We start from the raw sequence: 57,671 nt of genomic DNA on the forward strand, positions 1-57,671 counted from the left end.
GTCGCCCTCGGCGACCTGATCGAGGACGGCGACGCGACGAGCCCCGTGGAGTCCGCCGCGTTCCTGTTGTTGCGGCAGCACCTGGAAGCGGTGCTGTCGACGCTGGGGGAGCGGGAGCGCAAGGTCGTACAGCTGCGGTACGGGCTGGCTGACGGGCGTCCGCGCACGCTGGAGGAGATCGGCCGGATCTTCGGGGTGACCCGGGAGCGGATACGGCAGATCGAGTCGAAGACGCTCAACAAGCTGCGGGACCACGCATTTGCGGATCAGCTGAGGGGCTATCTGGACTGATGCCGGGTGCGGGTCGGTGGGGGCTGGCCGCGCAGTTCCCCGCGCCCCTAAAAAGACCTCAGCCGAGGGGATTTTAGGGGCGCGGGGCTGTGTACATTTGCGGCTCCGCCGCGGGGCGCGACCAGCCACGACGGACCGTCAGCCGAACAACAACCGCTAGTCCACTTCCGCCACCGCCTGCGCGAACTGCGCCTTGTACAACCGCGCATACGCCCCGTCCGCCGCCAACAGATCCGCGTGCGCGCCCTGTTCGACGATCGCCCCGTTCTCCATGACGAGGATCGTGTCCGCGTCCCGGATCGTGGAGAGCCGGTGCGCGATCACGAACGACGTACGCCCATGGGCGAGTTTGGCCATGGCCTTCTGGATGAAGACCTCGGTACGCGTGTCGACGGACGACGTCGCCTCGTCGAGGACCAGGATCGTCGGGTCGGACAGGAACGCCCGCGCGATGGTGATGAGCTGCTTCTCACCGGCGCTGACGCCTGTGCCCTCGTCGTCGATCACGGTGTCGTAGCCGTCGGGCAGCGTACGGACGAACCGGTCGGCGTGCGCCGCCCGCGCCGCCTCCTCGATCTCGCCCCGGGTGACCTCCCGCGAGGCGCCGTACGCGATGTTGTCGGCGATCGAGCCGCCGAACAGCCAGGTGTCCTGGAGCACCATGCCGATGCCCGCGCGGAGTTCGTCGCGGGACATCCGCGCGATGTCGACGCCGTCGAGGGTGATCCGGCCGCCGGAGACCTCGTAGAACCGCATGAGGAGGTTCACGAGGGTGGTCTTGCCGGCGCCTGTCGGGCCGACGATGGCGACCGTGTGGCCCGGTTCCACCGTCAGCGAGAGGTCCTCGATGAGCGGCTTGTCGGGGTCGTAGCGGAAGGAGACGTGCTCCAGGGCGACCAGGCCGCGCAGTTCCTCGGGTCGTTGGCCCGGCATCGGGTCGGCCGACTGCTCCTCGGCATCGAGGAGTTCGAAGATCCGCTCGGCCGAGGCGACGCCGGACTGGACCAGGTTCGCCATGGACGCGACCTGCGTCAGCGGCATCGAGAACTGGCGCGAGTACTGGACGAAGGCCTGCACGTCACCGATGGAGAGTGAGCCCGAGGCGACCCGTAGGCCGCCGACCACGGCCACCAGCACGTAGTTGAGGTTCGACACGAACATCATCAGCGGCTGCATGACCCCGCTGTTGAACTGCGCCTTGAAGCCCGCCTCGTACAGCGCGTCGTTCTGCTCGGCGAACAGCTGCGCCGACTCGTCCTGCCGCCCGAACACCTTCACCAGGTTGTGCCCGGTGTACATCTCCTCGACGTGCGCGTTGAGCTTGCCCGTCGAGCGCCACTGCTGCACGAAGTGCGGCTGCGAACGCTTGCCGATGCGGGTGGCGACGAGGAACGACAGCGGCACGGTCACCAGCGCGACCAGGGCGAGAAGCCATGACACCCAGAACATCATCGCGAGGACGCCGATGATCGTGAGCACCGAGTTGATCAGCTGGCCCATCGACTGCTGGAGCGTCTGCCCGATGTTGTCGATGTCGTTGGTCGCGCGCGAGAGCACCTCACCGCGCTGCCGCTTGTCGAAGTACGACAGCGGGAGGCGCGACATCTTCGTCTGTACGTTCTCGCGCAGCCGGAACATGGTCCGGTTGACCGCCCGGTTGACCATCCTGGTCGCCACCGCCATCAGCAGCCCGGCCACCAGGAACGTGCCCAGCGCGAGCAGCAGCACATGACCCACCGAGGTGAAGTCGATGCCCTTGCCCGGGGTGAAGTCCGTGCTCTGCAGCATGTCCGCGACCGAGCCCTGGCCCCGGTCGCGCATCGCCTGGAGGGCCTGCGCCTTGGTCGTGCCGGCCGGCATCTGCCGCCCGACGATGCCCGCGAAGACCAGGTCGGTGGCGTTGCCGAGGATCTTCGGCCCGACCACGTTCAGCCCGACGCTGATCACCACGCACACAAGCAGCAGTCCGATGGTCAGCCGCTCCGGCCTGAACTGGCCGATCAGCCGCTTGCCGGACACCTTGAAGTCCATCGAACGGGCGTCGGGGCCCGTCCCGGCCATCATCCGCCCCATGGGCCCGGCCATCAGGCAGCCTCCGCTTCCGTCAGCTGGGAGAGCACGATCTCCCGATACGTCTCGTTGTCCGCCATCAGCTCGTGATGGCGGCCCGTCCCCACAACCCGTCCCTCGTCGAGTACGACGATCCGGTCGGCGTCCCTGATGGTCGCCACCCGCTGCGCCACGATCACCACGGTCGCCTCGGCGGTCTCGTGCGCGAGGGCCGCCCGCAGCGCCGCGTCGGTCGCGTAGTCGAGGGCGGAGAAGGAGTCGTCGAAGAGGTAGATCTCGGGCCGCTGCACGAGTGTCCGCGCGATCGCGAGCCGCTGCCGCTGACCGCCGGAGACATTCGTGCCGCCCTGCGCGATGGGGGAGTTCAGCCCGTTCTCCAGCCCCTCGACGAAGCCCTTGGCCTGCGCCACCTCCAGCGCGTGCCACAGCTCCTCGTCCGTCGCGTCCGGGTTGCCGTAGCGAAGGTTGGTCGCGACCGTGCCCGCGAAGAGGTACGGCTTCTGCGGGACCAGGCCGACCGTCTTGGCCAGCAGCACCGGGTCGATGGTCGACACGGCGACACCGTCGACGAGGACCTCGCCGTCGGTCGCGTCAACCAGGCGCGGGACCAGACTCAGAAGGGTGGACTTTCCGCTGCCGGTCGAGCCGATCACGGCCGTCGTCTCGCCCGGGCGGGCCACCAGGTCGATGGACTTCAGCACGGGTTCCTCGGCGCCCGGGTAACAGAAGCCGACCCCGCGGACCTCCAGATGCCCGTGCCGGCGCAGTTCGAAGACGGGAGCCACCGGCGGCACGACACTGCTCTCCGTGTCGAGGACCTCCTCGATGCGCTCGGCGCAGACCTCCGCGCGCGGCACCATCATGAACATGAAGGTGGCCATCATCACGGACATCACGATCTGCATCAGATAGGCGAGGAACGCGGTCAGATCACCGATCTGCATCCCACCGCTGTCGATCCGGTGCGCACCGAACCACACGACGGCGATCGACGACAGGTTCACCGTCGTCATGACGACCGGGAACATCAGCGCGAGCAGGTTGCCCGTCTTCAGCTGCATCTCGGTCAGATCGGAGTTGGCCTTCCGGAACCGGTCCTTCTCGTACTCGTCGCGGACGAACGCGCGGATGACCCGGTTGCCGGTGATCTGCTCGCGCAGCACCCGGTTCACCGAGTCCAGGCGCACCTGCATCGACCGGAACAGCGGCCGCAGCCGCCGCACGATGATCGTCACGCAGATCGTCAGCGTCGGCACCACCGCGATCAGCACCCCGGACAGCGGCACGTCCAGACCGAGCGCCAGGATGATCCCGCCGACGCACATGATCGGCGCCGACACGAGCAGCGTGAACGTCATCAGGGCCAGCATCTGGACCTGCTGGACGTCATTGGTCGTACGGGTGATCAGCGAGGGCGCGCCGAAGTGGCCGACCTCGCGGGCCGAGAACGACTGCACCCGGTCGAAGATGGCGCCCCGGATGTCCCGGCCGAGGGCCGCCGCGGTGCGGGCGCCGTAGTAGACGGCACCGGTGTTGCAGACGACCTGGACGAGCGAGATCCCGATCATCAGGGCACCGAACGACAGGATGTAACCGGTGTCACCCTTCACGACACCGTTGTCGATGATGTGCGCGTTCAAGGTGGGCAGGTAGAGGGTGGCGCAGGTCTGCAGGAACTGCAGCAGCACCAGCAGGGCGATGGGTTTCCTGTAGGGCCTGAGATAGGTCCGCAGAAGTCGTATGAGCACGCTGGGTCTCTCGGAGTCGGCGGGTGGGGGGTGGGCGGTCTGCCCCTCGCCCCCATCGTCCGACACTCCACCCGCGTTACCTCAACTGATTAAGCCAAGAGCCGTGCCACATGCACCCTTATGAACCCTTAAGAGCGCAACGCGTGAACTCCTACGACCGGAACGCCCCCGGATGGGTCTGTTCCCGTACGGACACGTACTGCTGGCGCACCGCCTGTCCTACGGCCAGTTCGTCACCCGGCTCCAGCACCTGCGCGACCGGACCCTGCCACGGCGGCGGGGTGCGCGGATCGAGGGTGCCCTGGGAGACACCGAGCGCCCACGCGGCCTGCCGGGCGGCACCGATCGCCGCGTAGTCGGCGGGCTGCGGTACGACGACCTGTGTCCCGAAGAGCGCGGGCGCCGCGGCCTGCACGGCGGGCAGTTCGGCGGCCGGCCCGAGCAGGAAGAGCCGCCGTACCGCCACGCCCCGCCCGCGCAGCACGTCCAGCGCGTCCGCGAGCCCGCACAGCATGCCCTCGAACGCGGCCCGCGCCAGATGCTCCGCCTTCATCGACTCCCGCCGCAGCCCGGCCAGCGTCCCCGCGGTGTGCGGCAGATTCGGCGTCCGCTCACCCTCCAGATACGGCAGGAACACCAGCCCGTGCGCACCCGGAGTCGACTTCATCGCCAGCTCGGACAGACTCTCCAGATCGGGCAGCCCGAGCAGCTCGGCGGCCCCGCGCAGGGTCCGTACGGCATTGAGCGTGGTGACGACCGGCAGATGCATCCCGGTCGCGTCGGCCAGCGAGGTGATCATCCCGCTCTGGTCGACGAGCGCCTCGTGATGTACGGCCATCACGGACCCGGAAGCGCCGAGCGACACCACGGCATCCCCGAACCCGATCCCGAGCCCGAAGGCCGCGGCCATGGTCTCGCCGGTCCCGGCGGAGATCAGCAGCCCCTCCGGAGTCGTACCGGCCGCGTCCGACGGGCCGATCACCTCGGGCAGCAGGGCCTGGTGACCGAGGGCCAGCTCGACGAGGTCGGGCCGGTAGCCGCCGCCGGCTGCGGACCAGTAGCCGGTCCCGGAAGCCCCGCCACGATCGGTGGTCCGTCTGACCGGCCGCCCGAGGAGCTGCCACACCAGCCAGTCGTGGGCCTGCAACAGGGCGGCCGTACGGCGGGCGTTGTCGGGCTCGGTCCGGTTCAGCCAGCGCAGCTTGGTGACCGGCTGCGCGGCCTGCGGGACACAGCCCACCGCCTGCGCCCACGCCTCGCGCCCGCCGAGCGCGTCGATCAGATCGGCGGCGGCGACCTGCGCCCGCTTGTCACCGCCGACCATCGCGGGCCGCACGGTGTTGCCCTGCGCGTCCAGCGGCACCAGCGCGTTCTGCTGCGCGGACACACCGATGGCCTGCACACCTTCGAGCAGCCCCCCACCGGCCGCCTCGCCCAGCGACAGCAGCCAGGCCTGTGGATCGACATCGGAGGGCCGCCCGCCGCCCTCGGTCTCGGTTTCGACCGGATGCGGCGCGTATCCCTGCCTGAGCACGGACCCCGTGTCCGTGTCACAGACGACGATACGAGTGAAATCGGGCGAACTGTCCAACCCGGCGACTATCCCCATGGCGGAAATTCTGCCGTACGGCGGGAGGTGACCGTGCCGGGTCGGGGCTCCCTAGGTGTTGCTGGTGCCCCAGTCGTCCTCGCCCGTGCCGTTCGCGTTGCGCTCACGCAGGGACCGTACGCGCTGGGCGACCGAGTCGGGGACCCGATCGCCCACCTTGTCGCCGACCGCGTGGTACGCCTTGCCCGCGAACTGGCGGCCCTGCTGCGCCGCCGACTCGGCGGTGTTGCGGACGGTCGGGTTCTGCGCGACCTGGCGTGCCGACTTCTTCAACTGCTCGTAGCGTTCGCGTCCGGCCCGCGTGCCCAGCACGTAACCCAGAGCCAGTCCGACGACGAACGTGAGCTTGTAGCGCATGACGGCCACCCTTCCCTTGCGTAGTCCCTCGCGGGTCTCCGGCGCGGCATCGGTGCCGGGGGAACCGATTGGCGGAGCACCCCCCTGCTTGCGCTAATGTATGTGTCGCAGCGAGCGCACGCCCCCTGGCGAATACCCGGGTAGGTACGATCGATGCAACGAGGCATTCCCCTGTAGCTCAATTGGCAGAGCAGCCGGCTGTTAACCGGCAGGTTACTGGTTCGAGTCCAGTCGGGGGAGCTTCGATCTTCCGTAGCTCAATTGGCAGAGCAGCCGGCTGTTAACCGGCAGGTTACTGGTTCGAGTCCAGTCGGGAGAGCCAGTGGACGAGGACCCCGTTGGGGTCCTTTTTCATGTCCCCCGGAACCGCTCGGGGCAGGCCGCAGTCCTCATGGTCGTGCGAAGTCGACCATCCGAAGCAGGAGATCGTATGAGCGGCTATGCTGCGGCAGACGGCGCGCACAAATGTGCGCGACGCGCCGTAATGGGGCGGTAGCTCAGCCGGTTAGAGCAGCGGACTCATAATCCGTCGGCCGTGGGTTCGAGTCCCACCCGCCCCACTGTGCAGGCTTCTGACCTGCGGAAACGTTCTTTTTTTGGGTGCCGGATCGTCAACTTTGCCTGGGCGGACTGAATCCGCTGCTCGTGGGTTTGATGCCACGTTGGTCTGCGTCGGCTGATGCCCCTCTGACCTGCATGGACGTGCAATCGCTGAGACGGGTTCTGCTCGGCTCTGCTGCGACAGGGCATTAATTGAGGCCCTCCTGAGGCCGGAGGTACCCGCGAAGTGCCCGGATGCGTTGTCCGACGAGTTGTCTGTGGGCGGCTCAGGGCGCTTCGTGTCGTGACCCTCTGGGGTTGTAGCTCTGCGAGGAGTGCGTTTGGCTAGGTCCTAAGGAGCCAAGGAAACGGCCCCAACAGAAAACGGCCCCTGAGGGTTACTGGACCTGACTCTGTCGGGGATCTTGGATGGTCGGGCTCAGCTGCCGAGGGTTCGCCAGGACTATGACCGGGGGATCTCGTTCTGGTCCAGGAAGGCGGTCGGCGGTCTTGGCGAAGAGTGTTCCTCGGTCGCTGACCGGCTGCTGAGTCGTCCGATGTTCACGGCGATGGCCGTGAGTACGTGTTGCAGGTGGGCTTTCGGCTGTCCTCGGTAGCGGCAGCGGCGCATGGCGTGTCCGTGGGTGAACTCGTTGATGGTGCTCTCGACTCCGGAGCGGACCGCGTAGCGGGTCTTCCAGTCGGGTGTCTGCTGCTCGGCGCGGACGCGGAGTTGCAGGTCGCGGGGTTCTCGTGGGGGAAAGCCCACGGTCCGGGGGCTGTCGGCGGTGGTGGTGCAGCGGGTGCGGGCCGGACAGGGGCGGCACTGGTTCTTGGTGAACCGGGCCACGATCAGTGGGGCGGCGCTGGGTGAGGACGTCGGGTAGGGGCCGTGCCAGCCCGCGCTGACCTGGCCCTGGGGACAGGTGACTTGTCGTCGGTCGAAGTCGATGTGGAAGTCGTCGCGGTCGAATCCTTCGTTCTTGCGGTGCTGGCGGGTGGGATTGCCCGGCAGCGGCCCGCCGACGGTGATCTGGTGTTCGCGGGAGGCTCGTTCCAGGTGGACCAGAGAGGTGTGCCGCCGTCGACCAGGTGCTCGGCAGGCAGCAGTCCGCGACGCGCCAGGCGGGTGTGGATACAGGGCAGAGCCTGCCCGTCGTTGGTGGCGGCCGACGTGGTGGCCACGTCCGTGATTACGTTGGCGCTGTCGGAGACACACGTCTCGGTGAAATGCGTGGCGAACCCCTTCCAGCGGATGATGTGCTCGTGACGGACGTAGCGCGCCGTGGTGTCGTAGGGGGAGACGATCGCCAAGACGGAGGGCGGCAGCCCGCCGTCGTCGGTGCGCCAGTGCAGGCGGCCTGCCGAATCGCGGTAGTAGTTCTGCACGACGATCTGCCGCAGGGTCTCGGCCTGCGGGCCCGGCCGGTAATCCGGTCCGTGCCGGCGGAGGCGTTCCAGCAGTCGGCAGGCGTCGTCGCTGGCGGCGAGGATCCTGGACTTGGGCCGGGTGGGGTTCTTGCCCAGACGGACCGGACGGCCGTAGCGGCGCCCCCAGTCCTCATCAACCAGGCCGGTCAACAGGTGCGAAGCGGTGCGGGCCACTTCTTCCCGTACGGCGCGGACGGCCTCGGTGACTAGCTCCAGCCGGGTCAGGTCACGCACCGCGGCCAGGACATGGGTGGAGTCGGTGCGCTGCGTGATGTGTTCACGCACGAGACCGGCCTCCTTGAGACGGGCCAGCGCGAGGTCGAGGAGGTGGTCGGCGCGGTCGCCCTCGGCGAGACGGTCGCGGAAGTCGGCCAGCACACTGTGATGGAATCCGGGATCGTCCAGCTCCATGGCCATCGCGTACTTAAAGGCGATGCGGCAGCGCACCGCCTCCGCTGCCTGACGGTCCGACAGACCGAGCAGGAACTGCAGCACACAGACAGTCGCCAGCTGGGCGGGCGACAGACCCGGACGACCGTCACGCGGGTACCAGTCGCCGAAGTCCTCGTCGCACCACAGCCCGTCGAGGCGGTCTCTCACTCACATCGCCGTGGTACCGCCCGGGTTGCTCGCCCGCGCGATCCGCGCAGTCTGAGACGGGACTTGCTCACCGGAACGGGGACGGAGCGACAACGGACACCTCGACAGCTGCATCGGCCTGCGGAACAGCCCGAGCATGCCCGCTGATCAAGTCGGCGCACTGGGAAACTCCAAGATCCCCGACAGAGTCAAGCTCAGGCGACAGGTCGCTGTGGTGAGGTTGCGAGGGCGGCGGGGAGTTCGGTGCGGGATGTCAGGCCGAGCTTTTGGTAGACGTGGCCGAGGTGGTATTCGACGGTTTTGCGGCTGATGAATAGGCGGGCGGCCACCTCTCGGTTGCCGGCGCCGGATGCGGCCAGTACGGCCACTTGCAGTTCCTGCGGGGTGAGCAGGTCGGCCTGCGTACGGGATCGCTGCGGTAATCGGGCGCCGGTTGCGGCCAGTTCGGCGTGGGCGATCCGGGTCCATGCCTCGGCGCCCAGGGCGCTGAAGGTCTGCCAGGAGGCCGTCAGGTGTCGGCGGGCGAGCGCGCGGTTCTTGCGGCGGCGCAGCCGCTGTCCGAAGCACAGTTGCGTACGGGCCGCTTCAAAGGGGCGGCAGCTGTCCGCGTGAGCCGCCAGGGCCTGCTCGAAGCAGAGGTCGAAGCTGTCTGCGGAGGTGGCCAGTCCACGTGCCCGGGCCGCCAATGCGACGGTGATCGGCCGCCGGGTCTCGTCGGCCTGCTCCTGCAGGATGCCGGCGAGCCGGCCGGCGTCGGCGTACCGCCCCTGGCGGGCGTAGGCCTCGGCCAGTTCCGCGGCCCAGGCGAAGTGCGCGGCCTCGCGGAAGCCCGTCGCGACTGCCAGCGCCTCGGCGCGCTCGAGGCTGTCGATCGCCTGGTTCATCTGGCCGAGGCTCAGCCGCAGCAGGCCGAGGCTGCCGTGGACCAGGAGCTCCATGACGGCTGCGCCGGCGCTCTTCGCCTGTCCGAGGGTGAGGTCGGCGTATCGGTGGCACTCGGCGACCTGACCGCGACTGGCGCAGATGGCCGTCAGCAGCTGCCGGTTGTTGGCGACTTCGGTGAGCAGGCCCGCATCGGTGGCGAGCTGTTCCGCTTGCAGGGCACCCGCGTACGCCTTGTCCCACTCACCCGTCCGGAAGTCGATCAGGGCCTGCTCACCGACCGGCCAGACCATCAGCGCGGCCGAGCCCTGTTCGGCGGCGAATTCCGCAACGACCTGGTGCAGGCGGGCAGCCTCCTCGAAGCGATCCATGATCGTGAATCCGTACGCGACGTCGCTCAGCAGCGGCAGCATCGCCGGCGGCGTAGCACCACCGGCCCACAGGTCGGCGAATCCCTCATCGAGCTTCTGCTCCCCGCCGCCCCGGCCGAGCATCGTCTCCACGATGGCGGCGGCGCAGCGGCAATAGCCCGCCATCGGATCGTGGGAGCCGCTGACCAGGGCGACCGCGGTGTGGGTGATCTCCAGGGCCTCCTCGCCCAGTCCGGCGAAGACAGCCGCGGCGAAGGCACTGGCGAGGAGGCGCAAGGCCTGCTCAGGGTGGGTGGGCAGCAGCCGGTGTGCTTCGGCGGAGGTGCGCTCGTACGCCAGGCGTGGCTGGCCGCCGCGAGTGTCGATCCGGCCCAGCAGACTGACCGCCTCGCCGCGGGCGACATCGTCTGCCGGGCCCGTCGCAGCAAGCAGGTCCAGCAGCCGGCGGGCGCGGTCGGTCTGGCCACCGGTGAAGGCCGTGTTCGCGGCTGCCAGCAGCCGCCGGCCGCGATTGCGTGCGGAGACGCTGAGCTGTGCGGAACGCTCGTAGGCAGCCGCGGCAGAGCCGTAACCGGCCACGCCGGCCGCTCTGACCGCGCACCCCTCGAGCGCCTCGGCCACCGATTCGTCGGGGCCGTACACGGCGGCGGCCAGATGCCAGGCGCGCTGCTCATCGGCCGCGGCGCCGCCCGTCTCGGCTGCCGCCTCGGCGATCAGCCGGTGTGCGTGGCGACGGCGGCTGGCCGGGACTCGCTGGACGACGGCGGAGCCCACCAGCGGATGGCGGAAGGAGATGCCGACGGGTGTCAGCACGACGAGGCCCGCGTCCTCGGCGGCGCCGAACGCGTCCGGCGTCACCCCGACCGAGCGGAGTACGTCGTAGCGCACCGTCGCGTCGGCGTCGGGCAGCAGGGCCAGCATCAGCAACGCCCACTGGGAGGCCTGCGACAGGCGATCCACCCGCTCGCCATAGGCATTCTCCAGGACCGAGCCGATCGGAGGCGGCTCGACGCCCGGCCCCGAGTCCACCTGCGCCCGAGCGGCCAGAAGGCCGGGCATGTCGATCAGCGCCAGCGGATTTCCTCCGGTCAGCCTGATCACTCGATCCGTCTCGGCGCCTCGGAGGGAGATCTCGCGTGATGCCATCAACTCCCGGGCGGAGACATCGTCCAAGCCGGTGAGCGGCATCCGCGGCAGATCCGGAAGGGGCTCGTCCGGGTCCTCGCGCGACGCCAGCAGCAGGCCGACCCGGTCGCGTTCCAGGCGCCGGGCGGCGAATGCGACTGCCTTCACCGATGGGGCGTCCATGAGATGTACATCATCGAGAATCAGGAACACCGGGTCGTCCTCGGCCGCGGTGGTCAGGACATCGAGGAGGGCCGCCCCGACGGCCAAGTCGTCGACCGGTGCGGGGGTGTCCCTATCGGTCAGCGCGAGTGCCGCTTGCAGCGCCGTCCGCCGCATGCCGGAAAGGTGCGCCCGGTCGAGGTCGAGCGGGCCGAGTACGGCGCTGAGCCCCGCGAAGGGGATACGGGCCTCGTCGCGGGTCCCGGACACCGGCAGGACCCGGCCATGTGGCGTGGCGTGTGCGGCGGCGTAGGCCAGGAGTGCGGTCTTGCCGATGCCCGCCTCGCCGGTGAGTAGCAGCACGTCGCTGGTGCCGGCCACGACCGTGTCGACGAGCCGTCCGATCCGCTCGCGTTCGGCTGCCCGGCCCACCAAGCTGCCGTGCGGGATGGAGGGCGCAGTGCTGTGCTCTGGCATGGCACCGCCACCGATCATGTCGGTCGCACACTTCATGTGAAGTCCGCACTTTAGCGCGTTCTGGATGAAATTGAGTGTGATATCTATGATCTGTCGGCCTCGCGACTAGGGAGGCTCCCTGATTCGGTGCGCGGTCAGATCCGGTCCTATCGGGAGAGACCCACAGGGTCTCTGTGGGTGACCGAAAGGACCGGTCCTGTGCCCGAGTATCGAGCAACGATCAACGGCTTCTGGTGTCGCAACGAACCGTGGGACGACCCCGTCTTCAACGCGGACGGCTACGGCAGCGAGTTCCTTCTCGATGTCAACACCAAGACCGCCCGCCCCGATGGCAGCATCCGGCTGAACCTGGACGGCGAGAGCGAGCTCATGGGCGACACCCGGAACCTGCCTAACCGGATACAGGCCGGGTCGGGAACCCTCCAAGGCGGCATCGTCACCGGCGACAAGTTCCCACCGGTCGCCAAGCCGTGGCAGCGTAACGGAGGCCTCGATGCCGGCCGGTACCCGCCGTACACCATCTGGACAGGAGATCTACAACCCGGAGGGGAGATGGTGATACTCACCGTCACCTGCTGGGAGTACGACCCGTCTCCCGGGTTCTTGAACGGGTGGCTGGACTGGCAGGTGAAGACCGACAAGGAGTACGGGCAGCGGGCCAAGGAGATCTTCGGCGGCATCTGGCCCGTCTCCAAGCCGATCTTCGACGCCGTCTCGCTCGGCATTCAGACCGCCGGGACGCTGGTCGGCCTCTGGTCTCCGCTGGGATCGCCGGGGCTCCGCCCGATCGGCATGCAGCGCAACCCGGCCGACCCTGACGGCTTCCTCTTCAACCCCAGGTCCATCGCGTTGAACACCGAGACCGCCGACTACCTGGTCGCCAACGACGTACAGGGCCTCGGCCCCGGAATCGTGGAACTGCTCTATCGGGACGATCCTTACCTGCGTGGCGTCGTCTCCGTCTTCGTCCAGATCGAGCGGCTCGGCGGCGGCGAGCTGCCGGTGCAGTCCGACTGGCGCTGGTGCGACGAGTGCCAGGGCCTGTACTTCGGCGGCGGCTGGGCCACTTCGCGCTGCCCCGCCGGGGACACCCACCGGCCGGCCGCCGAGAGCCACAGCGGCGATTACTCGCTGCCCATGGACGCACCCGCGGCCGCCGACCGGCAGAGCGACTGGCGCTGGTGCGACCGCTGCCAGGGCATGTTCTTCGGGCCGGGCGTGGTCAACTCGCACTGTCCTGCCGGGGGCGCCCACACGGATCCGGGCCAGAGCGGCAGCTCGGACTACAGCCCGTACCACAACGCCGCGCAGGATCCCGGCCGGCAGTCCGATTGGCGCTGGTGCGACAAGTGCCAGGGCATGTTCTTCGGTCCGGGAGCCCCGAATTCACGGTGCCCGGCCGGCGACACACACCGCCTGCCGGAGCTGAGCCGCAGCGGCGACTACAGCCTTCCGCACCAGCCTGCTGCCTGACCTGACCGGGGACGGCGCGCCCGCCGGGTGCGCCGTCCGCCTCCGTTCGCCCGATTCCCGTCTTCCGCGAGGAGAGGCACCGAAGTGGATCCCACCCTCATGGCTGGCCTCAAGGCCGTCAGCCTGCTCAAGTCCGTCTACGACGCAGCGCGCCTGCAAGATCAACTGGCGACCATCGAGTTCACGATCAGGCAGCTCGGCGAGCAAATCGACGGGGTGCTCGCTATCGACGTCAATGCCGCGTTCCGCCACCTGACAGTCGCAAGCGAGGCGACCGGCGGGGGAGTTCGGCAAGCAGAGCTGATGCTCGCTCGTGGCAGCTTCGAGAGGATGACGCTACGGCCCGCCAAAGATGCGACCTTGTCACGCTCCTTGGGCATGACCGACAGAGAGGTCGCCGCGATCGGCCACGCCGGCAATTACAGCTACTTCCTGCTGAACGACGAGCCGCGGCTCGCCTTGCGGGAGGCGTACCGATGCACCGTGCGCTTCCCCGCGCTGGGTGTGCAGCTCTTCCCCGTCGAGATGTTTTCGAAGGACTATCGGGAGGCCGGGAGGTCCATGTCGGCCCGCGCAGCCCGTCGGTCCCGAGCCCAAGTGGCCCATGAGGATGCGGTCATCGAGCACAAGTCCAAGCGGGCCGGGTACTACCGGGAGATGGCCTGGAAGATACCGCTGGCCGGGGCGGTCTTCGTGGGCGGCCTCGCCGCGGGGGTCTTCGCGCCGCCGCTGGCGGCCCAAGCCGGCGTCCGCGCGGCCGGCATCCTGGCCGGGACCGGCGACCACGCAATCACCGATGTCCCCGACAGCCGGCCGAAACTGAACCTGGGGACCGACGCTGATGATCCCGCCGAAGAGGTTGAACTCATGCGGCAGGCCCGCTCCGAAAGCGACGCACATCTGATGGAGCTCACGATGCAGCCGTGAAGCCGCGACAGTTTACGAACCCGGCCGTCAGCGCCGGGTGGGAGACTGCCCGGCCGGCTGGGCGCGGTCGGTCATGTCCGTGGCGTCCGTACGAACGCATGGAAGTGACGCTGCACCACATCCTGGTGCGCGTGGCCTCCGCTACCCAGCCACGCCGACCACGCAGCACAGCGCCGAGCCACCAGAACGGTTTTGCCGTCTTCGCTGCGTCGGAACCAGGTCAGCTCCGCGCCTGCCGCCCTCTTCGACCTGGTCGTCATCGACGAGGCCAGCCAGTGCGCCATCCCGCACGTACTGCCGCTGCTCTTCCGCGCCCGGCGTGCCCTGGTTATCGGCGACGCCATGCAGCTACCGCACATTGCGAAGATCGGCCCGGAATGCGAGGCTCTGATCCGACGCAAGGCAGGACTGCGCTCCGACTGGCTGGAGAAGCACCGCCTCGCCTACCGGCGCCACTCCGCCTTCCACGCCGCCGAACGATCCGCCGGCGGCACCCTGCTCCTCGACGAGCACTTCCGCTGCCATCCAGACATCGCGGCCGTCTCCAACGAGCTCTTCTACGACGGCGGACTCACGATCCTCACGGACACCCGCGACCGACCGTCCCTGCCCTGGCCCCCACTCATCTGGTCGCATGTCGCAGGGCAAGCCACGCGTCCGCGCCACGGCGGCTCCTGGGTCAACGGCGAAGAGATCCGAAAGGTCGTCAGCTCCGTCCGCTACCTGCTGGAGCAGCTACCGACCGAGGCCACGATCGGCGTGGTCACCCCCTTCAAACCCCAAGCCGAGGAACTGCGCAACCAGTTGAACGGATTCGGCGAGGACCGGGTGCGCGTCGGCACGGTGCACACCTTCCAGGGCGGCGAGCGCGACGTCATGGTGTTCTCCCTCGTCGCGGGCGAGGGCATGCATCCGGGCGCGATCAGCTGGGTCAGCGGTCAGCTCAACCTCTGGAACGTCGCCATCACGCGGGCGCGCACCCACCTCATCATGGTGGGAGACAAGGACCTCTGGCGCCGTCAAGGCGGTGTCGCCGCCGCACTTCAGGACGCCGTCGAACACGCTCCCCTCACCCGTGAAAACAACCGGGACGAACTGCTGAGGCGCCTCTACCAGGTCCTGTCTGCACCTGCCGGAACGACCGTCACACTCGGCGAGTGTGTCAACGGGCACCCGGCCGACGCGCTCGTAAGGACCTCCGACAGCCCTGCTCCAAGCGCCGTGCTGCTCGACCCGGGACCCGACGACGACAACGACGACGCGGCACGCCACCTGCGACTGATGCTGCATCGCCGAAAACTTCTGGACGGTGGCGAGCAGGGAGGCACGGCTATGCGCTACCCGGCTTGGAGGCTGTACGACGTCAACGACGGCTGATCACGAGGCCGCTTGAGACTTTGCCCTGTCGGTCACTTGCCGTAGGCCTGCTTCCAGCGCGCCCGGTGGCGGGAATCTCCCCGTCCGTGGCCGTTCACGCCGCTCAACGACAAGAGGGAAGCACCGTTGTTCCACAATCCGAGGTGATCCCGGTGTACGGCGAGGATTCCGTGCTCCACCGCGAACTTCTCCGAGGGACGACTGAAGCGCGTGGTCGTCACGAACACGGCCACATCTGCCCGGAAGTGCACCTTGGCGCCCAGCAGATCGCGCAACTCCCGACTCGCGATGGTGCTGCTCGGTGCGTACCGCTTGCACTGGACCACCATGGTCCGGCCGTCCGGCAGACGCCCCAGGACGTCGGCACCGTTGTCGTGCGAACCACCCACCCGCCGGACCTCCGAGCACCCGTCGCGGCGGCACAAGCTCGCGACCAGTTCCTCGAACTCCGTGCCGGTCATGGCATCCACCTCGGCGAGGGTCCGGCGGCCGGCCTTCACCTCCTCGTCCTGACGCCAACGATGGTCCCGTGCACGCACCATCCGGTCCGTGCGCCACAGCCACCAGCTCATTGCTCCGATGCCGCCGAGAATCAGGGCCGCCGCGACATACGGCCACACGGCCGACCAGAACGTCACCAGGAGGACCAGCAGCACACCGCCGCCGATCCCGGCCGACTTCAGCCGCGCCCTGCGCCGCCTGCGAGCAACCGATCCCCGTCCACGCCGAGCAGCCATCCTCGCCTCCCCTGCCGTCCCTGATGGGCAGTCTGGGGAGTTCAGGGCCGTGTGAGAAGAGCGCCAGTCAGCCATGGCCTGATCGGCTCACTGCACCGGAAGTGCGCTGCCTGTATGACCTGGCCCATGGTGTCCATGGTCGCACTCCAGCGTGTCCCACTGGCGGCAGTACCCGCGCCCTCGTGCTGGCGACCGAACACGGAGTGAGCCCCCACCGCGGGCGCTTGGGCCTCCGGGCTCGGCAGCGCGGGCCAAACCCTCTGCCCTAGCTCCATGGCTGCGGCTGTTGGGTCCAACGGAGTCCTATTAGGGGGTGTCGTTCGGATCAGATCGGCTGCGAGAGGCGGAGCTCGTGGCAGGGGCGAGTGCGTCCGCTCCCGTCTCTGGTCATAGCTGCCAGTGCGACAAGGGGTGGCGCTGCCCGAAGAACGTCGGGCACTGAAGTCTCCGGGTGCACGCCGGAGCGCGCTGTCTCGGGCTGGCATGCGCCCTGCCACCTGGTGACCCCGCGGAGTACTCTCGGCCGATCGTCGCTTCTCGCGCAGGGGGAACGGGTGGGCGCAAAAGTGGTGGTCGTCCATGGCGTTGGCCAGGAGTACGCAGGGAGCAACAGCCTCCAAGCCGGAGTCGCCGCGGCCGTGAGGGACGGGCTGTGCCATGCCAGAGGTCCGGACGTCGATCCGTCGGAGGTGGCGGTCGCCTTCTACGGGAATGTATTCCGCTTCACCCCCGGTGAGGGAACTAAGGGCGGCCAAGACGCCTATACCTTCCGTGACATCTCCAGCGGGCCGGAGGCCGAAATGCTCACGGCCCTATGGGATGGCACACGAGCGGACGGTGCCTGGTCGCTCACCGCCGGACCGGCCAACAGCAAGGCGGCCACGCCTAGGACCGTGCAGCAGGCGCTGAACGCGCTGAGCCGCTCGCCGTTCCTTGCCAGAGCCGGCCAACGCTTCCTCATCGGTGTGCTCAAGCAGGTGACGCGCTACCTGACCGAGGAAGAGACGCGCCGTCGGGTACAGGCCGAGATCGCCGCAGTCATCGGGCCACAGACCAGGGTGGTGGTGGGGCACTCCCTGGGTTCGGTGGTGGCCTACGAGGCGTTGTGCGTCCGTCGCCCCGACTGGTCTGTGCGCACCCTGGTCACCATCGGGTCTCCTCTCGGGATTCCACAGGTCGTTTTCGATCGTCTGAACCCCATGCCGGTGAACGGCCGAGGGCAGTGGCCGGGCGGGGTGTCCCGCTGGACGAATCTCTGCGACGAGCGCGATGTGGTCGCCCTCGTGAAACGTCTCGAGCCCCTGTTCGGCGACGGTTCGTCCCGGATCCGGGACGTTTTGATCCACAACGGTTGGCAGGCCCATGCGATCCAGCACCACCTGACGGCCAAGGAAACCGGAAAGGCGATCGCCGACGGACTGAGCGGCTGAGGAGGGGCGGGGCATGACCCACGCGATACCTGATTTCGCCGAGGGCACGGCCGGATTCGTCGTCGCCGCCGGCAACGTCGACTACGAGTACGCAGAACAGTTGCCCGCCGTCGAGCAGGATGTGGCCACAGTCCTGGACCTCTTCGGTAAGCTCGGGTACAGCTCCGGTGCACGGCTGCTCGGCCACACCGCCGATGGGCTGCGCGCCGGGTTGGCCGACTGGGCGGACCGCGACGAGATGAACGCCGATGTCCCCCTCGTGCTCTACTACAGCGGCCACGGCGAGTTCGACGACTCCGAGCGGCACTACCTTTTGTGCAGTCATGGTGACGTCCGACGTCCGACGGCGACCTGTCTCGCGACCGAGGATCTCGTGAGGATCGTCGTTCAAGCGGGCATCACCCGGGTTCTGTTGATCGTGGACACCTGTTACTCGGCTCAGGGGGTCGTCAACACGATCCGCCAGGTCGCGACCAGCCTGGCCGGGGCACTGACAGCGACTCCAGGAGCCGACCAGCATCGGATTGACGCGTTCTCGGTCGTCGCGGCCGCCCGGTCGCTGGAGGCCGCGCGAGACGGTGCCTTTACCCACGCGTTGCGCGAGGCTTTCGACGACCCCGCCCTGGGCGGGATCCGGCAGCGTCGGCTCTACCTGGAGCAACTCGTGGACCGCGTGAACGAGACCCTGGCCAGGATCGCGCCGGAGCAACACGCGACGTGGGGCACGCTGCTAGGCGGCCCGGGATTCACATTGCTGCCCAACCCGCGATTCCATCCCGACGCCCCGCCGGAAGGCACCGACATGGCCGAGACGTCGGCCTGGCTGGAGACGGCCGAGCCCTCCACGCCGGAACCCGACCTCGTCGGACGGGCCGCTGCCCTGCGACACCTGCGTCAATGGCTGACCGATACACCGGCCGGACTCGCCCGCGCGCTGGTGCTCACGGGGCCGCCCGGAGTGGGCAAGTCCGCACTGCTCTCGCACCTGCACCCGACCGCCGACGGCGGCACCGAACCCGTCATCCATGCCAGGCTGCACGCCCGCCACATGCTGCTGCCGTCGCTGGTCGGAGAGATCGCGCGAGCCGCTGGATTCTCGTCTGGCACTGGCGTGGAGGCCCTGTTGGCCGAGCTTCGTCACCGACGGGCTCCCCTGACCGTCCTGGTGGACGGACTCGACGAAGCCGGTACGACGAGGGACGAGGACGAGGAGCCGTACCGTATCGTGAGCGACTTGTTGCGCCCGCTGGCGGCACTGCCGTGCGTACGGCTGGTGGTGGCCACCGCACAGAGGTTCGTTGCAGCACTTGGGCCCGGCTTCACGCTGATGGACCTCGACGCACCCGAGTGGAACATCTCAGCGGATCTCACCCCCCTGGCCCGACGCCTGCTCCGGTCCCCGGACGGCCCGGACAGCACGAGCCCCTACACGGCGTCTCCGGACGAGACCGTCGACTCACTCGCGGCGGAGATCGCCGAGTGCGCGGACGGCAACTTCCTGGTGGCCAGGCTGATCGCCCGCGCCCTCGCCCACGCTCCCGCCTCTGATTCCCACGGCATGCCCAACGGTGGGCATGCCGTGGGAATCCCCGCCACCTTGCGATGGGTGCTGTGGGAACACCTGGGCCAAGTGCCGTACGCACAGCCCCTCTTGACCGCATTGGCCTTCTCTGAGGGGGAAGGACTGCCCCGCTACTCCCTTTGGTCCCGCGCCGCCACGGAGATCTTGGACCACACGGTGACCGACGACGACATCGACCGCCTGCTGCGCGCTGCCTCGCCCTATGTCGTGGAGGCTCTCGACCCGTACGGCCGTTCCGTGTACCGCCTCTCCCACGAGTCGCTTGCGGAGCAGCTGAGGAACATGGCGCCTCCCGGCGCACGGGCGGCCATGACCCGCTCCCTGTTGCTCACGGCGGCCCGACATCGCAAGGACGAGGAGGACGACGCCACCGAGCACGGCGCGGACGAACCACGACTCGGACTGATCGACTGGCCTGCTGTCGACCCCTACATTCGCGACCATCTGGCCACTCACGCAGCTGCTTCGGGGGACCTCGACCCGCTACTGCTCGATCCGTTGTTTGTCCTGTCAGCCCATCAGGACCGGCTGCTGCACGCCCTTGATGCGGCCCGCAGCGGCGAGGCGCAGGCTGCCGCGGAGGCGTATCGCCTCTACATCGACACCCTCGACACTGGGCCGGAGGCACGTACTGAGGCCGGGCAACTGGCCAGGTGGGCCCGCCGCACAGGTGCTCATGTCCTGGCGGAGCGAACCGAGCGGCGCTTCCCCGACCACACGGACTGGCTCAGGCCCCCGCCGCTCGATCCGACAGAGAGCCACCTGATCATCAGCTGCGACGAGCCCCTGACCTACTCCGTGGAAGACCACCCGGAGGGCTGGCGGTTGACCGCCACGACCGAGGGTCCCGGAGGCTTTCGTACGTCCTACGAGATCACAGGATTACGCAGCATGGGCGGAAGCGGCTCGGCGTACGCGCGCTAGCTGTGCCGACCCGGCAGTCAGCCGCCCGGAGCTCGCGGGGGAGTCCCTCCGAAGGCCGCCGCTTCGGGTGCGGGGCCTCAGTGCGTGACGGTGCTGTCGCGGAGCGAACGACCGGGCGCGTGCCGCCTCCACACGGGCCCCTGCCCAATCGGTCAGCGCCCGGGTGAAGTGCGTGGCGAGGTACCCCTCGGGGCCCACCCGGCCCTCCTCCACGCGTTGCGGTGCTATCCCTCGTAGGCGTAGGCAAGGCTGGACGCGTTTCTGACCGTCGACAGCTGAACCGGACCCTGACCGCTGAATCTGTGGGACTACTTGCCGGCCGCGGACGCCCCTGGTCATGGTCCCCGGGCCGATGTCCTCCACACGCGAGGGCACCGACCCGACGTGATTTCTTTCCTGTTCCCAGCGGAGAACAGGCCGACGGAGCCTGGCCGGGTGTCCAGTGCCGCCGTCTGGGCTCATAGCCTGGTGGGCCAGACCGCCGCTGCTGATAGTGCTTCAGTACTCTTCAGCGCATCGCGGGAGGGGGCGCTGGTGAACCGTTTGCGCATAGCGTTCGGGATTGTCGTCGTGATCATGGGCACGGTCTGGCTGCTCGACGGCGGCTCGGCTCTCCGCTCGGGTGGGCGCTGGGTGCTGATTGCATTGCCGTACACCCTGATCGCACTGGGGCTACTGCTGGTCCTGCGCGCAGCCCTGCCAAGGGGCCTGTTGGCCGGCCCACTGACGCTGATTGTCGGCGGGGCGCTGTGGGGCGCGTACGACCTCGGGTACTTGGGCGGCACAGCGGGGAGCAAGGTGCTGCCGACTCTGGCGATCGCGGTCGGGGCCTCGCTGGCCCTTATGGGCAGTGGTGCGGGGCAGACCGGCGGCGAGGACCACCCGTTGAGGCGGTATCGGAGCGTGCTGCTGCCGGTGCGGCGGAAGGTGCTGACAGGTTCCACCGACTTGGTGAAGGTCGGCATCGGGTCCTATTTCGGGGACGCGCGGATCGATCTCTCCAGCGTCTCGTTCGCACGGGACCGGATGGGGCGCGGACGGCGTGTCCTTCAGGTCGATGTCACGGTGCTGTTCGGCCGAGTCGAGCTGGTCCTCGACACCGCGTGCGTCGTCGTCAAGGGCAACGTGGAGAACAGCCCGGCGGTCCACTTCGCCGAGCAGGTCCGGGTGCACATGACGCCGCCCGAGGGGTCGGAGCGGCAGATCGTGCTGAACGTCCTGGGAGTCGGCGGGTCGGTGGCGATCCGTTCGCTGTGACGTGTTCTACGCGCCGTCCGGGTGCTTGAAGTCCTTGCTCTCCAGGGTCTCGTGATCGCGAAGCGGGGCGACGGAACCGGGCCTGAGGAAATCGGTGATGTCCTTGTTGAGCTCGTACTCCGCTCGCGGGTTCCCGGGCAACTCGTAGTGCATCGCCTTGGCCAGGTCGAACCGGTGCAGGTCGAAGACCGTGGCGAGAAGCCTGGAGTGGCCGCGGGACGCGGCTATCGCGCCTCGGTAGGCGAGCAGGGACAGGGCTCCCGCGAGGAGTGGCGCCGCGGACCAGGGGTCGAGACGGGCCAGCAGCGGGGTCGTGGCGAGCGACAGCAGGCCAAAGGAGATGCTCAAGGAGGCCGTGGAGGTGATCAGTTCGAACTGGCGGGCGACCGCGCTTTCGAGCCGGTCGGAGATGTGCGGATACAGTCGCGGGTAGACGACCATCATGTCCAGGCCGTACCGGTCTCCCGCCACCCGCTCGCCACGGCGGAGAACGTTCCCGAGCAGGGTCGGCAGGAGGTCTGTCGGATGGGCTGCCGCTTCGAGATGCTCCGCCGCCAGCCTGTCGTCGGTCGGGTACGTGTCACGCACCTTCTCCGCTCGCGACTTCATGCGCACCACTCGCGAAATCCTGCGATCACGGTGGGCGAGTTCCCGAAGCGTGGAATGCGCGCCGGGCGGTGGCACCGTGAAATCGAACTCGGCCACGGTCTTCGCGTCGTCCCTGCGTCGCCGGTGGCGCTCCACGGTGGCGGGGACGAGGCCGGCGATGGGAGAAGGGCTGGCCCAGTAGCCCTCAAGCAGTTGGATTAGGGCGGTCTCGAAGGGGCGCAGGAGTATTCCGCACAGCAAGGCGGCCAGTCCGAACAGGGCGATGGCGAGCGCGTCCCGCTTGCCTTCCGGAAGCACGTGGTCGAAGCGCAGGGGCTCGTTCGGCGAGTACGCGCCGGCCCGGGCGAGCACGACGACGGTCGTGACGACGACGGTGGCCGGAAGGACGTTCAGCAGGCTGAAGCGCGATCCTCCGAGGGCTTCGGTACTTGCGGAGACCAGTCCCCCGAGCATGCTCAGGACCTCCTTGAGGTGCCGAACCTCACGATGAGGCGTTGAAGACACTGTGGACACTTCAGCCCAGGGTCCATATCCGCCGCGTCGATGACGAAATTGGGGTGTTTGACGGAGCCGACGCAACCGATGCAGACGAATACATCAAGGTCCGTCTTCCCGACGAGCGTTCCCAATAGTCGGGGGTCCTCCGCTGCTCGGTACATCGCCCGGTCCATCGGCTGGCCGCAGCACACCTGGGTCGCGTTGGACGAGACCTTGAGGACACGCTTGGCGCCCGCAGTGCACGACGGGTTGGAGCACACGAAGACGCGGTCCCCGTTGCGCAGTTGGCCGGCCGACCCGAAAAACGGCTGCGATTGCACCAATAGCAGCCGCTGCAGCGTCAGTAGCCGTACCACCAACCCCTGATACCGGTACCCGCTCAGCACACGTGCCACGGCGCCCTCCCCGAAAGCGGTGCCCTGAGTATGCCGTCCGGCTCGCTGCGCCGACCAGATATCCATCAACTGCTCAGGGGTGGGCACATCACTGCGAGGCATATCCCGCCGGGTGGAGCCTCTAGGCGTTGGAAAGGGACTCCGCTGCGCGCGGGTTCAAACCTCGTCCTTGAGCTGGAGCGATCGTCCTCTATGTCTTCGGCCCGACCCTGCCGGGCCTCATTGAGGCCGAGTTGAGGCCGCAAGGACAGGAACAGACTGACAAGGGCTGACTAGCCCCAACATGGATAAGCGCATCTGACCTGCGAAAACGTCAAGGATGAGCGTAGATCGACAAGAGCCGCCAAGATCCTCAAAGGACTCATAATCCGTCGGCCGTGGGTTCGAGTCCCACCCGCCCCACTGTGCAGGCTTCTGACCTGCGGAAACGTTCTTTTTTGGGTGTCGGATCGTCAACTTTGCCTGGGCGGACTGAATCCGCTGCTCGTGGGTTTGGGGTTCGGTGGTGCTCGGGAAAGCGGCAAGGCGTCTGACCTGTGGCGGAGTGATTGATCGAGGTTGTCGCTCGCCCTCCGGGTGACCGCACTGACGGCCGATGCCAAGACCCAGGGGCCGTGCAGGGGCCGGGACGGCGCGGCCGTGCCTCGGCCGACGGCGTCTCCTGGCCACTCACAACGGGACCAGAGCGAGTCCCGAGGAGAGCGTCCCGGCGATTGCTGTGGGGCAAGGAAACTGCCCGAAGGGGAAACGGTCCCGATGAGCTACTCGACCCTCTCCCGTGGACCTCTGCGTATGACCGGAGTGAGCCGGGCAGCTGCTGCCGATCGTGGCGTCGCGCGGACTTGTAATCAACCCTCTCAACGATCGTGCCCGTTCACCGGGATGCTGCTCGGGTCACATCGGTCGGGCGAGGTCGGTCTCGTAGGCGAAGATCACTGCCTGGACGCGGTCGCGGGCGTCGATCTTGCTGAGGATGCGGCTGATGTGGGACTTGACGGTGGATTCGGCGAGGTGGAGCCGTTCGGTGATCTCCGCGTTGGTCCAGGCGGTGGCGATGGCGGTGAGGACTTCGCGTTCGCGTTGGGTGAGGTCGGCGAGTCGGCGTTGCTGTTGTGGGCTGTGGCCGGGGAGGTGGTCGCTAAAGGCGTCGATGAGCTTGCGGGTCAGGCCCTGTGAGATGACGGCGTCGCCGGCGGTCACGGCGCGGATGCCGGCGACGAGTTCGTCGGGCTGGGCGTCCTTGAGGAGGAAGCCGCTGGCGTCGGCGCGCAGGGCGTCGTAGGCGTATTCGTCGAGGTCGAAGGTGGTCAGGACCGGGACGCGGGAGCGGCCGCCGGACGCGATGACGTGGCGGGTGGCCTCGATGCCGTCCATGCCGGGCATGCGGACGTCCATCAGGACGACGTCGGGCCGTAGTTCGGCGGTCTTGCGGACGGCTTGGATGCCGTTGGCGGCCTCGCCGACGACGGACATGTCGGGCCGGGCTTCCAGGAGCATGCTGAAGCCCATGCGGTGGACGTGCCTGGGGACGGTCGGCGGGTAGCGGTGCAGGTGCGATGCCTGGTCCGCCCGGCGTTGGGCTGCCCGAGACCGACCTTCCGTGAGCAGGTTCCCCGACTGCTGGAGCGACATCGGCCATCGATTACGGGACAGAGCCGTTGGCGGACACACCCGCACGCCGTCGAAGTCGCACAGCCCGGCATCGACATCGAAGTGCGGTGTTGTCATGATCCGAGGCTGTCCGGGGCGGACAACCGGGGAATCGGACGATCGGACGATCGATGGGACATCGACCGGGGAAGAATGAACAAACGTCCCCGGGAGGTACGGCCATGACACCCAGCAAGCGGATCGCGAGGATCACCGAAGAGCAGGAAACGATCATCCGCGAGATCGGGAAGGACTGGAACGCGGTCGACTGGGCGACCGGGCCGGGTGACCGCGCGGCCGCCGAGGACGCGGTCCGGGAGGTTTACCGGGGCCTCGGGCTGCCGCCCCCACGGTTCATCGTCTGGCTCGACTCTCCATGGGCCGGCCTGATCGGGCAGGCGGTGCTTCCCGGGGTCATCGCCTCGGTGACGGGCGGAAGATATGCCCGGGTGCGCGCCCGGTTCCGTCGGCGGATACGTGGACAGTTGCGCACCGGAAAGGAATTCCTCCACACAGAGGTCGTCGGCCGGGCCGAGGCCCAGGTGACCCCCGCGCTGAACAAGCGAGTGGGGTCGATGGTCGTGGGAGAGCTGTCCCCCGGGTACACCTGGCGGATGGAGGCGCAGAGCGCGATGGTGTGGCCGGCCGGCGGCAGGAAACCCGAGCCGTGGGCTCAGCCTCGGGTGCAGGAGGAACTGGCTGCGCAGGTGGCCGCCCAGGCAGGCATCGCCCCGGTACCCGAGGTGCCGCTGTTCCGGTTGCCCCACCGCTGGCGGTATGAATTTGCGCAAGGGGAGGATGTGGCGGCGTTCGCGTGGGCCGACGCCATGGAACTCATCGGCGTCACCGGTCTGGATACCGTCCGTGCACAGCGGCAGGTGAGCCGGCACGCGGGCCTGTGGTGGGCCTACCGCGACTACGCCGTCCTCACCTCCCGCCCCGACATCCTGCGGCAGGACGCCCAGGGCTGTCTCCACTGCGCTGACGGACCGGCAGCTGTGTGGCCCGACGGCTGGGTGATCCATGCCTGGCACGGCAGGGAGGTTCCCGGCAGCCTGATCGAGGGGTACTGGGACGCCGACCGGATCCTGCAGGAGAGCAACAGCGAGATACGCCGCGCGGCGATCGAACGCATGGGCTGGGGCGAGTTCATCGCCGCCGCAGGCCTGCTTCAGATCGGTTCCAGCGAGCCGGACCCCGGCAACCCGGGGTACCAACTCGCCCTCTACGAGCTGTCCGCCGGGACGTTCCCCGCCACCACCGTACGGGTCCTGCTGTGCACCAACGCCACACCCGAGCGCGACGGCACTCGCCGCCAGTACGGGCTCTTCGTGCCCTTCGACACGCCCGATCCCATCACCGCGGCGGCCGGCATGCTCGGCCTTACCCGCGAGCAGTACCTCACCCTCGACCGCGCCACCTGAATCGGAGAGCCCCATGGCCCAGCAACAGCGCACCCTCGGATACGTCTCCACCCTCGCGGGAACCGACGTCCTGGAACACCTCGACCGGCAAGCCGCCATCCCAGTCTCCTCAGGTCTGCAGCGTCAGGGCGATGTCGGGCTGATCCCGGTCGGCCTCATCGGGTACAAGCCGCCGAAGGGCGGCAAGCAGGTCCCCGCCGCCGGAATACCGCTGGTGTCGTCCGGCGACGGTGCGCACACCCACCTGCTCGTGGCCGACGGCCCGGTGACCTGGGCTCCGATACGTGACGGCGGCGCCGACGTCGGCTGTTTCACCGTCCACGAGAGCGCCACCGCCTATGTCCTGCATCCCGAACACGGGGCCATGGGCCACGCCCCGGGTGTCTACCTCGTGCGCCGGCAGGTCGAGGACCGCGGCCGCCTTGTCGCCGATTGACCCGGCGGAATCGTCACGAGCACTGTCAGGCGGGTGCCTTGACGACAGTTACCGACCTTGAGGCCCTCTACGGTCAGCCCATGACGGAAAACGGCCACAGAGACTCCGCCACCGAGTACCGGGCCTTCGCCACCCGCACCGTCTCCACCGGAATTTCCCCAGGCTCCTGCGACCGCAGCGACACCCGAACCCTCCCCAAACAGCAACGTCGGCCTCCAAGACCACAACCACGTCTTGGAGGCCGACGTCACGCACGGGCCCGCATTCGCCAACAGCATCCGTATGTCGGGGCGGAGCCTCTGCGTGTTGGAAGGGAATCCGCTACGGGCGAGCTCGGGCGGCAGGAGAGCCGATCGGCCCGATCGTCGTCGACTGCAACAGCTCACTGGCGGAGCGCGCCGTGCCGGAATGGCAGGCAACCCTGGACGCCCTCCAGGCTCTGCCCGAGATCGGCACCGAGGCGCCGGTCGGCTGCGGCGGCATGACGTTGGGCACCGCGATCGGGCTGCTGTTGACGGCGATCGAACCCCGGATCACCGCTGCGGCCATCGGTGGGGTCTTCGTGTACGAGGCCCTGACCGAGGCGGCCAGACAGATCACCATTCCGATCGAGTTCCTGCTCCCGTGGGACGACGAGGAAAACAACCGCCAATCCGGTCTCGCATTGTTCGACGCCTGCGCCTCGAAGGAAAAGGTGTTGCACGCCTATCCGGGCAGGCCTAACCAGGTGCCCAGATTCGAGGTCGACAACTCGGTCCGGTTCATCGTCCGGCATCTCGGCCGGGTCGGCACGTCACCGGCCTGACCTGACGGCGGTTCGGAGTCCGGCTTCGGGCCGGTCGCCGGACCGCCGCCACATCTCGACAGAGCGTCCGAGCACAAGGAACCGGGCCCTTCCGCGCCGCGCCTGTCAGGGACACGGACCGTCCCCTCGGCCAAAGTCATAGGGGCACCCCCGCTTTCCGTTCTTTCCTCCTGCACCGAGCGGCCCATGGGATTCACTCCCGTGCCCGGTCGCGACCGAAATTCCAGGCCTCCCACGGCTGGCCATGCGCTTTCCGTGACGCGCCGAAAGCGGAGAGTAGTGAATGAGGTTAGTGTGGCGTCAAACGTTGAGTGATCGTCCGTCCGATCCGCGCTGGCCGCTGCCGCGGAGAGGGCTGTCATGGCTGAAAAGAGAATGCTCAATGCACTTCGTTTCCCGCCGTACTCGCCTCAGCAGGGCCGTCGTAGCGACGTGCGGGCTGTCGTCGTTGATCGCCGCCTTCGTGACGGCCGGCTCCGGTGCTGCTGCCGAGCCGCGTCCCTCTGGGGACAGCCCCTCTCCTGGGGGCGCGGTCATCACACTCAGGACCGCCAAGGTCGGCGCGCCCGGTAATCCTTCGGTGGGCATTGTCCCGTTCAAGGACGCCCTGTACCACTCGTGCGCCGAAGCTCCCTCCCCGAGCAAGTGTCTGACAGTCGGCGGCGTGCGCCATCGCTACGAGATCGGGCAGCTCGAAGTCACCGTGAAACAGTGGGTGGCGTTCCTGAATACGGCCGATCCCGAGGGACGCAACCGCCTCGGTCTCTATGACGAGACCGAGAGTTCGTCGGCATGGCCGAGGTACGGCCAGATCAACTTCTCCCGCAGCGCCGACAGGGGCAGCCACTACTCGGTGGCCTTTCCGGAGTGGGCGGACAAGCCGTACGGCTTCGCAAACTTCCTGAGGGCGGCACGCTTCGTCAACTCGCTCTACAACGGCCGACTGATCTCTAAGCAGTCCAGCAGCAACGGCCCCTTCAACTATGTCACTTATCAGGTCAGGCTATCGGCGCGGACCGAGCGCGGGATGTACGACTTGGCCCGGCCGAATACGACCCGAGCCCACCGCTCGGGCTTCGTCCTGCCGAGCCAGGACGAATGGATCAAGGCGGCTTACTACGACCCGCGCGGCGGCGGCACCTACTCCTACTGGAAGTACCCCACCAATCCGGGAGTCTTCGGCGACGGAGACGCGACCGCCCCCAACCCCACCGTCCTCACCCCGGCCACCGGCGATGTCACCAACGCGGCGACCCAGCCACTGGCCTCGTACCACGCGAGCGGAAAGCCGGCACCGAGCTGGTGCCCGGGACAGCTGCAGCCCGAGGCCTGCTCCACCGTCAACCCATTGGGACTCGACCCCAGCACCTATGCCGAGGTCTACCAGGGCAGCCTCAGCACGGTCGGCGGGGCGAGGACCACCTCGCCGTGGGGCACTCTCGACCAGGGTGGCAACGCGGTCGAGTGGACCGACACGATCACGGCGCCCCCCTCCGGACGGAGCTCCCTGCGGGTGTGGCGGCGGCTCCACGGCGGAATCTCCAACGCACCGGCCTTCCAGATGTGGCCCTCCGCTGTCGGGCTGCAGCCGCAGGACAACGTGTTCTACAACCACACCTATCCGTGGCTGGGCATCCGGATCGGGGTGATCGGCGATCTGAAGCCCGGCAAGTCCTAGTACTACAGGGCCACTTGCTGTGCCGAGCTCCGGTGATGCCGCGGACGCCCGCCAGTTTCCGCGCCGCCCACCTAGGGATTCCGCGGTCTGCCGTCCGATCTGGCCCTGTAGTACTAGGCGGAGAGGGAAGTCGTCTGCCGCGACCGTGCGGAGGTCTGCACGGCAGCGTCGGTCACTGGGGCACCGCAAGCCGATGGCCTCCGCGGCCTTGGTGAGACTGAACCCGCTGGGCCGGGCCTCTGGTCGGCACGATCAAGGGCTCGACGCTGTCGAACCTCAAGGAGTTGCGCCCCGGCTCGGCAGGGGCCACGGAAGTGCGGTTGCTGTTCGTTTTCGACCCGGACCGCCAGGCCGTGATCCTGGTCGGCGGTGACAAGGCGGGCAACTGGTCCGGCTGGTACCGCGTCGCGGTGCCCCAGGCGGAGCAGGCATACGCGGAGCATCTGAAGCGAATCGATGGAGAGGACGGGGCATGATGACGGATCACCTCAAGGACCCGCAGGCCGTCTCCTGGGGAGACCTGGCCGAGGATTTCGCCTTCACCGATGCCGAAAAGGACCAGATTCAGAAGGGGGCTCAGGCGATGGTCCTGGCCTCCCGTGTGCACCGCGTCGCCGAGTTGCGGAAGCGGCAGCACACCACACAGGTCCAGGTTGCCGAAGCCATGGGTGTCACCCAGGCCCGCGTCTCACGCATCGAGAAGGGCCAACTGGAGCGCAGCGAGGTCGACACCCTTGCTGCCTACGTCAAGGCGCTCGGCGGCAAGCTGAAGATCGTCGCTGACTTCGGCGATGAGACCTACGTCCTCGGCTGACCCGATCGGCAAGCTGTGACCCAGGTTCATGCGCAGTCCGGTGGACAAAATCGTGCGTAAGTCCCATCCTCTTGGCTGAACTGGACGGACGCGGCTGCTGCTGTGACGAGTGTCCGTCTCGAAGGCTCTCAGGGGCCATCGAGGGGCCACAAGGACAGGACTCATAATCCGTCGGCCGTGGGTTCGAGTCCCACCCGCCCCACTGTGCAGGCTTCTGACCTGCGGAAACGTCTCATCAGGCGTGCGGATTCAGGAGTTTGGGCCACGGGGCTGAATCCGCTGCTCGCGAGTTCGAGTCCTCTGCCATCAGCGTTGGTTGAGGTCACCAGCGTCTGGACGTCGATTTCTGGACGCTGGCTGGACACGAGGATCCGGAAGTGCTGCCCGGTGACCTCGGGTGTCGGGAGACGGCCCATACCACCGCGGACTGACCGCCAGGCGGCCCGGGTCGCTCAGAAGCTCGGTGCTCGTCGGTGCCGCGCGAGCTCTACTGCTTGAGGTCGATCGTGCGGACTGGCCGGCCTGTTGTGCGGGCGATGGTTTCGAAGTCGCGGTCGTAGTGGAGGAGGGTGAGTTCCGCTTCTTCCGCGGCGGCGACCAGGAGATCGATCGGGCCCGCGCTGCGGTGCTCCCCCTCGGCAGTGAGTTGTTCCTGGACGCTGCGGGAACGGCGGTAGACACCGTCCGGCACGGGGCACCAGGCGTAGTTCGGTGATGTCGCAGATCGCGACGAGGCCGGTGCCGATCCTGTCGTCCCATTCGGCCGTGTTCTGGCGGAGCAGGACGCGAGCGAGGGCAGAGGGGGTCACTTCACGACACAACGCACCCTGGATGTGCTCAGCATCAACAACCGCGAATCATTCTGATCCCGGCAGCCGGCTATCGCTGGTTCCGTCTCAACGAAGTCCTCGCTTTCTGGTTCGTCTACACCGCCGTTGACCACGCATCAGAGTTCCAGGCGGTAGCCGTGCCCCCGCAGGGTGGTGATGCGGGGCAGGCTGCCGGCGTGGGCCGCGGTGTCGGCGGCCTCGGTGAGGTGGCGGCGCAGGCCGGCCATGGTGACGTCGAGGGTCTTGGTGGAGCCGAACCAGTTCTCGTCCCAGACCTCGGCCATCAGGGTCTCCCGGGACACGGCCTCGCCCGGGTGCTCGGCGAGGGCGGAGAGCAGGTCGAACTCCTTGGGGCGGAGCGGGACTTCCTCGTCGTGGAGCGTGCAGCGGCGGGCGGAGACGTCGAGGACGAGGTCGGCCAGGCGGACGGGTTCCGGTGGTGGAGCGGCGACGGTGCGGCGGCGCAGGTGGGCGCGGAGCCGGGCGAGCAGGACGGAGAGGCTGAAGGGTTTGACGAGGTAGTCGTCGGCTCCGGCGTCCAGCCCGGCGATGACGTCGATGTCGTCGGTGCGCGCGGTGAGGATGATGATCAGCAGGTCGGGCCGGCGGGCGCGCAGGGCGCGGGCGACGTCGAGGCCGTCCATGTCGGGCAGGCCCAGGTCGAGGAGCAGGACGTCGTACGACGACCGCGCGGCCTCGGCCAGGGCGCCGGAGCCGGTGCGGCTCCAGGTGGGTGCGTAGCCGTTGCCGCGCAGACCGGTGTGAAGGTGGCGGCCGATGGTGTCGTCGTCCTCGACGACCAGGACGCGTGGGCGGCTGCGGTCGACGGCGGAGAGCGTGCGCATGGGCGACAGCCTAGAAGCGGGCGGTCCGCCGGTCCGGTCCGGCACGGTCACAGGTCGCGCAGTTCCTCGACGGCCGGGCGTCCCGCGCTGCGGATGCCGTTGAGGGCGGCGGCCAGTACGGCGGCCACCGCGGCGCCCGCGGTCAGGATCAGGTAGCCGGAGGGCACGGACAGGCTCGCCGGGGGTGGGTCGAAGACGCCGGTGAGGACCTTCACCAGCATCTCGGACAGCGCCCAGCCGATGAGTGCGCCGCCCGCCAGTCCGCCGGCGGTCAGCAGCAGGGCCTCGGTGAGGACCATGCCGCGCAGCTGGCCGGGTTTCGCGCCCAGCACGGTGGCGATGGCGAAGGTACGGCGGCGTTCGGCCAGGCCGAGGGCGAGGACGAGTCCGCCCGCTCCGGCGGCGAGCAGCACGGCGAAGGCGAGTTCGATGCGGGTCAGGCCGGCCAGGTCGACGGAGGTGAGGCTGGTGCCCACGGTGCCGCGGGTCTGGGTGAGATCGGTGACGGTGGCGCTGGTGCCGAGTTGCGTCCGCAGGTGGGCGGCGATCTGCTGCTGGTGGGTGCCGCCGGTGTCGAGCAGGAACGCGCCGACCGCGTCGCTGCCGGTCGCCTTGGCCACGTAGGCGGCGTTGGCGACGAAGAAGCTGTCCTTGGGGGCGGTGGGGAACTCCTTGACGATTCCGGCGTAGTGGAAGGGGACGGTACGCAGGGCCTTGGTACGGGCGTCCTGGATGCGGAGGTTGACGGTGTCGCCGGGGGAGAGCTGGAAGTCGTGGACGGTCTCCACGCTGACCAGGAGGTTGTCGGGGCGCTGGGCGAGGCGCCGCATGAGCTGGTGGGCGGTGCCGCCGGCGAAGTAGGCGTCCTGGAGCGAGGTGGCGTGGGCGATGGTGTCAGGGCGGACGCCGTAGAGGTCCTGGAGGTCGGAGCCGACGTAGGCGAAGCGGTGCTGGACGGGCTCGACGTGCCGCACGCCGGGGACCTTCAGCGTGCTCGCGGCGCCGGGCGGGACGTGGGCGCCGGGGGGTTCGGTGACGGTCACGTCGGCGCCGTTGGTCAGCCGGGCGTCGGCCTCGGCCTGCTGGTGGTAGGTGGCGTTGAAGACGGCGGTGGAGAGGGCGAAGGACACCGCGAGGGCGAGCAGCACCACGGAGCGGGCCAGTGGGCGGCGGCGCCGGCACAGTACGGCGGCCGTGGTGCCGGCGAGGGTGGCGGTCAGCGGGCGGGCCAGGCGGGCCAGGGCCGGGCGGCCGTGGGTGAGGGCGAGCAGGGTCAGGCGCCACAGCAGCAGGGCAGCGCCGATCCACAGCAGGGCCGGGCCGAGGAAGGCCCAGTAGGAGACGGAGAGGGTGGGCACGCCTTCGGGGGCGAGGACGAGGGCGTACTGGTTGCCGGAGGAGGCGCGGAAGACCAGCCACGAGCCGATGAGGAGGGCGAAGTCGAGGCCGTAGCGCATCCACCAGGGCGAGCGGGTGGCGCGGACGCCGGTCTCCTTGCGGGTGTCGGCGACGGTCACCGAGCGCAGGTCGCGCAGGGCGGGGACGAGGACGGCGCAGGCCGCCACGGCGGCGCCGAGGACGAAGGCGATGCCGTACCAGATGACCCAACTGGCCGCGTTCGCGCCGAAGGAGGCGGCGCCGAAGGCGAGGCGTCCGGTCAGTGCCGCGATGCCCAGGCCGGCGGCTCCGCCCACGCCGCCCACGAGTGCGGCTTCCAGGCCCGCGAGCGTGGTGATCTGACGGGGGCGCAGCCCGCGCAGCCGCAGCAACCCCTGTTCCTGGCGGCGCCGTTGGCCGCCCGCCGAGGCGACCGCGGCGGTCAGCGCGGCGGCCAGTACGGCGCCGGGTACGCCGAGGAAGAGGAAGAGGATCTGGGCGTAGAGGGCGTCCTGGCGGGCGGAGTCGAGGGCGGCGCCGAGGTTGTCGCCGACCAGGGCGCCGCCCGCGGTCTTGGCTTCGAGGTGGTGGGCCGCGCCGGTCACGGTGCTGAAGGCGGCGGCCGGGTCGGCGGGCAGGCCGGCGTCGCGGGCGACGTGGATCTGGGTGGTGAGGGCGGTGGCGCCGCGGGTGAGGGAGGTGAACCGGGCGGCGGGCAGGAGGATGACGTTGTCGGGGGGTGCGGTCGGCTGGGACTGGGTGGGGGCGCCGACCTTCTGGAACAGGGAGTCGGCCTGGGGAAGGTCGACCACGCCGTCCACGCGCACCTGGCGCGCTCCGGTGCCCGGCAGTTGGATCGTGACGGTGTCGCCGGGGGCGGCGTGCAGGTTGGAGGCGGTCTGCTGGGCGAGCAGCACGCCGGTGGGCGGGCCGGAGAGAGTGCGCATCCCGTCGGGGAACAGGTGGCGGTAGCCGGGTGGCAGGCCGAGGGCCATGCCGGGGCCCGTGGTCTGGGTGCTGCCCTGCACCCGGGCGGTGAAGCCGGTGGTGCGGGCGTATCCGACCGGGACGGCGGCCCGGGTGCCGGGGTCGGTGCGGACCTGCCGCAGAACGGAGTTGGGGTCCGCGCCGGGCTGCACCTCGACCTGCCAGTCCACGGCGACGGAGCGGACGGCGCGCTGGGTCATGGTCGCCTTCGAGGCGGTGAGGAAGGAGCCGAGGGCGGCGACCAGGGCGACGGCGAGCGCGATGCCGGTCATGGCCGCCAGCAGCCGTCCGGCGCGATGGCGTGCCAGACTCCTGGCCCACGAGGTGATCATGGCGTGTCCTCCGGTGCGAGCAGCCGTCCGTCGCGCATGGCCCGCCGGACGGTGAGCCGGGCGGCGACGGCGCGGTCGTGGGTCGTGACGACGAGGGCGGCGCCCGTGCGGTCCGCCGCTGTCAGCAGGGCGTCCAGGACGCGGGCGCCCGTGGCGTGGTCGAGGCGGCCGGTGGGCTCGTCGGCGAGGATCAGGCGTGGTTCCTGGGCGAGTACGCGGGCCACGGCGACCCGCTGGGCCTGGCCGCCGGAGATCTCCTCGGGCAGCCGGTCGGCGAGGTCGGCCGCCCCGACCAGACCGAGGGCCTCGGCGACCGGACGATGTGTCTGTGCCTCCGGCCGGCCGGCGAGGACGAGGGGAAGAGCGGTGTTCTCCGCGACGTCCAGGGCGGGGACGAGGCTGTCGGCCTGGAACACCAGCCCGATGTCGGCGCTCCCGCCGAGGCCGGGCCAGGAGACGGCGCCGCTGGTGGGGCGTTCGAGCCCGGCCAGCAGATGCAGCAGGGACGACTTCCCCGACCCGGACGGGCCCACGATCGCCAGCCGGTCGCCGCGCCGGACGCTCAGGTCGGCCCCGTGCACGGCCACCACCGCCGTCGGGCCCCGTCCGAAGGTCAGTGCCGCGTCCTCGCAGACGACGAGGATGTCAGTGTCGGACATCGGTCACCACCCGTGTCTCCCGTGCCCGTCCGTCGGTCAGGGTGATCACCCGGTCGGCGATCCGGACGGCCTCCGCGCTGTGCGTGACGATCAGCACCGCACAGCCGTCCGCGGCCCGCTCCCGCACCATCCGCAGCACCAACTGCTCGGTGCCGCCGTCGAGTTCACCGGTCGGTTCGTCGGCCAGCAGTACGGCGGGGGAGTTCGCGACGGCCACGGCCAGTCCGGCGCGTGCCAGTTCACCGCCGGACAGCTGCCGCGGCAGGGCGCGGGTCCGCTGACCCAGCCCCACCTGCGCCAGCAGCGCCTCGGCCGCGACAGCGGGACGGCCGCGCACGGCCCGCTGGGCCAGGCGGATGTTGTCCCGCACGGTCAGGTGCGGCAGCAGGTTGCGGCTCTGGAGCAGGACGCCGATGTGGCGGGCGCGCAGCCGGGCCCGCTCGGTCTCCGGCCGGTGGCTGATGCGGACACCGTCCACATGGACGTCGCCGCCGGAGGGTTCGTCGAGTCCGGCCAGGCACGCCAGCAGGGTGGACTTGCCCGCTCCCGAGGGGCCGACGACGGCGACCGTCTCGCCGCGCCGCACCGTCAGCGACACTCCGCGCAGGGCCAGGGTCTCCTCCTCGCCCGCACGGTAGAAGCGGTACAACTCGCGGGCGGTGAGCGCGTCGTCGTCGTGCGACCGGGTGGGCATGACGGTCACCGCCACGCGAAGGAGTCGCTGACGATCCGCCACGGGTCGACGTTGTCGGCGTTGACCGGCCCGGACAGGGTCAGGTCCACCTCATGCCCCTGCCGGTAGAAGGCGTACCGCTCGAACGCGTCCCGCACCACCTTGCCGGTGACCGGGTCCTTGGCGGAGTCGCCCTGGTAGGTCAGCCGGACGACATGGCCGGCGTGCCGGGTCACCTCGGTCACCTTCGGCCCCGCGAACTTCGGTACCTGCGTCTTGAGTTGGGGCACGACGGTGTTCGTGACGGAGCCGACCGTGGGCGCCGCGGAGGCGGTGGCCGTGGTGACGCGGACGGTGTTCAGCTTGTCCGTGAACACGGTCGTGGCGCCCTGCCCGGTACGGGCCCAGCCCTCGGGCACCTTCACCGTGAAACCGGTGAAACCGCCGGCGGGCCGGTACGCCACGTACACCTGGTTGTCGGGGATGTCGCCGGGCGGATTCGACTCGGTGGGCGCAGGGGTCGCCCTGGCGTTGCCCCCGCCGGCCGGGGCGGCGGACGTAGCGGACCCCGAGTGCGAGCCGGAGCCCGAACAGCCGGTGATCACCGCCGCGACCAGGGCCAGTCCTACGGCGGCGGATGTGCGTACAGGAGCCATGGCCACTGCCCTCCCGGAAAGCCTGCGACCGGGGATCGGTCATGGCACCGACGCTAGGAGGCGGCCGGTTAACGCCCGGCACGCCGAGGGTTAGACGACGGCAAAAGCGCGTGGCGCACCGCCTCCGGGCAGGCCGGCGGCCCGCAGGATGAGGGCATGAGACAGCGTGTGGTGCGCGTCGCCCTCACCGCCGCCCTGGTCGCCGTGGTCCTCCTCGCCGTCCCGCTGGCCCTGGCCATCAGGTCGTCCCTCTACGCGGACCAGCGCGACACCCTGGAGCGCGCGGCTCTGTCGGGTGCCGTGCGGGTCAGCCCGGACTACACGACCGGCGATCCGGTCGAACTGCCCGCCCCGCCGGCCGGAGGGCGCCTCGGCCTGTACGACACCCACCTGCGCCTGCGGGCGGGCAGCGGCCCCAGGACCGGTGACGCGGCGGTGCGGCGGGCCCTCGGCGCGACGGTGGTGCGCGGTCACTCGGGCGGTGACCTCACCGTCACCGTGCCGGTGTCGCACGCCGAGCAGGTCATCGGCGTCGTACGCGCCTCCTCGACCACCGACGCCGTACGCGCACGCGTCCTCGCCGTGTGGGCCGTCCTCGCCTGTGCCTGCGCCCTCGCCCTGACCGTGGCGGTCCTGGTCGCCCGCCGCCAGGCGCGGGTGCTGGCCGCCCCGTTGGAGGACCTCTCCCGCCACAGCCGGGCCGTCACCGCCGGCGACCTGAGCGCACGCGCCACACCCAGCAGCATCGCCGAGATCGACCAGGTCGCCCGCACCCACAACGAGATGCTGCACAGCCTCACCGAACTCCTGCGCCACGAACGGGACTTCACCGACAACGCCTCCCACCAGCTGCGCACCCCGCTGACCGGACTGCAGCTCACCCTGGAGGCGGGCCTCGCCCAGGACGACGACGCCCTGCTGCGCCCCGCCTTGGAGGAGGCGCTGGCCACCACCCGTCGCCTGCACGGCACGGTGGAGGAGGTGCTGCGGCTGTCCCGTTCCCCCGGCGTGCCCGGCACTCGGGCCCCGTCCGTGCCGGTCGCACGGCTGATGGGGGAGACCGAGGACCACTGGCACGGGTTGTTCGCCCGCGACGGCAGGCGACTGCTGTGCACCACGAGTGACACGCCGTGCGACGCCCGCGTCCCCGGTGCCCCGGTCGCCGAGATCCTCGGCATCCTGCTGGACAACGCGCGCGTGCACGGCCGGGGCACGGTCCGCCTCACGGTCCGGGACCTCGGTGACGCCCTCGCCTTCGACGTCGCCGACGAGGGCGCCATCGAGACGACCCGGCCCTTCGAGCGCGGCCACACCGGTGACGGAGAGGGAGAGGGCATCGGCCTCGCCCTGGCCCGGGACCTCACCGTCACCCTCGGCGGCAGACTCTCCCTGACCGGCCGCCGTCCCACCATGTTCACCGTGCTGGTGCCGGTCCGTCAGGACGGGACCGGAGACGAGGCAGGGGCCGGCAGCGGCTGAGGACGCCGGTACGATCAGTTGGCGTACCCGGCCCGCCCCCACGCACCCGCGGCCGACAGCAAGTCCGAGGAGTGGGGGAGCCATGGCGCCTGCGGGCCGACGTGAAGACCGGTGCTCGGCCCAGGCGCCTGGTCGCCGTCCTCACACGCCTCCGCACCCTCACGCTCGAAAACGGCTGCCCCCTCGAACGACGCCTGCCGGGCATGCGGGCGCGACATCACCGTCCCGCGCAGACGTCCGCGATACCGTGCCACGGAAGATCACGCCAAGGGAGGATGCTCATGGAGTTCCGGCTGATCCTGTGTCCTTCCAAGGCGCATCTGCGGATGTGCCCGCGGCGGTCGTGGCCGACCTTCTATCGGCAACTCGGCGAGTCACACCGGACCTGGTGAGGCGCTCCGGCAGCCGACCGGACCGTCCGCACGGTCACGGCCAAGCCTGATGACCGGTGTGTGTTCTGGGACGTGCGGACCTGTGGATCAGCCCGAGAACGCTTCGTGGTGTCGGAAGATCTATGAGGTTCGGCACCCCGCTCGCTGAGCACGACCGCGCGAAACCCGAATCTCTGGAGGACTCCGCGTCCGGTGAACACAGCGGATGAGACAGACACGAAGCGCACGGAGCATTCCGCGCTGCTTCGGGAGGTCGTCAGGTTCGGTGCCGTCGGCGGGCTGGGCGTCGGGGTCAATCTCGTCGTGTTCAACGTCAGCCGAGCGGTGACGTCCCTGCCCGTGGTGCGATGCAGCATCATCGCGACCAGCGTGGCGATAGTCTTCAACTACCTGGGTTTCCGGTATTTCGCCTATCGGCACCGGGACCTTCAGGGCCGTGCCGTGGAGTTCGCTCTCTTCTGTCTCTTCAGCGTCGTCGGCCTGGTGATCGAGAACGGGGTGCTGTACGTCGCAACGTACGGCTTCGGCTGGGACTCGGCTCTTGAGAGCAACCTCTTCAAGATCGCGGGGATCGCTTGCGCGACCGCCTTCCGCTTCTGGTCCTACCGCACCTGGGTGTTCCGGGTGCAAGGCTGAGGGTCACAGAATCGTCAGGCGCACAGGTACACCCAGCACCACCAGCCCTGGGGAGCAGAGTGGCCGGCGGCTCGCTGACCGTGCCCTGTTGGCGGTCCCGGCGTCGATGACAGCCCAGTGCCGGGTCGCGAGCACAGCCGTGGCGGACGGCGCGAGGAGCGTGGTGGCCGTGTGCCGGTGGACGCGTCGACCCGCGAGGACCGGGCCCGGGGCGAAGCGGTCAGGTGACGCGATCTCGTAGTGCGGTGGGGGCGATGTAGGCGTACACGGCACCGTCCAGCCGGACGAGTCTCCAGCCGCGTGCGTAGGACGGCGGACGGGTCGCGCCGGTGGTGAGGACCGCGACCGGCATCCGCTGGGCCGCCTGGGCGATGCCCGTAGCGTCGGTGTTGGCGTTGGGGCCATCGGTACTGGCGGAGGCGCACCCGGCGGAGAAGGCGATCGGGATGGTCGAGGGCCCGGTGAGCAGGCAGGGCGGGCGTAAACCCAGTCGGCGCAGCGCGGCGGACGTGCGTTCCCAAGTCTCGTGGTCGGCGGTGGTGCGCCGGACGGTGTGTGCCAGCACCGCGTACTGCACCGCCAGATGCCCGGCAAGGCCCACTGCCACCAGCGTCACGGCGACCGGCCGCCAGGCCCGGCCCGGCGCGGTGACCAGCCAGACGAGCGCGTCGGCGACCGGGATGGCCAGCAGTGCGTAGGTGGGCAGTAGGAAGCGGGGCGCGGCGTAGCCGATGAGGAACAGATACGGGATCGCCGCCGTCACCGCGCAGGCCAACGGCAGCGCGGTGGACGGCGTACGCCGACCCCGCACGGCGACTGCCAGCCCGATCGCCGCCAGCACCGGCAGGGCGAACCACCAGGCCGTCACCACGGGGTTCGGCATCGCGCCGGTGCACGGGCGGCACAGCGAACGCCCGCTCAGGCTGCGCAGTTGGTCACCGATGGCGATGTGCCAGCCCAGACCGCCCTGGATGTCGGATCCCTCGGACAGCCGCTGACTCAGCCCACCAAAGCGGACGTACGCCTCTATCACCCATTCGGCCGCCCCGGCCACCAGGCCACCCGCCAGAGCGATGAGCAGCCGCGCGTGCCGCCACTGGCGAAGAACCACCAGGGCGAAGAGCAGCGGCAAGGCCACCCACACCGCGTCCGTGGGCCGCATCCACGCCATCAGCAGGGCACTTGCCGCCAGCCCCCACACCGGCCCACGCCGGGTGCGGTCGGTCTGGGCCTGCAGGAAGCAGCCGACACCTGTCAGGGCGCCGACCGCCACCCAGTAGTTGGGCATGGCCTGAGGGCCGTAGAAGACGGTCACCCACAGGCTCGCGAACAGTGCGCCGCCCAGCGTGAGTACCCGGACCGGGAACAGGCCGCGCCAGACGCGCAGCGCCACGAACAGCCCGAGGCCCGACAGCAGTGCCAGGTAGACCCGCAGGAGCGGGGTGGACGACGACCATCCGGCGACCGGTGCCACCAGCAGCGAGATGCCGCGGGCGCGCGGGGCGCTGAAGAACGACGCCGGGGCGTGGGAGCTGACCTGGCTGACGTACACCGACTCGTCCCAGCCCAGCCCCATCCCCGGTCGCACGACTGTCAATTGGGCCAGGACGAAGGCGCCCGCCACCGCTGCCAGCCACCACTGGCCCTTCCGGTCCCGGCCCGTGGCCGGTGCGAGTGCCGGCTCGTGGCCGTCGGTGGGGTGCAACCCCACGGTGTGCAAGGGCCTGGTCATCATCCGTCCCTCGTGCTCGACTGCATGCAGGGTGCTCGATACCCTACAGGCTGTAGGGTCTATGGCAGGGGTCGGGCTGAACGTGGTCAAATTAACGCGCATGCACCCGGAGCGCATCGCCGAGGTGGACGAGGTCCGGCCGCGCCGGGGAGGGATCGTGCTGCGGCTGTCCCTGGTCGGAATCGGCGTTGACCAGGCCACCCTCATACTTCAGGCCCGCGATGGAGGCCACGCCGAGATGCGGCTGCCCGCCGACGGTTACGGTGGCCGGTTCCAGGTACGGATTCCGCTGGACGCCCTCGCCACCGCGTGCACCGCACGGGACTGGATCTGGGATCTCTACCTGGACGCGGGGACGGAGGGAGAGCCGTTACGCGTGGGCAGGCATCCGGACGGCATCAGCGGCGAGAAGAACGTCTTCCTCTGCCCGGCGCAGCATGCGGCCGGGGTGCGGGTGCAGCTGTACTGCACGGTCTCGGACAACTTGTCGATCGCCTGCGCGCGGGAGGAGTAGCGGTGACATCAGACGCCATGGCGGCGACGACCTCGGCGCGTGGGAAGCCGTACGATACGCCGCCGAGCGAACGGCCCAGGTCATGCGTCAGATCCTCGTATCCGAACCCGCCGGCTCAGCCCTTCTTCCGTCCCCGTCCACGCCGGTGACCCCGGCCTCCCTCCGAGGTGAACTCCCACGGTGCCCGCACACCTCTCGCCCTCGAACCTCCGACAGCACACGCCCACGGACCGCGTTCCCTCCCCGGCCGGGTCACCGCGCCCCCGTACACGGCTGCGCGGGGGCGCGGCCTCGGCCACGGTCTGGTATCTGAGGCTGCTCGCCGTGCTCAACCTGGCCGCGGTGGTCTCGCTGTCGTTCCGCGACGAGGTCCAAGAGCACAACGTCGGTGAGTACTTCACCCCTTATCTGGCCACCGCCGGTCTCATCTCGGCGGCGCTGGCACTCTTCCTCGCCGTGGTGATGCGGCGCCGCAAACGGGCCGCGTGGATCTTCAACCTGCTGCTGGCCGGCGGGCTGTTCGCGCTGTACACGCTGGCCATGACCCAGGAGGCGTACCGCGAGCACGTCACCAACTGGGGCTCCCTGCTTCTCACCGGCCTGTTCGTGGCCGCGCTGCTGGTCGGGCGCGGGGAGTTCAAGGCCGTCGGGGACCGTTCCAACCCGAAGCTGGCCCTCGCCGCGGGAGCGGGCGGTCTCCTCGTCAGCGGCACGATCGGCACGCTGCTGGTCGCCGCCACCAACAAGCTGCCGGGCGCCACGCTGACCGACGAGATCGCCTACACCCTGCTGCGCGGCATCAGCGTCGGTCCGCTCGCCGACCGCGTCGACGCCGTGCACGCGCCGCGCTGGGTCGACATCCTCATCAACATCCTGATCGCAGCCACCTTCCTGCTCGTCCTGTACGCCTGCTTCCGTGCCCCGCGTGGCCGCGCCCTGCTGGGCGAGGACGACGAACAGCGGCTGCGCGACCTGCTGGCCCGGCACGGTGAGCGAGACTCCCTCGGCTACTTCGCCCTGCGCCGCGACAAGGCCGCCATCTTCTCGCCCAGCGGCAAAGCGGCTGTCACCTACCGGGTGGTCGGCGGCGTCAGCCTGGCCTCCGGCGACCCCATCGGCGACCCCGAGGCATGGCCCGGCGCCATCGACGCGTGGCTGGAAGAGGCCCGCCGGCACGCCTGGACCCCGGCGGTGATGGGCGCGAGCGAGGAGGCCGGCACCATCTACGCCCGGCATGGGCTGGACGCCCTTGAACTGGGCGACGAGGCCATCGTGGAGATCGCCGACTTCGCCCTCGAAGGACGTGCCATGCGGGCCGTACGGCAGGCGCACAACCGGGTGCACCGGGCCGGATACACGGTGCGCGTCCGACCCCACGAGGACATCACGGACGACGAGATGGCGCTGCTGATCGACAAGGCCGACCACTGGCGCGACGGACCGACCGAACGCGGCTTCTCCATGGCGCTGGGACGGCTCGGCGACCCCGGCGACGGCCGCTGCGTGATGCTGGAATGCCGCGACGCCGACGGCGAACCGCGCGCCCTGCTCAGCTTCGTCCCCTGGGGCGAGGACGGCCTCTCCCTGGACCTGATGCGCCGGGAACGCGCCTGCGAGAACGGCCTGATGGAGTTCATGGTCGTTGAACTGCTGCTGCGCGCGAAGGAGTTGGGCGTACGGCGGGTGTCGCTGAACTTCGCCATGTTCCGCTCGGTCTTCGAACGCGGCGCGCGCCTCGGCGCGGGCCCGGTACTGCGGCTGTGGCGCTCGATGCTCACCTTCTTCTCCCGCTGGTGGCAGATCGAGTCGCTCTACCGCGCCAACGCCAAGTACCGGCCCGTGTGGGAGCCCCGCTTCCTGCTGTTCGCCAAGAGCGGCGACATCCCCCGCATCGGCCTGGCCGGCGCCCGCGCCGAGGGCTTCCTCACCCCGCCACCCCTGCCCGCCCTCCGGCGCCGCAGGCGTTCCTCCGCCGCCGAGGGAGAGCCGGCCCCGGCAACCCAGAGCTTGTAAGGCGGCTCCACAGCGGGCACGTCTCGCGGCGGTGAAGCCGAAGGGCACGTCCCCTGCGGCCCGGTCGACCGGTTCGGTCAGTTCCAGCTCCGGGACGGGGTGCAGGTGGTGATCTTGTGATCTTCGCGTACGAGTGTCCGCTGCGGATCTGGTGGAGCATGACGCGCTAGGAGACCGCGGGGGAGGCGGGCCGCAGTCTGGCGACGACCCGGTTGGCGGCCGCTTTCTGCAACAGCCCGTAGGCGAGCACAGGCAGCAGCAGGTGGGGCTTGTCGGGCAGCGAGGTCGTGATCAGTACCGCGCTCGCGCTGCTGTTGTTCATGCCGCAGGCCAGGGTCAGCGACGAGGCCACCGGAGCGTCCAGCCGCAGGACGCGGGCGGCCAGACGGCCCAGCACGAAGGACAGCGCGCACACCAGGGCGGCCACGGCGAGGGCGGCGGCGAACAGCAGCGGACGCGGGTGGGCCAGGAAGGAACCGAGGGCGCCGCTGGCGTTGACGTAGGTCAGAACCAGCGAGCCGGCCAGGGCCGAGGGCACCACGACCCGCAGGAGACGGCCCTGCCACGACGGCGGCAGCACGAGCGCGCACAGGAGGCCTGCGGCGCAGGGCAGGACAACGGTGGCGAGAGTGAATCCGCTGTGGGCGGAGCCGCTCGTGCTGGTGAGCGTCTGTGCGTAGCCGCCGCTGAGCAGCGGTGCCAGAGCCGCCAGCAGGAGTGGTGTGGTGAGGGGACTGAGCAGGGTGGAGGCGAGGACGAGTCCGACCATGGTCGGCTGGTCCCCCTCGCCCTTGCTGGTCCATACGGTGGCGCCGGCGGCCACGGGCATGGCCACGATCAGGATCATCGCGGTGAGCAGTCCGCTGCCGCCGTCGGAGTCGGGGGTGCCGCGCAGCAGGAAGGCGACGAACGGCACGACGAGCAGCGGAATCGCCAGATGCAGTGCGAGTCCGGCCAGCATGGCCTTGGGACGCCGTAGCACGCGGCCGAGTGCGCGGACGGGTACCTGGAGCCCGGCCGAGAACAGCACCAGGGACAGCAGGAGCGAGGTGGTGCGCAGTGTCAGGTGGGCCGGTCCGCCCAGCGGCACGGCGTGCGGGCTGCGCAACCACAGGCCCGCCCCCGGCAGGAGCAGAGCGGTGACGTAGGAGACGAGGACGGCGCGGCCGAGCCGACGGCGCAGCCAGTTCGTCGCACGGTCAACAGGCGAGTGGGAAACAGCGGGAGGGTTCACGGCGGCCTTCTTCCGTCACGAGGGCAGGGGCGGGACGGGACGCCGATATGCGCAGGTGGGACAGGTGGATGTACATGAGGGCATCCTTCTCGGACGGTACGTGTGGGACAGGTGATCAGCACGCGCAGTCAGGATGCGTTCAGGTATCCACTGGCACGGTCGTGTCTCATGACCTACGAACTGTCCGAAACACCGGAAGCCGAACGGGACGCCAACGGTCGTCCAGTTCCGCACGACCGCCTACCGCGCGGGCGTGTACTGGCTCGCCGTGGCCCTGATCAGCGTGGTCGGCACTCTGATCAGCGACAACCTGACCGACAATATGGGCGTCCCGCTGGAGACGACCACCACGGTGTTCGGGATCATTCTCGCCGTCGTGTTCGTCGTCTGGTACCGGCGGGAGCGGACCCTGTCGATCCACAGCATCGACACCACCGGCCGGGAGTCCTTCTACTGGCTGGCCGTGCTGTTCACCTTCGCGCTGGGCACGGCGGCCGGTGACCTGGTCTCCGAGCGCATGAACCTCGGCTACTGGCTCTCGGCGGTCCTGTTCGCCCTGGCCATCGCCGCTGTGGGCATCGCCCACTTCGCCCTCGGCCTGGACGCGGTGTGGAGCTTCTGGATCGCCTACGTCCTCACCCGTCCGCTGGGCGCCTCGATCGGCGACTACCTCTCCCAGCCGACCGGTGACGGCGGCCTCGGCCTCGGCACCGTCGTCACGAGCGTCCTCTTCCTCGCGGTCATTCTCGGCATGGTGGTGTATCTGACGGTGACCCGCAAGGACGTCATCGACCGCGAGCCCGTCGCGGGACAGGCGGCCTGAGCAGCACGGGAGGCGTTCAGGAACCTGAAGCTCGGCATGGCCGGCACCACGATGTCCGACTTCATGAACCGCGACGCCGGCACCAAGTACCTTGCGAAGGGCGCGACTTCACTGGGCTGGGGACCGCAGGGTTTCGGCCTCGGCTATCCGGCCGGCGCGGCGATCCTGATCTCGATCCTGGGCGTCGTCTTCGCCGTGTGGAAGCCGACCGGGATGACGTTCGTCATCCGCGACATCGTCAGTTTCCGCGGGGAGGCGCTGTTCTGGTCGGCGATCCTCGTCGCCAACACCCTCGGCACCTCCATGGGCGACTTCCTCTCCGACAGCTCGGGCCTCGGCTACGCCGGCGGGGCCGCGCTGGTGACGGGCGTGCTGCTGGTGCTCGTCGCGCTGATGAAGGTGCCCGCGGTGCCGAACGTGCTGCTGTTGTGGATCGCGTTCGTGCTGACCCGTCAGCTCGGCGCCACCGCCGGTGACTTCCTGACCAAGCCGGTCGCCAAGGGCGGCCTCGACCTCGGCACGGCGGGCTCGTCGGCCGTACTCCTGACGGGCCTGATCGGCTTGACGGGGTACGCCCATCTCCAGGAGCGTCGGCGCCCCGCCCCGCGACCTTCGTAGGACGTCGCCCGGCCAGGGGGCGCCAGCCGGTCGTGCGCACGGTCACCGCCCACGGCATCCGTCTGTGAATCGCCGATTCCCCGGCCGACGCCGAGTTCCCCGTCTGCCTGACCCTCGCCGACTCCGGGCTACGCGGTGCCCTCGATGCGTGCGGTGCTGATCGTCATGGGTGTTCCGGTGACGGCGATGAGGTACAGGCGTCGATTCGCGCCGGGCAGGGCGCGGTGGCCGCCGGCCGGTCGTACGACGTACACGGCCGTGCTGTGCGGGGCGAGGGTGGCGGGGCCCGAGGTGATGGTCCACCAGCCGGAGGCGCCCTGGCCGAGGCGGCTGGCGAAGTGCGGGGTGAGGGCGGTGCCGGTGGTGTTGGCCGCGCGCACCGTGACGGAGGTGACGGCGCGGTGAGACCGGCCGGAGAGGTGAGTGGTGAGGGTCATACGCAGGGGCGGCGGGCTGGCGGCGGCGATGCAGGCGCACAGCAGTGCCGGGGTCACCAGCGCCAACGCCACGGCGGCCTTGGCGGGGCGGCCGGTGAGGCGGGGGATACGGGGCTGCCAGGCGTGGGCCAGGGCCGAGGCGGGGACCGTCGCGGCGGCGGCCAGCCACAGTGGGGTCATCATCAGGAAGTAGCCGTCCTGGGAACGGGTGGCGAGGTAGAAGGACAGCCAGGGCAGGACGGTCAGCGCGGTTCCCAGACGGCGGGCGAACAGCAGGGTCGCGGCGAGCAGGCCGACGAGGAGCAGCTCGCTGGCGTAGGAGTAGTAGTCGAGGCGGCTGCTGCCGTCGGTGAAGTAGTAGGAGATGCCCATCAGGCCCTGGCCGTGCAGGATCGCCTTCTGGGTGAGGGGCAGCAGCAGTCCGTGCAGCCAGGCGGAGAAGCCCTGCGCGGCGAAGTAGGCGTTCACTGCGGCCCACGTCAGGGCCGCGACCCCGGCGAAACGGCCCAGCACGGCCGCCGCGGGGCGGGCCCCGAGTTCGCCGCGCCGTACCGCGTACAGGCCGATCAGGAGGAACGGGGCGAAGAACCAGGCCAGTTGCTGGGCGGCGCAGGCGGCCCCCAGACACCCGGCCCGCAGCGCCCCGCTCCGTCCCAGGCGTCCGCCCGCTCCGGTGGTCGGCCAGTAGACCGTCACCGGGATCAGCAGGGCCAGGGCGACGATCGCCGGGTAGCCGGAGCGGGCGTAGCCGGGGAGGGTGCCGAAGCCGAGGCACACGGCGGTGGCCGCCGACCGCCACGGGGCGGGTAGCAGGAGCCACAGCATGACCGTTCCGGCGATGAGCGCCCCCGTGGTGACCAGGGTGGCGGCTGCCGACGTGTGCAGGAGGGCGCGGACCGGTGCGGCGAGCAGGGCGGTCAGCGGGGGATAGCCGTACGTGTAGTCCGCCGAACCGGACATCGTCTTGGTCAGGCCGGAATTGGACGTGCCGAACAGCCAGGGCCAGGGCTGTCCGTAGACGGGGCGGCCGTGCGTGATCTGGTTCGCGGCCTGTGCGGTCAGTACGCCCTCGTCGGTGCCGATGTGGTTCAGCCAGTAACCGCAGATCACCAGGGCCACCGCGAGGACGAGAACTCCGGCGTCCACCCGGACCAGGGCCCGACGACCTCGTACGGCGAGTGCGAGTACCCCGCATACGAGGATCCCGGCGTAACAGACGGAGATGACCGCGGCGACGGGCGGATCGGAGAGCATCGCCTGGGTCCAGGCCGAGCGGGTACCGATGAACAGGCTGATCGTCCCGATCAGCGTCATGCCCCGGTGCCACTGCTGGGGGTTGTCCGCGTCGTCGGAAGCCCGTGGCCGGCCGGCGCTGGGCGGGCGTGTGTAGCGCCGCCGCACTCCCGTGTCGACGGTATGGGCGGCCATGTCCACCTTCTCCATACTCAGCTACTACATCATGTAGAGGTGAGATGGGCACTCCAGGTTCGTCCAGATGAGGTGAGAGCGTCATAAGAGGGTGGTCCGGCGTTCAGGAATGGCCGACCCGTTCGGCAGGGAAAGCCGGACGGCCGCCCAACTGGCGATCAGCTGGGCGGCCTCGGCCAGGGCGCAGGCTCAGCCGTTCGGGCCGGCCGGGGTCGTGGTCGTCTTGAAGCCCTCGGTCTTGTTGGCCTGGACGGCGAAGTCGTTGGTGAACGTCTTGCCGAGGTCCACTGCCCCCTTCACGTTGCCGACCAGCTTCTCCGTCGCCAGGGAGGTCTTCGGGCCGCCGGCCGGCATGAGACCGTCCGGGAGGAACTGTCCCTTGTCCTCGTTCAGGGCCGAGATGTAGTCGGCCTTGGTCACCAGCTGGTTCGACACGAACGACGCCGGGAGCTTGTTCGCGATGTCGGCCGCGCTGTGGGCGTTGATCCAGTGCATGGTGGCGACGAGCGCGTCGACGACCTTCTGCACCGTGGCCTTGTGCGAGTTCACCCAGTCGGTGCGGGCGAGCACGCTGGCGGCGGGATAGGCACCGCCCATCGCCGCCGTGGCGCCGTCCGTGGTGGCCAGGTCGATCGCGGAGGTACCGACGCCCTTCTTCTGGATCGCGGCCACGGTCGGCTGTGTGGTCATCACGCAGTCGACCTTGCCGTTCTGCAGTGCGGCGATGGCGGTGGAGCCCGCGCCGACCCCGATCCGGTGGAACTGGCTGGTCTTTATGCCCTTCTTGGCGGCCAGGAACTGGGTGAGGGTGTCGGTGCCCGACCCCAGGTCGGTGACGCCGAGGGTCTTGCCCTTGAAGTCGGCGGCCGAGTGGACGCCCGACTTGCTGGTGCACATCTCGCGCTCGCCCGGCGCGCCGGAGAGCTGTACGACGTCCTCGACGGCCTTGCCCTTCGCCTGGAACTCGATCGTGTGGTTGTACCAGGCGCCCGCCATGTCCACCTGCCCCGAGGCCATGGCCTCCTCGGCGCCCACGCCGCCGTCCTGCTCGGTGCTCAACTGCACGTTGACGCCGTACTTCTTGTAGAAACCGAGCTGCTGGGCGAGCTGGTAGGGCAGGTAGATCTGCTTGTCGAGGCCGCCGGCCATGAGCTTGACGGTCGGTGTGGAGCCCGAACCGCCGGTCGAGGCGGAGGAGTTGCCGGAACAGGCGCTGGTGGCGCCGAGGGCGAGAACGGTGAGGACGGACGCGGCGACGGCGACGAGTCGTCTGGACATGGCTGACCACATTCCTTTGCTGAGGGTACTGGGACGAAGCAGGGGAGGGGGCGTCAGATGGTGTTGGCGGCCTCGGTCGGGGCCGGCGGGCGCCAGGACAGCAGCCGGTGTTCGAGCTTGCCGATCAGCCACTCGGCGCCGAGCACGATGACCGAGATGACGAGCATCGTGGCGAACACGCCGTTGGGGTCGAAGTTGTTCTGCGCGGTCTTGATGACCAGGCCGAGGCCGCTCTGCGCGCCGAGCACTTCGCCGACCAGCGCGCCGACGATGGCGAAGCCGAAGGCGCTGTGCAGGCTGGCGATGATCCAGGTGAGTGCCGAGGGCACGGTGACGTGCCGGATGATCTGCAGCTGCGAGGCGCCGAGGACCCTGGTGTTGGCGAGGATGTTGCGGTCGACCTCGCGGACGCCCTGGAAGGCGTTGAAGAAGACGATGAAGAACACCAGCACCGCGGCGAGCAGGATCTTCGGCAGCACGCCGATGCCGAACGCGACGATGAAGATCGAGCCGAGGACGATACGGGGGATCGCGTTGACCATCTTGATGTAGGGGCCGAGCACGTCGGCGAGGAAGCGGCTCTGGCCGAGCGCGACGCCGAAGACCACTCCGGTGACGGCCCCGAGGGCGAAGCCGACGAGCGCCTCCTGGATCGTTGTCCAGATGTTCGAGTAGAAAGACCCGAACTCGGTGCCGTGCCGGAAGAGGTCGACCAGCCGCTTGGCGATGCCGGACGGCTGCCCGAAGAAGAACGGGTCGACGATCCCCCAGGCGGTGAAAGCCTGCCAGCCACCGAGGACGAAGACCGCGAGCCCGATGCGCCCCGCCCACACCAGCGCGGTGCGCCGCCGGACGGCGCTCCGCGCGGCGGCCGCGGCCGAGACCTGGGAGGCGTTCGCGGCCGGAGCGGTGGAAACAGCGGACGTCGTACTCATGCCGTACCTCCTGCGGTGCGTGCGTAGGCGCGCTCCACCTCTTCACGCAGGCAGTCCCAGATCTGGTGCTGAAGTTCGATGAAGCGGGGCTGGAAGCGGATCTCCTGGACCGCGCCGCGCGGGCGCGGCAGGTCGATGTCGAAGACCGCCTTGACCGAGCCGGGGCTGGACGTCATGACGACGACCCGGTCGGCGAGCGCCACGGCCTCGTCGAGGTCGTGGGTGATGAAGATGACCGACGGGCGGATCTGCTCCCACAAGCCGAGGAGTTCGGTCGACATGATCGCCTTGGTCTGCACGTCCAGGGCGCCGAACGGCTCGTCCATGATCAGGATCTTGGGTTCGTTGATCAGTGCCGCGGCCATCGCCACGCGCTTGCGCATGCCGCCGGAGAGCTGGTGCGGGTAGCGGTCCTCGAACCCCGTCAGGCCCACCCGGCGCAGCCAGTCGCGTGCCGAGGCGTGGGCCTGCTGCTTGGGCACCCTGCGGAAGACGGGGCCCATCAGGACGTTGCCGAGGACCGTCTTCCAGGGCAGCAGGGCGTCGGTCTGGAACATGAAGCTGACGCCGTCGGTGACGCCGTCCACCTCACGGCCGCCGACTTTGACCGAGCCCTCGCTGGGCCGGTCGAGCCCGGACACCATGCTCAGCGTCGTCGACTTGCCGCAGCCGGTCGGGCCGACCACCGCGCAGAACTGGCCCGGCTCCACGGTGAACGAGACGTCCTGGAGTGCCGTGAACACCTCACCCGCGGGAGTCAGAAAGCGTTTGGTGAGCCCTGAGATCTCGACTCGGGCGCTGTCCTGGCCGGTCGTCTCGGCGACGGGGCCCGCCGCGACGTCGTTTCGCGAAGCCATCTGAGGCTGTCTCCTTCCCCTCTCGGAGGTCCTCGGAGGTCGAGGAAGGCAGACGCTAGAGGCCGCGCGGTGTTACGTCGCTGTTTCAGACGTATCCCGCGTTAGTCGTGTTAACGGGGGTTCTGCGCATTCTGCTCAGCGGTTCGGGGGGTGGGCAGAATGTCCGCGGTGGGACACAATCACGCCACCACGGGTACGGCGAAGGGGCCGGGCCCGGCCGTACGACAAGGGCGAAGTCACCTGTGATGCCCATCCGAATCCGGATCGGCCGCGGCGGGAAGGGGAGGCTCTCCGCGCGGATCCTGGCCAACCAGCTCGCCATCCTGGCCCTCACCGGAGCCATCGGCTTCGTACTGTTCGCGTTCGCCCAACGGGCCGAGATCGACCGTGCCTACGAGCAGCGGGCGCTGGACATCGCGCAGACCACGGCCGCCGACCCGCAGATCCGGCACACCGTGGAGTACGGCGGTGGCGGCGACGTCGTGCAGACGGTCGCCGAACGCATACGGAAGGCGTCGGGGGCGTCGTACGTGGTCGTGATCGACCTACGAGGCGTCCGCCACTCGCACCCCGACCCGGCGCTGATCGGCGAGCCGGTGGGCGATCCGATCGTGGTCCTCGACGGCCGTCCCCATGTCGGCTCCGACCAAGGCGCGACCGGGCGGTCCGCCAACGGCAAGGCTCCGCTGTACGGGCCCACGGGCAAGCTGGTCGGCGAGGTCTCGGCGGGCATCCCGGAACACGATGTGCTCGGCGAGCTGTGGCGGGAGCTGCCCACCTTCGGCCTGTACAGCGCGATCGCCGTCGCACTCGGCTCGGCTGCCGCGTTCCTGCTGGCCAGGCGGCTGAAGCGGTCGACCTTCGGGCTGGAGCTGGAGGAGATCGCCGGACTGTTCCAGGATCGCGAGGCCATGCTCCACGGCATCCGGGAGGGCGTGCTCGCCTTCGCTCCCGACGGCCGGATCACCGTGGTCAACGACGAGGCCCGCACTCTGCTCGGCCTCGGCACGGCGCTCGGCAGCCGGCTCGACGAGGTGCTGCCCGACGGACGGCTGCGCCGCGCCCTGGACGGCACCCTGACAGGCACCGACCTCAACGTGCTGACCGACGACCACTGCCTGGTGGTCAACCGGATGCCGGTGACGCTGCACGGCCGCGAACTGGGCGCGGTGGTCACCGTGCGCGACCGCACCGAGCTGATCGGACTGCTGCGCGAACTGGACTCGGTGCGCGGGCTGACCGACGCCCTGCGCGCCCAGCAGCACGAGTTCACCAACCGTATGCACACCGTGGCCGGGCTGCTGGACATCGGCGACCACGACGCCGCCTTCGAGTACGCCGTGGAGTCGGCCGGCGCCGACCAGGCGCTGACCGAGTCCGTGCGCGAACGGATCGGCAACGCGCTGCTCGTGGGGCTGATCGTCGCCAAGACCACGGTGGCCGCGGAACGCGGGGTACGGATGGTGCTCAGTGAGGACTCCGCGCTCGGCGAGGACCCGCCGCATCTGCGCCGGCTGCTGACCATCGTCGGCAACCTGCTGGACAACGCGATCGACGCGGCCTCCGGCGGACCGCCCCCGGCGGGTGGCCGGGAGGTGCTGCTCTCGCTGGTCGAGGCCGTCGACCTGGTGATGGTGCGGGTCGCCGACAGCGGCCCGGGGATTCCGCCGGGCGCCACCGAGTCGATCTTCGAGGACGGCTGGTCGACCCGGCCCGACCGGGGCACCGCCCGGCGCGGGCTGGGCCTGGCCCTCGTCCACCGGCTGACCCAGCGGCACGGCGGGACGATCACGGTCAGCGAGGGGCCGGGCGCGGTCTTCACCGTCGTACTGCCCCTGACGGACGGCACTCCCGTGCCACGCGACGCACAGTTCATGACGGCCTCGACGACCGGAGGTGACCGCGGATGATCCGGACCCTGGTGGTGGACGACGACTTCCGGGTCAGTCACATCCACTGTGACTACGCGTCCCGCATCGAGGACTTCGAGGTGGTCGGCCGGGCGGCGACCGTGGCCGAGACGCTGGACGCGGTGCGCACCCTCCACCCCGACCTGCTGCTGCTCGACGTCTTCCTGCCCGACGGCAGCGGACTCGACGTGCTGCGGCGGCTCAGCTCGGACGAGGGCGGTGCCCGTCCCGACGTCATCATGATCACCGCCGACCGGGACATCACCTCGGTAAGGACCGCCATGAAGCTCGGCGCCGTGGGCTACCTGGTCAAGCCGTTCGGCTCCGCCGACCTGGCCGAACGGCTCACCGCCTACCGCGAACTCCAGCACCGCGTAGCCGCGTTGGGCCTCGCCCCACGCACCGACCAGGCCGACGTGGACGCCCTCTTCAGCGCCGCCCGGCCGCCGGCCGTCCCCCGCGTCCCTGCCAAGGGGCACTCCGCACCCACCCTCGCCCTCCTGCACCAGGTCCTGCGCACTGCCTACGACCCCCTGTCCGCAGCCCAGGCCGCTGAGCTCACCGGAGTCTCCCGCGCCACGGCCCAGCGGTATCTCTCCTATCTCGTACGGGAGGGCATGGTTCGGCTCGAACTCCGCTACGGAGCCACCGGCCGTCCCGAACACCGCTACCGGATCGCCCGGTGACCCGGGTGTCGAGCCCGATCTGACAGCAGCTCGGCAACAGGGCGTTCGGAACATGGGCGAAAAGGTCAATAGGGTCCAACTCGTCGATCATGCTTCTGTGAAGCGGCGTGTGCGTGATCGACGCCCCATCCAATGTTGGTGATGTATCCTGGATATGTACATCACGGATATGGGAGGCGCCGGTGTCCGTCACTCAGATCGATCTCGACGACGAGGCGTTGGCCGAGGCCATGCGGCTCATGGGTGTCACAACCAAGAAGGAGACCGTCAACGCGGCCCTTCGGGACTATGTCGCGCGGATCAAGAGGCTTGAGGCTGCGGAGAAACTGGCCGCGCGAGGTGCGCGTGGCGAGTTCGAGCAGGCCGCAGCGGCGCATGACGCTGAGAAGCGTGGGCGACGCGAGGCCTTCGAGTGATCACGTACTTGGTGGACACCTCGGCTCTGTGGCACCTGTTTCGCACCCCGGGTGCGTTGCGCCCCTGGGAGGGGCACATCGCCGCCGGGGTGTTCCACCTCTGCGAGCCGACCCGTGCAGAATTTCTCTACTCGGCAACCAGCCCGTCCCATCGGGATGAGCTGGCGGAGGAACTGGACGCGCTCTGCATACTCTCGCCCGTTCCGAAGAACGCTTGGCGTTGGGTCGACACCGCACAGTACAAGCTGACTCAGCAGGGCCGGCATCGGGCGGCTGGAGCCATCGACCTGCTGGTGTGCGCCACAGCTGTGCACCATGGGCACACTGTCCTCCACGTGGACAACGACTTCGCGACAGTGGCCGGAGTCCTCAAGGAAGTTCAGCAGCGAGACGTACGAGTCTGATCACCCCGTGTGCTGTGCCCCGCCTCCCTGGACCCTTGAACCCGCGCGTTCGGGATTCCAAGGCTCGTAGTGGCGGCCGGCGGACAGGCCGGCCGTCGACCCCGTTCCGTCGCCGCCCCCGATCCGCTTTCGAGCCAGGCTCAAGGCGCCGACCGCAGCCTGCTGGAGACCCGAGTAACGGACCGTGATGGGCTGCATGTACGGAGGCGATATGGCTCGGCGCGTTGTGATCACCGGCATCGGGGTGCGTACCCCGGGCGGCCTGGGAACGAAGGCGTTCTGGTCGTTGCTGAGCGATGGGCGGACGGCCACCCGGAGGATCTCCCGTTTCGACCCCTCGCCCTTCAGGTCCCGGATCGCGGGCGAGGTGGACTTCGACGCCGAGGCGGAGGGGTTCAGCCCGCGCGAGGTGCGCAGGATGGACCGCGCGACGCAGTTCGCCGTCGCGTGCAGCCGGGACGCGGTCGCCGACAGCGGCCTCGAACCCGCGGCTCTGGACCCGTGCCGTATCGGGGTGAGCCTGGGCAGCGCGGTCGCGTCCGCGACCAGCCTCGAGCGGGAGTACCTGGTGCTGTCCGACAGCGGCCGGCAGTGGCTGGTGGACGACGGTTTCCTCTCCCCGCACATGGCCGACTACCTCAGTCCGGGGGTGATGCCCGCCGAGGTGGCCTGGAGCGTCGGCGCCGAGGGCCCGGTGACGATGGTGTCCGACGGCTGCACCTCCGGCCTGGACGCGGTCGGGCACGGCGTTCAGCTGATCCGTGAGGGAACCGCCGACGTCGTCCTCGCGGGCGCGTCCGACACTCCCATCTCACCGATCGTCGTCGCCTGCTTCGACGCCATCAAGGCGACGACGCCCCGCAACGACGACCCGGAGCATGCCTCCCGCCCGTTCGACGGCTCGCGCAACGGTTTCGTCCTGGCAGAGGGCGCCGCGATGTTCGTCCTGGAGGAGTTCGAGGCGGCCCGGGCCCGCGGCGCGCAGATCTACGCCGAGGTCGGCGGATTCGCGACCCGCTGCAACGCGTACCACATGACCGGTCTGAAGAAGGACGGCCGGGAGATGGCCGAGGCGATCCGGGCGGCGCTCGACGAGGCCCGGCTCGACCGCACCGCCGTCGACTACGTCAACGCGCACGGCTCCGGCACCAAGCAGAACGACCGCCACGAGACCGCGGCGCTCAAACGAAGCCTCGGCGCGCACGCCTACGACGTGCCCGTCAGCTCCATCAAGTCGATGGTCGGGCACTCGCTCGGCGCCATCGGGTCCATCGAGATCGCGGCCTGCGCGCTGGCCCTCAGGACCAACGTCGTACCGCCCACGGCCAATCTGCACACCCCCGATCCCGAGTGCGACCTGGACTACGTGCCGCTGACCGCCCGCGACCAGCGGGTGGACACCGTGCTCTCGGTCGGCAGCGGGTTCGGCGGGTTCCAGAGCGCGATGGTGCTGCACCGGCCCGAGGTCGCCGCATGAGCCGCCCTACCAGCGACCGCGCGAGCCTGCCGACGGCCGACGCCCCCGGGCGCGACGCCTCTCCCGTGGTCGTCACCGGAGTCTCGGTGGTGGCGCCGGGCGGTCTGGGCACCGAGGAGTACTGGAAGTCCGTGCTCACCGGCCGCAGCGGCATCGGGGAACTCACCCGGTTCGACGTCCGGGGCTACCGGACGCGGCTGGCCGGGCAGATCAGGGACTTCGAGGCCGCCGAGCACCTGCCCAGCCGGCTGCTGCCGCAGACCGACGTCTCGACCCGGTACGCGCTGGCCGCCGCGGCATGGGCGCTCGACGACGCCGGTGTGAGCGCCGAGACACTGCCCGACTACGACATGGGCGTGGTGACCTCCACCTCGCAGGGCGGCTTCGAGTTCACCCACCGAGAGTTCAACAAGCTCTGGAGCAAGGGCCCGCAGCACGTCAGCGTCTACGAGTCGTTCGCCTGGTTCTACGCCGTCAACACCGGCCAGATCTCCATCCGGCACGGCATGCGCGGTCCGAGTGCCGCCCTCGTCGCGGAGCAGGCGGGCGGCCTGGACGCCGTGGGCCATGCCCGCCGTACCGTGCGGCGCGGCACCCGTCTGGTGCTGAGCGGCGGAGTGGACTCCGCCTTCGATCCGTGGGGATGGGTGGCGCAGTCGGCGAGCGGCCGGATCACGACGGCGACCGACCCGGCTCGCGCGTATCTGCCCTTCGACACCGCCGCGTCCGGGCACGTTCCCGCCGAGGGCGGCGCGATCCTGATCGTCGAGGACGCCGCCTCGGCCCGTCTGCGCGGTGCGGAGCAGATCTACGGCACGCTCGCCGGGTACGCATCCACCTTCGATCCGCGGCCCGGCTCGGGCCGCCCGCCGGGGCTGCGCCGCGCGGCCGAACTGGCGCTGGCCGACGCGGGGTTGGCGGCAGGCGACATCGACGTCGTCTTCGCCGACGCGGCCGGGGTGCCGGAGCTGGACCGGGCCGAGGCGGAAGCGATCAGCGGCCTGTTCGGGCCGGGTGCCGTGCCGGTGACCGCGCCCAAGTCCCTCACCGGCCGGATGTACGCGGGCGGCGGACCGGCCGACCTGGTCGCCGCGTTGCTCGCCGTCCGGGACGGTGTGGTCCCGGCGACCGCGCACACCACGTCGGTGCCGGCCGACTACGGCATCGACCTCGTCCTCGGAGAACCCCGCGCGCTGCCCGTCCGGGCCGCACTGGTGCTCGCTCGCGGGCGCTGGGGCTTCAACTCGGCGGTCGTCGTGACCGGTCCGGCGAACTGACGTCCCCCACCCCGTACTTCGACCCACCACTTCCTGGTAGGAGACCAAGTCATGGCACAGATCCACATGGACGACCTCCGGCGCATCCTCGTCGCCTGCGCGGGCGAGGACGACGGCATCGACCTGAGCGGCGACATCCTCGACACCGCGTTCGGTGACCTGGGATACGACTCACTCGCCCTGATGGAGACCGCCGCCCGGATCGAGCGGGACTACGGAGTCGCCCTCGCGGACGACGTGATCGCCGACGCGGAGACGCCGCGCGACCTGCTCGACCTGGTCAACCGGGCCGTTCCGGCGGACGCCCGGTGACGGCCGGACCCGACTTGCGGCACACCGAGCACAGCCGGGTGGTCCACGCGCCGCCCGGGCCGCTGTACGACCTGGTGGCGGACGTGACGCTGTGGCCGGCCGTCTTCGGCCCCACCGTGCACGCCCTCCGGCTCGAAGGCGACCGGGACAGCGAGCGGATCCGGCTCTGGGCGACGGTGAACGGGCGGGTGAGCGACTGGGTGTCGCGCCGGACCCTCGACGCCGACCGGCGCACGGTCGGTTTCGAGCAGGAGGTCAGCAGTCCGCCGGTCGCCTCGATGGGCGGCGAGTGGCTCTTCCGCGAGCTGGACGGCGGCCGGACCGAGGTGGTGCTGCGGCACCACTTCACGGTCGTCGACGACGAACCGTCCGCCGTGACCTGGGTGCACGAGGCGCTGGACCGCAACAGCGCGGCGGAACTCGCCGCGCTCGCCCGGATCGTGGAGACCGGGCATCCGCCGCGGGAGATCGTGTTCTCGTTCACCGACACCCTCGCGCTGACCGGCCCGCCCGAGGCGGCCTACGAGTTCGTGGCCCGGGCGGACCTGTGGCCCGAGCGGCTTCCGCACGTCGCCGGGGTCACGCTCACCGAGACCGCGCCCGGGGTGCAGGACCTGCGGATGGAGACGGCGACAGCGGACGGCTCGACCCACACCACCCATTCGGTACGGGTGTGCCGGCGGCCGGAGTGGATCGCGTACAAGCAGGTCGTCACCCCGGAGCTGCTGCTCGGGCACAGCGGGCTGTGGACGTTCGGCGAGGGACCGGACGGGCC

General features: G+C 69.6%; 48 protein-coding genes, 3 tRNA genes and 2 pseudogenes (2 of these 53 only partly in view). 30 read left to right on the plus strand and 23 right to left on the minus strand.

What is annotated here, in order from left to right; all coding sequences use genetic code 11:
- Nucleotides 1–291: the final stretch of an RNA polymerase sigma factor gene (locus OH768_RS35405; RefSeq protein ID WP_406460009.1), read on the plus strand. 1,020 nt of this gene lie to the left of the window's left edge; only the last 291 of its 1,311 coding nucleotides appear in the window; the start codon falls outside the window, past its left edge; the stop codon is at nt 289–291.
- Nucleotides 292–447: 156 nt separating this feature from the next.
- Here the strand turns inward: OH768_RS35405 and OH768_RS35410 are convergent, their stop codons facing one another.
- From OH768_RS35410 to OH768_RS35425, 4 genes are all read right to left on the minus strand, one after another.
- Nucleotides 448–2,376 carry an ABC transporter ATP-binding protein gene (locus tag OH768_RS35410; RefSeq protein WP_406460010.1) on the minus strand — a complete coding sequence of 643 codons (1,929 nt, stop codon included), beginning with the start codon at nt 2,374–2,376 and terminating at the stop codon, nt 448–450.
- Nucleotides 2,376–4,109 carry an ABC transporter ATP-binding protein gene (locus OH768_RS35415; protein ID WP_406460011.1) on the minus strand — a complete coding sequence of 578 codons (1,734 nt, stop codon included), beginning with the start codon at nt 4,107–4,109 and terminating at the stop codon, nt 2,376–2,378. Before OH768_RS35415 ends, OH768_RS35410 begins: the two co-directional genes overlap by 1 nt.
- Before the next feature lie 151 nt (nt 4,110–4,260).
- The gene (locus OH768_RS35420; RefSeq protein WP_406460012.1) at nt 4,261–5,718 is read right to left on the minus strand and encodes an FGGY-family carbohydrate kinase; all 1,458 of its coding nucleotides are present in this window, start codon (nt 5,716–5,718) and stop codon (nt 4,261–4,263) included.
- A gap of 51 nt (nt 5,719–5,769) precedes the next feature.
- Nucleotides 5,770–6,075: a YtxH domain-containing protein gene (locus OH768_RS35425; RefSeq protein WP_406460013.1), complete on the minus strand. Its 306-nt coding sequence runs from the start codon at nt 6,073–6,075 to the stop codon at nt 5,770–5,772.
- Between the two features lie 167 nt (nt 6,076–6,242).
- On the opposite strand from OH768_RS35425, the gene OH768_RS35430 reads away from it, so the two are divergent.
- The 3 genes from OH768_RS35430 (at nt 6,243) to OH768_RS35440 (ending at nt 6,635) form a co-directional block, all read left to right on the plus strand.
- Nucleotides 6,243–6,315, plus strand: a tRNA-Asn gene (locus OH768_RS35430).
- A 6-nt stretch (nt 6,316–6,321) separates the two neighbouring features.
- Nucleotides 6,322–6,397, plus strand: a tRNA-Asn gene (locus tag OH768_RS35435).
- A 164-nt stretch (nt 6,398–6,561) separates the two neighbouring features.
- A tRNA-Ile gene (locus OH768_RS35440) sits at nt 6,562–6,635 on the plus strand.
- Nucleotides 6,636–7,078: 443 nt separating this feature from the next.
- Here OH768_RS35440 and OH768_RS35445 read toward each other — a convergent pair.
- From OH768_RS35445 to OH768_RS35455, 3 genes are all read right to left on the minus strand, one after another.
- Nucleotides 7,079–7,567, minus strand: a complete 489-nt coding sequence (locus OH768_RS35445) for a transposase (RefSeq protein WP_406465578.1) — start codon at nt 7,565–7,567, stop codon at nt 7,079–7,081.
- Nucleotides 7,468–8,646, minus strand: coding sequence for a transposase (locus OH768_RS35450; protein WP_406460014.1), 1,179 nt, complete (start codon nt 8,644–8,646; stop codon nt 7,468–7,470). The genes OH768_RS35445 and OH768_RS35450 overlap by 100 nt, the downstream gene beginning before the upstream one ends.
- A gap of 194 nt (nt 8,647–8,840) precedes the next feature.
- Nucleotides 8,841–11,663: an AAA family ATPase gene (locus OH768_RS35455; RefSeq protein ID WP_406460015.1), complete on the minus strand. Its 2,823-nt coding sequence runs from the start codon at nt 11,661–11,663 to the stop codon at nt 8,841–8,843.
- A gap of 198 nt (nt 11,664–11,861) precedes the next feature.
- Here OH768_RS35455 and OH768_RS35460 point away from each other — a divergent pair, with 198 nt between their 5' ends.
- The 3 genes from OH768_RS35460 (at nt 11,862) to OH768_RS35470 (ending at nt 15,440) form a co-directional block, all read left to right on the plus strand.
- Complete coding sequence (locus tag OH768_RS35460; protein WP_406460016.1) at nt 11,862–13,136, plus strand: hypothetical protein; 1,275 nt, start codon at nt 11,862–11,864, stop codon at nt 13,134–13,136.
- Between the two features lie 84 nt (nt 13,137–13,220).
- Nucleotides 13,221–14,063, plus strand: a complete 843-nt coding sequence (locus OH768_RS35465) for a hypothetical protein (protein ID WP_406460017.1) — start codon at nt 13,221–13,223, stop codon at nt 14,061–14,063.
- A 192-nt stretch (nt 14,064–14,255) separates the two neighbouring features.
- Nucleotides 14,256–15,440, plus strand: a complete 1,185-nt coding sequence (locus OH768_RS35470; RefSeq protein ID WP_406460018.1) for a DEAD/DEAH box helicase — start codon at nt 14,256–14,258, stop codon at nt 15,438–15,440.
- A 32-nt stretch (nt 15,441–15,472) separates the two neighbouring features.
- Here OH768_RS35470 and OH768_RS35475 read toward each other — a convergent pair whose 3' ends face one another.
- Nucleotides 15,473–16,177, minus strand: a complete 705-nt coding sequence (locus tag OH768_RS35475) for a restriction endonuclease (RefSeq protein WP_406460019.1) — start codon at nt 16,175–16,177, stop codon at nt 15,473–15,475.
- A gap of 554 nt (nt 16,178–16,731) precedes the next feature.
- Between OH768_RS35475 and OH768_RS35480 the strand changes: the two genes are divergently transcribed.
- The 3 genes from OH768_RS35480 to OH768_RS35490 all read left to right on the plus strand — a co-directional run bounded on the left by OH768_RS35480 (nt 16,732) and on the right by OH768_RS35490 (nt 21,370).
- Nucleotides 16,732–17,607 (plus strand): hypothetical protein, encoded by an 876-nt coding sequence (locus OH768_RS35480; protein WP_406460020.1) that lies wholly within the window; start codon nt 16,732–16,734, stop codon nt 17,605–17,607.
- 13 nt (nt 17,608–17,620) lie between these two features.
- Nucleotides 17,621–20,113, plus strand: a complete 2,493-nt coding sequence (locus tag OH768_RS35485) for a caspase family protein (protein ID WP_406460021.1) — start codon at nt 17,621–17,623, stop codon at nt 20,111–20,113.
- 534 nt (nt 20,114–20,647) lie between these two features.
- The gene (locus OH768_RS35490; RefSeq protein WP_406460022.1) at nt 20,648–21,370 is read left to right on the plus strand and encodes a hypothetical protein; all 723 of its coding nucleotides are present in this window, start codon (nt 20,648–20,650) and stop codon (nt 21,368–21,370) included.
- A gap of 6 nt (nt 21,371–21,376) precedes the next feature.
- Here OH768_RS35490 and OH768_RS35495 read toward each other — a convergent pair whose 3' ends face one another.
- The 3 genes from OH768_RS35495 to OH768_RS35505 form a co-directional block, all read right to left on the minus strand.
- Complete coding sequence (locus OH768_RS35495; protein WP_406460023.1) at nt 21,377–22,432, minus strand: hypothetical protein; 1,056 nt, start codon at nt 22,430–22,432, stop codon at nt 21,377–21,379.
- A gap of 2 nt (nt 22,433–22,434) precedes the next feature.
- Complete coding sequence (locus tag OH768_RS35500) at nt 22,435–22,872, minus strand: hypothetical protein (RefSeq protein ID WP_406460024.1); 438 nt, start codon at nt 22,870–22,872, stop codon at nt 22,435–22,437.
- Nucleotides 22,873–23,766: 894 nt separating this feature from the next.
- Complete coding sequence (locus OH768_RS35505; protein WP_406465579.1) at nt 23,767–24,381, minus strand: response regulator; 615 nt, start codon at nt 24,379–24,381, stop codon at nt 23,767–23,769.
- Between the two features lie 323 nt (nt 24,382–24,704).
- Between OH768_RS35505 and OH768_RS35510 the strand changes: the two genes are divergently transcribed.
- From OH768_RS35510 to OH768_RS35535, 6 genes are all read left to right on the plus strand, one after another.
- Nucleotides 24,705–25,946: a DUF6745 domain-containing protein gene (locus OH768_RS35510; protein ID WP_406460025.1), complete on the plus strand. Its 1,242-nt coding sequence runs from the start codon at nt 24,705–24,707 to the stop codon at nt 25,944–25,946.
- A 13-nt stretch (nt 25,947–25,959) separates the two neighbouring features.
- Nucleotides 25,960–26,382 carry a hypothetical protein gene (locus OH768_RS35515; protein ID WP_406460026.1) on the plus strand — a complete coding sequence of 141 codons (423 nt, stop codon included), beginning with the start codon at nt 25,960–25,962 and terminating at the stop codon, nt 26,380–26,382.
- 400 nt (nt 26,383–26,782) lie between these two features.
- Nucleotides 26,783–27,187, plus strand: coding sequence for a hypothetical protein (locus OH768_RS35520; RefSeq protein WP_406460027.1), 405 nt, complete (start codon nt 26,783–26,785; stop codon nt 27,185–27,187).
- Between the two features lie 664 nt (nt 27,188–27,851).
- Nucleotides 27,852–28,865 carry a hypothetical protein gene (locus OH768_RS35525; protein ID WP_406460028.1) on the plus strand — a complete coding sequence of 338 codons (1,014 nt, stop codon included), beginning with the start codon at nt 27,852–27,854 and terminating at the stop codon, nt 28,863–28,865.
- Between the two features lie 239 nt (nt 28,866–29,104).
- Complete coding sequence (locus OH768_RS35530) at nt 29,105–29,341, plus strand: type II toxin-antitoxin system RelE/ParE family toxin (protein WP_406465581.1); 237 nt, start codon at nt 29,105–29,107, stop codon at nt 29,339–29,341.
- Entirely contained in the window at nt 29,338–29,679 is a 342-nt protein-coding gene (locus OH768_RS35535) for an XRE family transcriptional regulator (protein ID WP_406460029.1), read from the plus strand. Before OH768_RS35530 ends, OH768_RS35535 begins: the two co-directional genes overlap by 4 nt.
- A 487-nt stretch (nt 29,680–30,166) precedes the next feature.
- On the opposite strand, the pseudogene OH768_RS35540 reads toward OH768_RS35535, so the two are convergent.
- The 6 genes and pseudogenes from OH768_RS35540 to OH768_RS35565 form a co-directional block, all read right to left on the minus strand.
- Nucleotides 30,167–30,500, minus strand: a pseudogene (locus OH768_RS35540) (VapC toxin family PIN domain ribonuclease).
- A 125-nt stretch (nt 30,501–30,625) separates the two neighbouring features.
- Nucleotides 30,626–31,354: a response regulator transcription factor gene (locus OH768_RS35545; protein ID WP_406460030.1), complete on the minus strand. Its 729-nt coding sequence runs from the start codon at nt 31,352–31,354 to the stop codon at nt 30,626–30,628.
- Nucleotides 31,355–31,401: 47 nt separating this feature from the next.
- Nucleotides 31,402–34,050 carry an FtsX-like permease family protein gene (locus tag OH768_RS35550; RefSeq protein WP_406460031.1) on the minus strand — a complete coding sequence of 883 codons (2,649 nt, stop codon included), beginning with the start codon at nt 34,048–34,050 and terminating at the stop codon, nt 31,402–31,404.
- Nucleotides 34,047–34,709, minus strand: coding sequence for an ABC transporter ATP-binding protein (locus tag OH768_RS35555; protein WP_406460032.1), 663 nt, complete (start codon nt 34,707–34,709; stop codon nt 34,047–34,049). The genes OH768_RS35550 and OH768_RS35555 overlap by 4 nt, the downstream gene beginning before the upstream one ends.
- The gene (locus OH768_RS35560) at nt 34,696–35,403 is read right to left on the minus strand and encodes an ABC transporter ATP-binding protein (protein ID WP_406460033.1); all 708 of its coding nucleotides are present in this window, start codon (nt 35,401–35,403) and stop codon (nt 34,696–34,698) included. The genes OH768_RS35555 and OH768_RS35560 overlap by 14 nt, the downstream gene beginning before the upstream one ends.
- Nucleotides 35,404–35,408: 5 nt before the next feature.
- Nucleotides 35,409–36,038: a hypothetical protein gene (locus OH768_RS35565; RefSeq protein WP_406460034.1), complete on the minus strand. Its 630-nt coding sequence runs from the start codon at nt 36,036–36,038 to the stop codon at nt 35,409–35,411.
- 156 nt (nt 36,039–36,194) lie between these two features.
- Here OH768_RS35565 and OH768_RS35570 point away from each other — a divergent pair, with 156 nt between their 5' ends.
- Together OH768_RS35570 and OH768_RS35575 are read left to right on the plus strand one after the other, a co-directional pair.
- The gene (locus OH768_RS35570) at nt 36,195–37,517 is read left to right on the plus strand and encodes a sensor histidine kinase (protein ID WP_406460035.1); all 1,323 of its coding nucleotides are present in this window, start codon (nt 36,195–36,197) and stop codon (nt 37,515–37,517) included.
- 584 nt (nt 37,518–38,101) lie between these two features.
- Nucleotides 38,102–38,545, plus strand: a complete 444-nt coding sequence (locus OH768_RS35575; RefSeq protein ID WP_406460036.1) for a GtrA family protein — start codon at nt 38,102–38,104, stop codon at nt 38,543–38,545.
- A 220-nt stretch (nt 38,546–38,765) separates the two neighbouring features.
- Here OH768_RS35575 and OH768_RS35580 read toward each other — a convergent pair whose 3' ends face one another.
- Nucleotides 38,766–40,277, minus strand: a complete 1,512-nt coding sequence (locus tag OH768_RS35580) for a hypothetical protein (RefSeq protein ID WP_406460037.1) — start codon at nt 40,275–40,277, stop codon at nt 38,766–38,768.
- A 100-nt stretch (nt 40,278–40,377) separates the two neighbouring features.
- Between OH768_RS35580 and OH768_RS35585 the strand changes: the two genes are divergently transcribed.
- Together OH768_RS35585 and OH768_RS35590 are read left to right on the plus strand one after the other, a co-directional pair.
- Entirely contained in the window at nt 40,378–40,791 is a 414-nt protein-coding gene (locus OH768_RS35585; RefSeq protein ID WP_406460038.1) for a hypothetical protein, read from the plus strand.
- A 273-nt stretch (nt 40,792–41,064) separates the two neighbouring features.
- Nucleotides 41,065–42,804: a phosphatidylglycerol lysyltransferase domain-containing protein gene (locus OH768_RS35590; RefSeq protein WP_406465582.1), complete on the plus strand. Its 1,740-nt coding sequence runs from the start codon at nt 41,065–41,067 to the stop codon at nt 42,802–42,804.
- A gap of 166 nt (nt 42,805–42,970) precedes the next feature.
- Here the strand turns inward: OH768_RS35590 and OH768_RS35595 are convergent, their stop codons facing one another.
- On the minus strand, nt 42,971–44,038 hold the full coding sequence (locus tag OH768_RS35595; protein WP_406460039.1) for a sodium-dependent transporter: 1,068 nt from the start codon (nt 44,036–44,038) through the stop codon (nt 42,971–42,973).
- A gap of 217 nt (nt 44,039–44,255) precedes the next feature.
- On the opposite strand from OH768_RS35595, the pseudogene OH768_RS35600 reads away from it, so the two are divergent.
- Together OH768_RS35600 and OH768_RS35605 are read left to right on the plus strand one after the other, a co-directional pair.
- A pseudogene (locus tag OH768_RS35600) lies at nt 44,256–44,861 on the plus strand (hypothetical protein); the annotation flags it as partial.
- A 36-nt stretch (nt 44,862–44,897) separates the two neighbouring features.
- Nucleotides 44,898–45,479, plus strand: coding sequence for a hypothetical protein (locus tag OH768_RS35605; RefSeq protein WP_406460040.1), 582 nt, complete (start codon nt 44,898–44,900; stop codon nt 45,477–45,479).
- 128 nt (nt 45,480–45,607) lie between these two features.
- Here the strand turns inward: OH768_RS35605 and OH768_RS35610 are convergent, their stop codons facing one another.
- From OH768_RS35610 to OH768_RS35625, 4 genes are all read right to left on the minus strand, one after another.
- Complete coding sequence (locus OH768_RS35610; RefSeq protein ID WP_406460041.1) at nt 45,608–47,344, minus strand: hypothetical protein; 1,737 nt, start codon at nt 47,342–47,344, stop codon at nt 45,608–45,610.
- 189 nt (nt 47,345–47,533) lie between these two features.
- Nucleotides 47,534–48,622 (minus strand): ABC transporter substrate-binding protein, encoded by a 1,089-nt coding sequence (locus OH768_RS35615; protein ID WP_406460042.1) that lies wholly within the window; start codon nt 48,620–48,622, stop codon nt 47,534–47,536.
- Between the two features lie 53 nt (nt 48,623–48,675).
- Nucleotides 48,676–49,557 (minus strand): ABC transporter permease, encoded by an 882-nt coding sequence (locus OH768_RS35620; protein WP_406460043.1) that lies wholly within the window; start codon nt 49,555–49,557, stop codon nt 48,676–48,678.
- On the minus strand, nt 49,554–50,414 hold the full coding sequence (locus tag OH768_RS35625; protein ID WP_406460044.1) for an ABC transporter ATP-binding protein: 861 nt from the start codon (nt 50,412–50,414) through the stop codon (nt 49,554–49,556). Before OH768_RS35625 ends, OH768_RS35620 begins: the two co-directional genes overlap by 4 nt.
- Nucleotides 50,415–50,659: 245 nt before the next feature.
- Between OH768_RS35625 and OH768_RS35630 the strand changes: the two genes are divergently transcribed.
- The 8 genes from OH768_RS35630 to OH768_RS35665 all read left to right on the plus strand — a co-directional run.
- Nucleotides 50,660–52,324, plus strand: coding sequence for an ATP-binding protein (locus tag OH768_RS35630; RefSeq protein WP_406460045.1), 1,665 nt, complete (start codon nt 50,660–50,662; stop codon nt 52,322–52,324).
- Entirely contained in the window at nt 52,321–53,010 is a 690-nt protein-coding gene (locus OH768_RS35635; protein WP_406460046.1) for a response regulator, read from the plus strand. The genes OH768_RS35630 and OH768_RS35635 overlap by 4 nt, the downstream gene beginning before the upstream one ends.
- 182 nt (nt 53,011–53,192) lie before the next feature.
- A complete protein-coding gene (locus OH768_RS35640; protein ID WP_406460047.1) occupies nt 53,193–53,426 on the plus strand; it encodes a type II toxin-antitoxin system VapB family antitoxin in 234 nt (77 codons plus the stop codon).
- Nucleotides 53,423–53,830 (plus strand): PIN domain nuclease, encoded by a 408-nt coding sequence (locus OH768_RS35645; RefSeq protein ID WP_406460048.1) that lies wholly within the window; start codon nt 53,423–53,425, stop codon nt 53,828–53,830. The genes OH768_RS35640 and OH768_RS35645 overlap by 4 nt, the downstream gene beginning before the upstream one ends.
- A gap of 211 nt (nt 53,831–54,041) precedes the next feature.
- The gene (locus OH768_RS35650) at nt 54,042–55,307 is read left to right on the plus strand and encodes a beta-ketoacyl-[acyl-carrier-protein] synthase family protein (protein ID WP_406460049.1); all 1,266 of its coding nucleotides are present in this window, start codon (nt 54,042–54,044) and stop codon (nt 55,305–55,307) included.
- Entirely contained in the window at nt 55,304–56,584 is a 1,281-nt protein-coding gene (locus tag OH768_RS35655; RefSeq protein ID WP_406460050.1) for a ketosynthase chain-length factor, read from the plus strand. The genes OH768_RS35650 and OH768_RS35655 overlap by 4 nt, the downstream gene beginning before the upstream one ends.
- Nucleotides 56,585–56,635: 51 nt before the next feature.
- Nucleotides 56,636–56,896 carry an acyl carrier protein gene (locus OH768_RS35660; RefSeq protein WP_406460051.1) on the plus strand — a complete coding sequence of 87 codons (261 nt, stop codon included), beginning with the start codon at nt 56,636–56,638 and terminating at the stop codon, nt 56,894–56,896.
- On the plus strand, nt 56,893–57,671 hold the 5' portion of the coding sequence (locus OH768_RS35665; protein WP_406460052.1) for an aromatase/cyclase. The gene runs 169 nt beyond the window's last position; the window shows 779 of its 948 coding nt (coding positions 1–779); it begins with the start codon at nt 56,893–56,895; its stop codon lies off the right edge, out of view. The genes OH768_RS35660 and OH768_RS35665 overlap by 4 nt, the downstream gene beginning before the upstream one ends.

This window comes from Streptomyces sp. NBC_01622 (assembly GCF_045209635.1).
GTDB lineage: Bacteria > Actinomycetota > Actinomycetes > Streptomycetales > Streptomycetaceae > Streptomyces.

What these genes read in the sequence shown, in the direction of transcription:
- OH768_RS35560 (WP_406460033.1), bottom strand. Translation starts at nt 35,403, where the DNA reads ATGCCCACCCGGTCGCACGACGACGACGCGCTCACCGCCCGCGAGTTG.
- OH768_RS35420 (WP_406460012.1), bottom strand. Translation starts at nt 5,718, where the DNA reads ATGGGGATAGTCGCCGGGTTGGACAGTTCGCCCGATTTCACTCGTATC.
- OH768_RS35495 (WP_406460023.1), bottom strand. Translation starts at nt 22,432, where the DNA reads ATGCTCGGGGGACTGGTCTCCGCAAGTACCGAAGCCCTCGGAGGATCG.
- OH768_RS35535 (WP_406460029.1), top strand. Translation starts at nt 29,338, where the DNA reads ATGATGACGGATCACCTCAAGGACCCGCAGGCCGTCTCCTGGGGAGAC.
- OH768_RS35620 (WP_406460043.1), bottom strand. Translation starts at nt 49,557, where the DNA reads ATGAGTACGACGTCCGCTGTTTCCACCGCTCCGGCCGCGAACGCCTCC.
- OH768_RS35635 (WP_406460046.1), top strand. Translation starts at nt 52,321, where the DNA reads ATGATCCGGACCCTGGTGGTGGACGACGACTTCCGGGTCAGTCACATC.
- OH768_RS35515 (WP_406460026.1), top strand. Translation starts at nt 25,960, where the DNA reads ATGGCCCAGCAACAGCGCACCCTCGGATACGTCTCCACCCTCGCGGGA.
- OH768_RS35510 (WP_406460025.1), top strand. Translation starts at nt 24,705, where the DNA reads ATGACACCCAGCAAGCGGATCGCGAGGATCACCGAAGAGCAGGAAACG.
- OH768_RS35425 (WP_406460013.1), bottom strand. Translation starts at nt 6,075, where the DNA reads ATGCGCTACAAGCTCACGTTCGTCGTCGGACTGGCTCTGGGTTACGTG.
- OH768_RS35650 (WP_406460049.1), top strand. Translation starts at nt 54,042, where the DNA reads ATGGCTCGGCGCGTTGTGATCACCGGCATCGGGGTGCGTACCCCGGGC.
- OH768_RS35655 (WP_406460050.1), top strand. Translation starts at nt 55,304, where the DNA reads ATGAGCCGCCCTACCAGCGACCGCGCGAGCCTGCCGACGGCCGACGCC.
- OH768_RS35565 (WP_406460034.1), bottom strand. Translation starts at nt 36,038, where the DNA reads ATGGCTCCTGTACGCACATCCGCCGCCGTAGGACTGGCCCTGGTCGCG.
- OH768_RS35545 (WP_406460030.1), bottom strand. Translation starts at nt 31,354, where the DNA reads ATGCGCACGCTCTCCGCCGTCGACCGCAGCCGCCCACGCGTCCTGGTC.
- OH768_RS35505 (WP_406465579.1), bottom strand. Translation starts at nt 24,381, where the DNA reads ATGGGCTTCAGCATGCTCCTGGAAGCCCGGCCCGACATGTCCGTCGTC.
- OH768_RS35610 (WP_406460041.1), bottom strand. Translation starts at nt 47,344, where the DNA reads ATGGCCGCCCATACCGTCGACACGGGAGTGCGGCGGCGCTACACACGC.
- OH768_RS35550 (WP_406460031.1), bottom strand. Translation starts at nt 34,050, where the DNA reads ATGATCACCTCGTGGGCCAGGAGTCTGGCACGCCATCGCGCCGGACGG.
- OH768_RS35570 (WP_406460035.1), top strand. Translation starts at nt 36,195, where the DNA reads ATGAGACAGCGTGTGGTGCGCGTCGCCCTCACCGCCGCCCTGGTCGCC.
- OH768_RS35410 (WP_406460010.1), bottom strand. Translation starts at nt 2,376, where the DNA reads ATGGCCGGGCCCATGGGGCGGATGATGGCCGGGACGGGCCCCGACGCC.
- OH768_RS35625 (WP_406460044.1), bottom strand. Translation starts at nt 50,414, where the DNA reads ATGGCTTCGCGAAACGACGTCGCGGCGGGCCCCGTCGCCGAGACGACC.
- OH768_RS35615 (WP_406460042.1), bottom strand. Translation starts at nt 48,622, where the DNA reads ATGTCCAGACGACTCGTCGCCGTCGCCGCGTCCGTCCTCACCGTTCTC.
- OH768_RS35580 (WP_406460037.1), bottom strand. Translation starts at nt 40,277, where the DNA reads ATGACCAGGCCCTTGCACACCGTGGGGTTGCACCCCACCGACGGCCAC.
- OH768_RS35485 (WP_406460021.1), top strand. Translation starts at nt 17,621, where the DNA reads ATGACCCACGCGATACCTGATTTCGCCGAGGGCACGGCCGGATTCGTC.
- OH768_RS35455 (WP_406460015.1), bottom strand. Translation starts at nt 11,663, where the DNA reads ATGCCAGAGCACAGCACTGCGCCCTCCATCCCGCACGGCAGCTTGGTG.
- OH768_RS35630 (WP_406460045.1), top strand. Translation starts at nt 50,660, where the DNA reads ATGCCCATCCGAATCCGGATCGGCCGCGGCGGGAAGGGGAGGCTCTCC.
- OH768_RS35660 (WP_406460051.1), top strand. Translation starts at nt 56,636, where the DNA reads ATGGCACAGATCCACATGGACGACCTCCGGCGCATCCTCGTCGCCTGC.
- OH768_RS35585 (WP_406460038.1), top strand. Translation starts at nt 40,378, where the DNA reads ATGCACCCGGAGCGCATCGCCGAGGTGGACGAGGTCCGGCCGCGCCGG.
- OH768_RS35475 (WP_406460019.1), bottom strand. Translation starts at nt 16,177, where the DNA reads ATGGCTGCTCGGCGTGGACGGGGATCGGTTGCTCGCAGGCGGCGCAGG.
- OH768_RS35605 (WP_406460040.1), top strand. Translation starts at nt 44,898, where the DNA reads ATGGCCGGCACCACGATGTCCGACTTCATGAACCGCGACGCCGGCACC.
- OH768_RS35555 (WP_406460032.1), bottom strand. Translation starts at nt 34,709, where the DNA reads ATGTCCGACACTGACATCCTCGTCGTCTGCGAGGACGCGGCACTGACC.